The organism is Cytobacillus sp. FSL K6-0265 (assembly GCF_038003465.1).
GTDB lineage: Bacteria > Bacillota > Bacilli > Bacillales > Cytobacillaceae > Cytobacillus > Cytobacillus stercorigallinarum.
On the sequence record NZ_JBBOPE010000001.1, the window covers coordinates 403,127 to 460,797 of the forward strand.

A 57,671-nucleotide genomic window follows, 5' to 3' on the forward strand; every position below is an offset into this window, starting at 1 on the left:
GTTGAAAAGGGAATAAAATAAGTTAGATTTTATTGATCCATTCATGTCTTAATTTAAAATAGTTATTTTCACTCATGCACTTTCGGTTTTATCTTGTCTTTTTTAATGGAAAATATAGCAAAAAAACCAGGTGTAATATACTATGATACTATCAACTATTTTGATGTGGGGTGACCGGCAATGGAAAAGGTCTTACAGGATAAAGAAAAAATGAACCTTTTATTAAAAGGTGTCCAGACTTCAATTGGACAGCTAATTCCCATGAATCATGAATTAGTGAGCAGGTCTGAGCTAGAAGGTTCATTCCTTGTTCGATATGGGGTATTCATCGGTTTTTCAGGGGACATATCCGGTAAATTGTTCATTGGTGGTGATCGTTCACTTTTTTCGTTGCTGGGAGAATCTATGTTTGGAGTGGAATTAGAAGGTGAAATGTTAACATCTTTCAGTGGAGAACTAGGGAATATGATTGCTGGTGGTTCAGTATCAGCCATTGAAGGGAAGGGAATAGAAGTAGATATTACCTCCCCGACAATATTGGATGGTCATAGCTTTATATCAGGGTATACGAAAGGGTATATTCTTACATATAACTTACCAGATCATGTGGAACTTTTTGTCCATGTTTTAATTGATTAACTATTGTTGATACGATAAGTATTCATATTCATCTAATGGAGTGGCTTTAATGACTTCCTGCTCGTCGTTTCTATAAACCTCGAATTGTTGATATTTTTCAACAATGACATCATCTTTATAAACCGTGTCCACTAATTGCAGTTCTAACGTAGGGACTAACCCATCAAGTTCCGTTTCATCAACGGTTTGACTTACTTCTTCGCTGTCATTATTCTCATTAATAACCGGAAAATAGGGATACTTACTTTCTCTTTCGTTCTCATGGTGGAGGATTGAATTAGGGGATTCGGCTAAGGAAACAAAGCAAATAATGATGGCTACTCCAACTAGATAAACAACTTTATTCATCATTTCTCCTCCTTAAATAGTCTCCTATCTTAGCTTATGCATGTCCTATTAATGATAGAACGTTAATAAAGTCATTGCCTATTTATAGAGGGCATAACAAAAAAAGGGCTATTCATTAGTAGAATGCCCCTTTTTATTGCACTTATAGGTGCTGAGGTAAAAACTTCACACAAACTGGTTCAGGGACAGAAACATTTTGTTGCAATAATTGAAGGTACCCTGATTCAGTGTCTCGTTTAAATAGTGTTAGATTATTTGATCGTTCATTGGCTGCAATTAAGTATTCTTCTGTTGGGTCTAATACAAAGTCACGTGGCCAATCTCCATATGTCGATGCATGAGCAACAAAGGTTAAATGCAAACGGTCTTCTGCAACTGCAAATATCGCAATTGAATTATGGCCTCTGTTACCAGCGTATAAAAATTTGCCGTCTTGAGAAAGATGGATGGCGCTGCCTTGGTTGTTTGCTGAAAAATCCTCAGGTATCGTCTTATAATAAGAAGCTTCTTTCAATTCTCCTTTCTCGGCGTCATATTGAAGTGTAATGATTTCTGAGCTAAGTTCAGTCATGCAGTAGGCCCATTTCCCATTGGGATGAAAGGTGATATGTCTTGGCCCAGAGCCTGGCTGTGTGGCTAAAGTAAAATGGGTGGTGAGTTGATCCCCATCTCTATGATATAGAATGATTTCATCTGCTCCTAAATCGACGGCGACGACATACTTCTCATCCGGTGTGAGTCCAGCAAAATGAGTATGTGGTTTTTCTTGGCGCTCATGTGGTCCCGAACCATGAATTTCTTTTGTAGTTAGAAGGTTTTTAATTTCCCCGTTTTGTAGTCCATAATAGTCAACCGTTCCTTTATGATAATTGGCACTCAATAAGTATTGACTCTTTTGATCTAAACTTACATGACAAGGCGAGGCACCTGGTGAAAGATGTTTATTTAATAAAGTGAGCCCATGATGTCTGTTGTTTAACTCATAAGCGGCGACACCGCCTAAATCTCCTTCTTTCATTACAGCGTATAGATGTGATTGATTCGAACTGACCGTTAAATAAGTTGGGTTTTCAAGTTTTGCAGCAAGTTCGATATTTTTAATTTGATTATCCTCTAATTGGAATGAGTAAATGCCTTGGCTATCCTTTTTCGTATAGGTACCAACATAGCCCGTGTAAGTAGTTGGTGTCATAAGTATTCCTCCATCATTTTATGTATAGCCTTACTGTATCATATTTGCACATGAGATTGAAAAGCAGACATAAGGAAAAAATGTTGTTGGAAAGGGAGGGATCGAGTTAAAGGTATGGGAAGGGGAAAGTAGAAAAAAGTAATAGATTGTATCCCAAACAACCTGATTTTAAGATTTGTATGTTTTTTGAATTTTTAACAAATACATTTGCTTTTACTTGTTAAAGAATGTTATCCTTTTACATTATATTGACAGGAGGCCGCGGAAGAATTATGTCACTTGAAAGTGTTAAAGCTCACTTAGAAAAATACGGTAGAGATAAAGATATATTGGAGTTTGATACGCCGAGTGCAACTGTTGATCAAGCTGCCGAAGCAATTGGTGTTATTCCAGCGAAAATTGCTAAAACTCTCTCTTTTAGAGGTGAGGGAGAAAAAGCTCTACTAGTTGTTGCTGCAGGTGATGCAAGAATAGATAATAAGAAATTTCGTCATACATTTGGAATGAAAGCGAGAATGCTCTCAGCTGAAGAAGTGCTTGACCATACAGGGCATATGGTAGGCGGTGTCTGTCCATTTGGATTGGCAAAAGAAATGAATATCTTTCTTGATGCATCCCTAAAGCGTTTTGAAATGGTGTATCCAGCATGTGGTAGCATAAACTCAGCAATTGAACTAACTTGTGAGGAATTATATCAATATGCAGGGGCAAAACAATGGGTGGATGTAACAAAAGATTGGCATGGTGAGGCTCGAGAACAAACTGCGGCTACAACGGAAAATTGATTGTATATGATGTAATGGGAGACGGAGAGGTACTTGCCTAACAAAGGTTGGTACTTTTTTTATGTAGAAAAGAATTCGAATGATGAAGTGATGCCTCCATTGGAGAATCTTAACAATTCGCAAAGTTAATAAGGTGAAAAATAGTTTTATTTCTTTTTTTAGATAAAAAGACCTAAATTTACTTCGTGTTCTTATGTTACTATAGTACTATTCGTGTTGTGTGAACGGGTTTAGTCATGAATGAAACGTATCTTATTTTCTAGATTAATAGTAAGATAAAGGTGTATATATGCAAAAGGGGTTGCATTTATGGGAGTTGTTGTCACTGGAATGGGATTGATTGGCCCAAACATTACATCAATCAAAGATTTTTCAAATATATTAAAAGATAAAAAAACGATATTAAATAGAGAAGAATTTAAAGGTGAGCACATTTTTACTGGCAGAGTAAAAGGGGATGAAATGAGCTACCCGTATTTAAATGCGCATAAATTACCAAAGTCAGCGCAAATGCTCCTACATGCAACAGATCGGGCAATAGAAATGGCGCAGATTCAACCGAGAGATTATGCAACTGCTATCATTGTTGGCTCTTCTGGTGGTGTAATAACAGAGGTTTTTAACCATTCAATAAAGTTACACAAAGGGAAAAGGATGAGTCCGTATGCCATTGGGAATATGAATGGCCATACATTGGCGAACTGTTTAAGTACTTTCTTGCAAATTGAAGGTCCAACCTTTTCTTTAGCAAATAGTTGTACATCTAGTTTAGACGCCATTCATATGGCTAAAATCCTTCTGCAGGCAAATGAGGTAGATGTGTGTATTGTCGGTGGGGTAGACTCTACCATTAACGATTTAGTATTGTCTGGTTTTCTGCCACTGAAAATTATGCAAACGGGAGAGACATTCATGGGTCCCTTTTCAACAGGCGAGGGTTTTGCTATGTCTGAAGGTGCAGGGGTATTAGTATTGGAATCAGAGGAAGTTGCGGTTAAACGAGAAAAAGAGATAATAGGGTATTTAACGGAATCTAGTATGTTCCAATCCGCTTATTCCTCTTACATTGCTGATCCAGAAGGTCGGGCAATGGTTAAGGCTGTAGAAAGAACGATTAAGAAAGGGATGCCGACTTATATTAATAGTCAGGCGTTAGGATCCCAATTAAACGATGATATTGAGGCAATGGTTTATGGAGAGTTTTTTGTAGATAAAGGCGTGCCGATTACTTCTATAAAGGGGAATGTTGGTCATGCGATGGGAGCATCGGGCATGTTTCAAGTAATGGCCGGTTTAATTAGTATACAGGATCAGTTTATTCCGCCAACCGTCAGAGTAGATGTTGGTAAGTATGAGCAGCTTCCGGTTGTTGATGAAGTGATGCATTGCCCAGTGGAACAAGTACTTGTTACTTCACAAGGCTATGGTGGAAACAATCATGCTGCCCTTTTCTCTAAGGTAAGGATGACATAAGATGGAGTTTGTTTTATTATTAACTGTTTCTTTCATCCCCTTATTTATTTCTGTATCGATCTTATTCTATTCTAAAACCTCCTTAACAAAAGCTTTGTCCATTTTCCTCTTACTATTGTCGTTTTGGCAAATGGATATTGCCTTTCTTTATGCTGAACAGTTTCTGTCTTTACAAGTGATTGATTTGTTGTTCCGGATTTTAAGGATGGGTCCGATTTTCATTATGCCAACGATGTATTATTTTTCTTACTATTTAGTAAAAGAAAATCCTTTTTTGCATCGATTTGGGATAATGTTTAATAAATCGGGCATGTGTTTAGTTATGATGATTAGTATCATTACGTATTTGATAAACTTTACTTCACTTGGAGTCGAATCTTACAGATTTGTTGAAGCGGGGGACATTTCACCTGCCCATTGGATTCCTATTTATGGTCCTTTGAATTTTACGTTTATCATTAATGTTTTACTTGTTTTTATTAATTGGTTTTTCCTGTTTATTGTCACATTACATTTAAAAGGTGTTTATTATAGAAGCTTTTACTTACAATTAGTCATAGCAGCAATGATTATTTTTATTAATGGTGTTATTAGTGGTTTTTCTTTTGCTCCGCTTTATTTCTCTAGTTTTAACTCAATCATTGCAGCCTTAATTTTATTTTTAGGTTTTTTTCAAATGCAATCGCAAAGAATTCGCAATATCAATATTGAGTTAATTAAACAGAGTGAGCTATTAGAAGAAATCATGGATATTAATCCCAATTATTTGCTTGTTACGGGTAGTGATCAGCGAATTGTGAAGGTGAATCGCTCCTTTTGTCAATTATTTAATGAGAGAGAACATACTTTATTAGGGAAAAAAATATCTACACTTATACACTTTTTGCCAATGATTGCATATGGGTTTGAACAACCTTACCGCTATACAGATTATAAAGGAAAAAATTATTATATTCAGTGGGGAATGAAGCAGCTATATCAAAATTCTGGTCAATCGTTCACCATCTTTTTTGGTAATGATGTAACAGAGCAGAAGAAGAATGAGCAGTTGCTTCTTTCATCAGAGAAAATGAAAGTCATTGGTGAAATGGCTGCGGGTGTAGCGCATGAAATAAGAAATCCATTAACAACGATTCGTGGTTTCATACAATTGTTAAGAGAAAGAAACCCTGACTCGACCTATGAGAGAATTCTTATTGAAGAAATTGATCGGATTAATCAAGTATTAAAAGAATTACTAATTTTAGGGAAGCCTGAAGCTAAATCTGATGAACTAGCTTCTGTTGAACCATTTGATGCAGTTGATGAAGTGAAGAATATTAACCTTCTATTCAATGCCATGGCGACAGAGGAAGGGAAGAAAATCCAACTTACTAACAAATTAATGCAAAAGCAAAATATAATGATGGATAAATCTCATTTCAAACAAGTTATGATTAATATTATTAAAAATAGTTTGGAAGCCATTCGTGAAGGTGGTAAGGTTAAAATTGTTTTAGATGAGCACAAAGAGTATATCCGTATTCGCGTCATGGATAATGGAGAAGGAATCTCTAAAGAAAGATTAGCTAGGATTGGCGAACCGTATTTCACAAGTAAAGAAAAAGGAAACGGCATTGGCTTAACGATTTGTTTTAAAATAATGAGCGAAAATAAAGGGAAAATGTTTGTAAAAAGTAAAGAAAGATATGGAACAGTTGTAACAATGCTTTATAAAGCAAACTAAAAAATCCGAGGGCAAATGGAGGTAGTTGAATATCCTTTGTCTTCGGTTAGAAGCTTTTAGAAATTGACATTTCCATAAAATCACTTTAAAATGAATGATATTCAGTCATATTTAAGGAGTTTGATAATGGATAAAAAAGAGCGTATTGTACATGCAGCAATTGAAGTTTTTCAAGAAAAGGGTATAGAAAAAACTAAAATTGCAGATATTGTCAAACTAGCAGGTATTGCTCAAGGGACATATTATTTGTATTTCCCATCGAAACTTTCTGTTATGCCGGCAATTGCAGAAGTGATGGTAGAAAAATTAATTGCCAGAGTACATCATGAAGTAAATAGTGAAGCGATATTTGTTGATCGATTAAAGCAACTGGTGGATAGCATCTTTTTATATACGAGTGAGTATCGAGAAGTGCTTGCTTTAGTATATGCTGGCCTTGCTTCTAGCGAACATATTCGTCAATGGGAGACGGTTTACCAACCATTTTACGAGTGGATTAGTCATTTTTTGCAGACGGCTAAAGAAGAAGGAGTCGTACGTTCCAATCTTAACATAGAAAGTACAGCAAAGATTTTGATTGGATTAGTGGAATCGGCAGCGGAGCAAATTTACTTGTATGATCACACAGATGAAGACAAAGCAAAGCAACAAAAAGAAGAAGTGCTAACCTTTTTAAAATGCGGTTTAGGATATCAACCTTCTGCTAATTAACTTATGATTTTTGGAATCTAAAAAAATCTCACCAGTGGTGGGTTTTTGATTAAAAAATGACTGAAATTCAGTCAGTTGGAGATGAGAAAGATGAATCAATCTTGGGTTTATGTTATTTTAACGTGTTTATTTGAACTAGTTTGGGTTTTTGGCTTTAATACAGCGTATCTTTGGTGGCATTGGGTCCTTGTAGTCGCTGTGATTTTATTAGATTTTCACTGTTTATCAAAAGCATGTGAGAATCTACCAACTGGCACCGTTTATGCTATTTTTGCCGGAGTTGGTACTGTAGGGACGTCTTTAATGGATGTTTTTCTCTTCAATGGAGAAATGGGGTTAGCGAAAATAGTCTTTATTTTATTCATTTTAGTTGGTGTTATCGGTTTGAAGCTAGCTGATAATCAAATAGAAGAACATAGTAGGGAGGATCAAGTAGCATGATGGGCTGGATTCTTGTGCTTTTAGCAGCAATAAGTGAAATTACTGGTGTCATTGGGTTAAAAAAATATAGTGAACAAAAAACAATTCGGAATGCTGTCATATATATGGGCGGATTTGGAATATCCTTTGCGCTACTGTATGCCTCCTTTCAATATTTACAAGTGAGTATTGCTTATACGGTATGGATTGGGATTGGTACAGCAGGGGCTGTTTTACTTAGTATGTTCCTATTCGGCGAACCAAAAAGTAAAAAACGTATCATCAGTGTATTGTTTATCATTGTCGGCGTCATTGGTTTGAAGGCGACTTCATAATATCGGTGCAAGGAGGAGGAAAGGGATTTGGGGATTATAACCCTTTGGGTGCGCATATAAAAATGCGCACCCAAAGGAGTAATGACTGTGCGGGGGAAATTCTATAAGCAACTTTTCCCCTTTTTTCGCCTTTATTTTACTAACCAATGTAAGTGAAGCCAGAGTGAAATAATTTGATCCATTGTATGTCTACAAACGATTATCTTTATGGTTAACCACTGATCGATCATATAAAGCAACGCGAAAGCCGATGATAATGGATAATAAGATAACAATAAACGGCGCATAAAAAATAATAAATGAACTCATCTAAAATGATCTCCCTTCTTAAACATGACTATCATTTCGCCCTTCTACATACTCCTTATTAAATAAGAAAAGCCGCAATAAAAGATAGAGCGATGGTAGTAGCAAACCTAAACCGGCTATAAAGGCAATGATTAAAGCGATTGCCATAGCTTCATTTGTGAAACTATCAAATATTGATAAATGGGGATACAGTAGATACGGATAATGTGAAATACCATAAGCAAAGAAGGCAAGGTAATATTGTCCGCATAATAAAGTGAATGCAAGTCCATAATTTTTTCTCTTATATATGAGGATAAACGTCCCTATGAAAAATAGTACAGACAATGCAAACATCCACCATAAATCAAAAAGTCGTTCAAAATGCTCTGGGTTGTGGAACTTTAACTCAACGATGATCCCAATTGCTGTAATGAGGGAGGGTATGGCCCATATTAATGCATATTTCCTCAATAAAGTAGTTGCCTCTTCGTCCTTGGCATAATGGGCATACCATGTTAAGAAAACAGCTGAGATATAAAGAACTGCCGTGATACTGAGTACAACAATGCTCCAGGTTAGTGGGCTTGTGAACAGGGAGGCTATATCCAACACAGGTCCATTTTGTTCGATTGAAATAAAGCCGCCTTCAGAGATGGTAAAGACAATCGAAAGCGAGGCCGGTATCAATAAGCCAGATAATCCATAAACGTATGTATACCTCTTAGGCATACGCTTTCCATATGTTGAAAAAGCATAATAAGAACCACGAATCGCTAATAAAATGGTGGCTAAGCTAATCGGCACTAACAGAGTGGTCCCATAATAATAAGCTGTTTGTGGAAAAAACCCAACGATACCGACAAAGAAAAAGACGAGAAATACATTGGTGACTTCCCATACCGGGGATAAGTAACGTTGAATAATTTTATTTAAAATATGTTGATTGCCTCTATATAAGCTGTAGGCATTAAAAAATCCTGCGCCAAAATCAATAGAGGCAACAATCACGTAACCGAACAAAAACAGCCAAAGTACAAAAATACCGATTATCTCAAGAGTCAAAAGTGTCACCGCCTTTTTCTATTTTTCGATCAGCTAATTCTTGTTCAACCGTGTTTCTTTTGAACATACTTGTGAGTACGTAAATACTTCCTGCACCGAGCAAGAGATATAAACAGGCAAACAGAACAAGCATCCAGCCTACATGTTCATTGCTCGTTGCCGCTTCAGCTGTTCGCATTAATCCATGGAGAATCCAAGGCTGTCTACCTACTTCTGTGAACCACCACCCCACTTCAATGGCGATCATTGAAAGTGGTCCGGAAAGCACCATTGTCCATAAAAACCATTTGGCATGGATAAAGGACCAATTCCTCATCAGCCCAATAATATACAGTAGGGCAATGAAAATAAGGAGCATACCTAAAGTCACCATAATATCGAATAAATAATGAATATATAAAGGTGGCGTAACATCTTCATCAAACTGATCCAAACCGATGACTTCGGCAAATGGATTGCTGTGTGCAAGTATACTTAAAGCGTAAGGAATACGAATCGCATACTTAATCTCTTCACCATCTAATACACCATACAGAATAAGAGGCGCATTTTCTTCTGTTTCAAAATGCCACTCGGCAGCGGCAAGCTTCTCCGGTTGATATTCTGCTAAATATTTTCCAGCGAAATCACCTAAAAGGACGGTGGTGATGGAGAAAACGAGTGCGAGTTTTAAAGTTAGATAAAGTGCTTTTTTATGATAGAGATGGGTTGAACCTCTAAGCATACGATAAGCAGCAATACTAGCAAGTATAAACGCTGAAGTCATATATGCCGTACTTAAAACATGTGCCACCTTTGTCGGCATAGCTGGATTAAACATGGCTAGCAATGGAGAAATATTAACAAGCTGTCCATTGACAATATCAAACCCTTGTGGTGAATTCATAAAGGCATTGACCACAGTAATAAACACTGCCGAAAATGAAGCACCTAAAGCAACAGGGATTAGCAATAGTAAATGTTTTTTTTGATTTTCAAATCGATCCCATGTATATAAGTAAATACCAAGAAAGATCGCCTCAAAGAAGAAAGCAAATACTTCCATAAATAATGGAAGAGCAATAATATGTCCTACTAGTTCCATAAAGCGTGGCCAAAGAAGAGAAAGCTGCAAGCCGATAGCAGTTCCTGTTACAACGCCAACTGCTACGGTAATGACGAATCCTCTTGCCCAGCGACGAGCCAGTAATATGTAATGATCATCTTGCTTTTTAATTCCGATCCATTGGGCAATCATAATCATTAGTGGGATTCCTACACCAATAGTTGCGTAAATGATATGGAAAGTTAATGTTAACTCTGTCAAAGCACGGCTAAATAAAACACTTTGTTCACTAGCCAATTGAATCCCTTCTTTCGTTATTTTCTTTTATATTTAGTGGAATAAGCGCCCTAGGATGGATAAGCCGAGAATAAAGGCGATTGAAAAGGCTAAGAAAATAAGCTTTGTCTCCTGTTTTTTATACATTTTTGTCTCCTCCTTTATTTCAAACTAAGTTTGCCCATAATATGGGATATTATTAAGAATCAGACAGAAACTTTGTTATAAAGGATGAGAATAATTAAGTTATAATAGAAGTAACTGTTTTTAGGGGTAAATTTTTCGTTAGAAAGGGATGATAGGAAATTTATTCTATCTATGTATCAATTTGAAAAAGTAAAGAGGAGATTATGATGGAAACAAAAAGTAAAAAGAAAAGTAAACAAAATATATTAAAAATGGTGATGAGATGTCTGATTGTCATTATAGGTGGTTTTATCGCTGCTTATGGACTAGAGGCGGTCTTGATTCCTAATAATGTATCAGATGGAGGCGTTACGGGTATCAGTATTGTAGGTTCGCAACTATTTGATATCCCATTAGGTGTTTTAATCGCAATTCTTAATATACCTTTTGTTTGGTTAGGTTATAAACAAATTGGTAAAACATTTGCCATTTATTCAATTATTGGTATTGCTTCTTTAGCTGCAGGTACAAGCCTTATGCATCATATACCAGTCATTATTCAAGGTGATACACTCCTTGTCACAGTTGTAGGTGGGATTATTCTTGGTTTTGGTATGGGGTTAGCTTTACGTAATGGTGGGGCACTTGATGGCATCGACATGCTTGCTGTGCTACTTTCACGAAAACTCCCATTCGGAACAAGTGATTTAATTCTATTCCTGAATTTGTTTGTCTTTATTATTGTTTCTACTGTATTTGGTCTGCAGGGCGCGTTCTTATCTGCGATTGCTTATTTTATTGCAAGTAAAGTGATACATATTGTTGAAGAAGGTTTAAGTGGTTCGAAAACATTTAAGATCATTACAATAGAACCAGTCACTATGGTAGAAACCATTCGCGACCGTCTTGGACGTAGTGCAACGTACAAAGAAGCGTATGGCGGTTATTCACATGAAAAGTTCATCGAAATTACTTGTGTCATTAACCGTTTAGAGGAAAGCAAAATGAAAGAAATCATTTCGGAAATTGATGAAGAGGCATTCGTCACTGTTTACGATGTAGCAGAAGTTAAAGGTGGAAGTTTTAGGAAAACGAACATTCACTAATTCATTTTTTTTTACTCATCCTTAACCAAACTTGACCGTTTGGGGGGATGAGTTTTTTCGTTTTAGAAATAAAATAAAAGAAATTTCAGTGAAAAAGTACCCTACATAAATGAGAATTCTTAATATGAACGGATCTTCTATATAGAGTATGACAATTTATATCGTATTTAAGTAATTGATTAAGAGAAGGCTAGTTGATTATAACGCTTTTAATTAACGGAAAATTATAAAAACATTACGCTGTTTATGCAGGGAATGAAAGGGTAAAAGGGAAAATAGTAGATAGGTAAATAAAGGATTAAGGGGGGCTCATCGTGACAGAGAAGTTTGAGGTCACAGTTAATGGCGAAGCAACCAGTGTGAGTAATCAGAAGTCGGTCATGCAACTATTAAATACAGAGAATATAGACATACCATCACTTTGTTATCATCCTAGTTTAGGAGCTATTGGAACTTGTGACACTTGTATTGTGAAAGTAAATGGCGAATATGTTCGTTCGTGCTCTACGACCATACGGCCAAATGATGAAATTGAAACAGTAGGTGAGGATATCCATGAAGCACAGATCATCGCCATGGATCGGATTCTGGGTAATCATGAATTATATTGCACAGTTTGTGACTTTAACAACGGTAATTGCGAAATACATAATACCGTCAAAGAAATGAAGATTTCTCATCAAGAGACTGATCATACACCAAAAGATGCAGAGGTACAAAGAAATGCGTTTTATCGCTATGATCCTGATCAATGTATCCTTTGCGGTAGATGTGTCGAAGCATGTCAAAACTTACAAGTGAATGAAACGTTAACAATTGATTGGGATTTAAAACGACCACGAGTAATCTGGGACAAGGATTCACCGATTGAAGAATCATCATGTGTAAACTGTGGTCATTGTTCAACTGTTTGCCCTTGTAATGCCATGATGGAAGTAGGGATGGAAGGAGAAGCCGGATTCTTAACCGGTGTGAAACAACAATCTCTTCGTCCGATGATTGAACTAACGAAGAATATTGAAACAGGTTATGATTCCCTTTTAACCATTTCAGATATTGAAGCAACTATGCGAGAAGAAAGAATCAAAAAGAATAAGACAGTCTGTACATATTGTGGTGTTGGCTGTTCGTTTGATGTGTGGACAAAAGGAAGGCAAATATTAAAAGTAGAACCACAGGAAGAAGCACCAGCAAATGGTGTGTCAACTTGTGTGAAAGGCAAATTCGGGTGGGATTTTGTTAATAGTGAAGAACGATTGACCAAGCCATTAATAAGAGATGAAGAAGGTTTCAGAGAAGTGGAATGGGAGGAAGCGCTTACTTTTATTCGCTCAAAAATGACTGATATAAAAACGAATCATGGTCCTGATTCATTAGCTTTTGTTTCCTCTTCTAAATGTACAAATGAAGAGTCCTATTTAATGCAAAAGTTAGCGAGAGCTGTCATCGGGACAAATAATGTGGATAATTGTTCACGTTATTGCCAATCTCCAGCAACAAAAGGACTTTGGAGAACAGTAGGTTACGGAGGCGATTCCGGTAGTATTAGTGATATTGCCCAAGCCGAATTGATCATTTCTATTGGCTCCAATACAGCAGAATCCCATCCTGTTTTGGCGACAAGAGTAAAACGAGCGCAAAAATTAAACGGTCAAAGAGTGATTGTGGCTGATATACGGAAGCATGAATTAGCTGAACGAGCAGACCTTTTCGTTCAACCTGCTCCGGGCAGCGACCTCGTTTGGCTTTCAGCAGTCACAAAATATATAGTCGATCAAGGCTGGCATGATGAAGCGTTCTTAGCTGCGCACGTCAATGATGTAGAAGTTTTCTTCGAAAGTTTAACGCCTTATACATTATCATATGCTTCTGAAGTGACGCACTTATCAGAAGAAGAGCTCATCTCAATCGCTGAACGAATCCATGAAGCAAAAACAACATCTATCCTTTGGGCGATGGGTGTGACACAACATGGTGGAGGCAGTGACACAAGTACAGCTATCTCTAATTTGCTCCTTGTAACAGGGAATTATATGAAACCAGGTGCAGGTGCTTATCCACTTAGAGGTCATAATAATGTGCAAGGAACAAGTGATTTTGGCAGTATGCCAGATCGTTTCCCTGGTTATCAATTTGTAACCGATGAAAATGTAAGACAACGTTTTGAGAAGCATTGGGGTGTAGACCTCCCTAGTGAGCCGGGGTTAAATAATCAAGAGATGGTTGAAGCCATCCATGAAGGGAAATTAAAGGCTTTATATATAAAAGGCGAAGATATGGGTATTGTTGATACGAATATAAATCATGTACAAGCAGCTTTTGAAAAACTAGATTTATTTATTGTGCAAGATATCTTTTTCTCTAAAACATGCCAATATGCGGATGTTGTCTTACCAGCAAGCCCTAGTTTGGAGAAAGAAGGAACATTTACCAATACTGAAAGAAGAATTCAACGGTTATATAGAGTAATGGAACCGTTAGGTGATTCTAAGCCAGATTGGGAAATTATTATGGCTATTGCTAATCAACTAGGTGGAAATTGGAACTATAAACATCCCAGTGAGATTATGGATGAAGTCGCCTCCCTTACCCCGTTAATGGCTGGAGTCAATTATGATCGTTTAGAAGGCTATAAAAGTTTACAATGGCCAGTAGCAGCAGATGGCAAAGATACTCCTCTTTTGTTCACAGATGGATTTCCACTTCCAGGTGGGAAAGCTATTCTCCATCCAGTGAAATGGACACAACCGCTCGCTTTCACGGGAGAATATGATATTCATGTCAACAATGGTCGACTGCTAGAACATTTTCATGAAGGCAATATGACTTACAAGTCTAAAGCAATTTCCGGTAAAACACCTAATGTCTTTCTGGAGGTGTCCGACCAATTGGCAGCAGAAAGAGGGATCAAAGATGGCACGAAGGTCAGGTTAACTTCTCCATATGGCAGTGTGAAAGTAAGCTGTCTCGTCACTGATCGAGTTAAAGGTAAGCAAGTTTATCTACCAATGAATACATCTGGAGAAGGCGCTATTAACTATTTAACTAGTTCGCATACAGATAAAGATACAGATACACCTGCATATAAAGAGATCTCAGCAAAGCTTGAGGTGATAGAAGAAGATGGCGAATCTCCACTACCACGAAAGAATCATCGTTTCGGCACACCTCAGCCGCAAGTAGGTGTGAATGTTGAAGGGAAATGGCGGAGAAGTGACTATATTTTCCCTGGAGATCTTGTGAGGGAGAGGAGGAGGAACCATGGCTAAAGCAACAACTGTCATTCGTAAAATAGAAGTGTCGCCTGAAGAACAGAGGAAGAAGGAATTAAAGGAATTAGAAGATAGTATTGTAAATAACCGCCAAGCAATCATTGATTCTATTCATGTAATACAAAGAATCCACGAAAAAGGCATCCTTCATATCGTTGAAAGTATGCTTGGGCAGAGTGACAAAATTCTCGACCGTGTCGTCTTATCACTGGATCATCCTGAAGTGACAGGATCAATTAAAAATGCGTTCCTTCTTCTTGAAGTCTTGGGAAAAATGGATTTAAAGGAATGGGAACCGATGATTGATAAAGTAAATACTGCACTCACCCGCATGGTAGAAGTTCAACAATCAGATAAGGAAAAAAAGGAGGGTACCATGCTATCTATGCTAAGGGACACAGAGGTGAGGGAAGGGATGAGTATTTTACTTGCTTTTGTGAAGGGACTTGGTTCAAAAAGTGAGGGTAAGGAAGAGAAAGAGGTAGAGAAAGGCAAACAAAATTCCGAGAGCCGCAAGTTTAATAAGAATTGGCTCTTGTTTATAGGTGGAGCAGCAGTGATGTCTATCCCGTTATTTATAAAAAGAAAATAAAAAAATTAAATTCCGGCCGTTGCGCCGGGATTTTTTTGGAGAAAATAGTGATGATGCCTCTGCTAAGAATAAAATGACCACAAGATGACTCAAAAACCACCTATGTGGGCAAAAGGCATTGCCCACATAAGTGATTTCCGATGAAAAGACCCCTATAGATATGCTATATGGGGATTTTGTCATTCTTATTCAGCTGGCAACCATTCTTGCGACCACTTCTCTATTTCGCGTAAAACGGGCTCTAAGGCCATTCCTTGGTCTGTTAGCGAATACTCTATTCTTACGGGCGTTTCTGGGTACACCTCTCGTTTAACAATACCTTGTTGTTCAAGGTCCTTTAATCTTTCGGACAAAACTCTACCGCTAATGCCCATCGAAGACTCTAATGTACAAAAGCGTTTAGGTCCTGTTAATAGTTGGTAGATTACTAGACCAGTCCAACGCTGGCTCATGATACTCATGGCTTTTTCGAATCGAGGACATATCAGTGCTTGATTCAAAATGGTCACCCCTATTCGATGATTTCCTTATATTATTACAATACATGATTATTGTACTTGACACAAGTAGTTAACAAAAATATAATTACTTACATAAAGTAACTAGCATAACGAAAAGACAAGTAAAGGGGTCGATGCAAATGAATAAGTTTCATGCAGAGCCAAATATTTACGCACAAAAAATAGATCTTAAAGTAACAGATTTACAAACATCACTAAAATTCTATCAAGATATATTAGGTTTCCAAGTATTGCATCAAAGCAAGCATGAAGTGTCTTTATCAGCTGATGGGAATCAAACTTTAGTGCAATTACATGCGCCAGAAGGTTTGCAGAAAAAAGAGCTGAGAAGAACAGGGTTATATCATTTTGCTATCTTGCTTCCAACGAGAAATGATTTAGCCAAGATCATTCGCCACTTTATTAAAGTGAATTATCCTTTACAAGGGGCGTCAGATCATGATGTGAGTGAAGCCCTTTATTTAGCTGACCCAGACGGAAATGGCATTGAAATTTACGCTGATCGCCCAAAAACGTCTTGGGACTGGAGGGGCGAAGAAGTTGTAATGGGCACCAATGCCTTAGATGTTCAAAGTATTATGAGTGAATGGGACGGTAATGAGTGGAGTGGTATGCCGAAAGAAACAATTATGGGGCATATTCATTTACATGTAAATAATATAGAAGAAGCAAAGACTTTTTACTGTGATGGTTTAGGGTTTGAAGTAGTTACTCATTATGGTAATCAAGCATTGTTTATTTCTACTGGGAAGTACCATCATCATATTGGCTTAAATATTTGGAACGGAACCATGGCTGTAGCACCTTCAGCCAATAGTGTTGGGATGGCTTTCTATACGCTCGTTTTCCCGAAAAATAAGCTTGAACAGGCTGTTGAAAGACTGCAAGCGATGAATATTGAGGTCGTGAAGCAAGCGGACAGTTATATGGTGAGTGACCCTGCTGGAAATAATATTAAGTTAGTCGTTGAATAGAAAGGTGAACCTTATGGATGTTAACTACGATGTATGTATTGTTGGTGCCGGGCCTGGCGGCGCATTATTAGGATATTTATTAGCGAAAAATGGCATCAATGTCATCGTGCTAGAACGTAATGAAAATATGGATAAAGAATTCAGAGGAGAACATTTAAATCACTTAGGTGAAAATGTACTGAAAAAGTATCAATTGTTTGACCAAGTCAAACAATTAGGTATATTGCCGATGGAAGGTATAGAGTACTGGCGAAACGGGAGAATTCTTAGGACGGTTTCTCCGGCACCGGATGAAAGACATGTTGGCATTCATGTACCGCAAAAGCATTTATTATCCGTCTTATTAAAAGAATCTTTACAGTTCTCCACCTATCGACTATTAACAGGCACAAGGGCTACTGAATTGATGATGTCAGATGGGAAAGTTAAAGGGGTCAGAGCGAAAAGGAAAAATGGAGAAGAAATAACGATTCACTCCTCCATTGTTATTGGTTCAGATGGTAGGCATTCAACGATCAGAAAGCTTGCTAAAATTCCATTTGAAAAAATTGAACATGATTATGATTTACTTTGGGCAAAATTCCCCGCACCAAAAAACTGGCAACCCGTTATACGACAAGGCTTAGTAATGGATCATCAATTAGCGCTTTTTACACAAACGAATTCTTTCATTCAAGTGGGATGGAATATAGATAAAGGTGCTTTTGCAGAAATTAGGAAACAACCAGTGGAAACATATGTAGAAAAGTTAATTCAGGCATTTCCAGATTTACAACAATCTGTGTTAAAGTATATTCAATCGTGGCAGGATTTTATTTTACTAAATGTACAAAGTTGTCGTTGCCAAACTTGGGTCAAGGATGGCTTAGTATTAATGGGAGACGCAGCTCATACGATGAGTCCCACAGGTGCATTTGGCTTGAATAGTGCCTTGATTGATGCAGAAACATTATATCCAACGATAGTTAAAGCTTTAGCGGCAAACGATACAAGTGCAGCATGCTTAAATGAGTTTGAAAGATATAGAAGAACGGATATTGAATCACTACAATTAGAGCAACAAAAGATGGAGGCCTCATACAGAGAGCAGTTTGTCTCTGCCTGAGTCTTAGGGGGGAAAATAGATGAACCAAATTAATCTAGAAACAAGAGCAATTGAAATATTAGAAAAAAAGATTCAGAGAATTGATCGAGGTGATCGTTCTGTTTATTTAGTAGGACCGATACGCTTACCTGTAAACCTAGATGGAGAAACTGTGCATTTCAAATGGTATTGTTGGTTAGACAGTGCTGAAATGATGGAAGATACTAGCAAGGTAGTTGCTCACTTATCTTCTGCTAACCTTGCTGATTCACAGCAATCGAGTGTCCTTGTATACGGTGATTTTGAGGAAAGTGAAGATGCCTTGGTCCGTTTTCACTCGATTTGTCATACCGGAGATATTTTTGGTAGCAAACGGTGTGATTGCGGATATCAACTCAAACAATCTATGAAAATGATGGTGGCAAATGGTTCGGGAGCATTGTTTTACTTAGCTAATCATGAGGGAAGAGGGATAGGTTTATTTAGTAAGGCAATGGCTTATGTGCTGCAGGAAAATGGTTATGATACCGTCGAGGCAAATGAAGAGCTTGGCTTTGTGGATGACTCTCGTAAATATGATGAAGCAATTGCTGTATTACAACAATTGAGGAAGAAGCCTATTACATTAATCACGAATAATCCTAAAAAGCTAGATGCACTAACAGATGCAGGAGCCTTATTAGTTGGCCGTACACCGCTATGGGGGGATATCTCTGATTTTAATGAAAAGTATTTGCAGACAAAGGTATTAAAATCCGGGCATCTTCAGGCAGAAGAGGTGTCGAGAGATGAGTAATGATCAGTTTTACATGGAGTTAGCACTGCAAAATGCCAAAGCGATGAAGGGGCAAACAGATCCGAATCCGCTTGTAGGTGCCGTGATTGTTAATAACCAGCGGATTGTGGGTATCGGCGCACATATGAAAGCAGGCGAACCACATGCAGAAATTCATGCGCTCAATATGGCAGGCGATCAAGCAAGAGGAGCGACGATTTATGTCACTCTGGAACCTTGCTCTCATCATGGCCGAACGGGTCCATGCGCGGAGGCGCTTGTTCAAGCGGGGATTAAAAAATGTGTCATTGCTTCATTGGACCCCAACCCGATTGTAAGTGGGAATGGAGTAAAAATATTAGAAAAAGCAGGTATCGAAGTAGTAATTGGCGTTTGTGAACAAGCGGCTAGAGAGATAAATGAGGTATTTAATCATTATATAACTGCTGAGCGTCCATTTATTACATTGAAATCAGGTGTTTCATTGGATGGTAAAATTGCGACCCATACTGCTAGTAGTAAATGGATTACATCAGAAGAAGCAAGATTAGATGTACACCAGTTAAGAAGTAGCAATCAAGCGATTTTAGTTGGGATTGGAACGGTGTTACATGATGACCCAGCTTTAACGGCTAGAATACAAAATGGTAGAAATCCTATTAGACTTGTGTTAGATTCATCTTTACGTATCCCTATGGAAAGTCAGCTTGTTAATGATGGGTTAGCGCCAACATGGATTTTTACTGGTAATCACTATGATCATGAGAAGAAAGCACAGTTAGAAGAAAAGGGTATTCGTCTTTTCCATACATCAACAGAAAAAGTCAGCATCGTTGAAGTAATGACTATGTTAAAAGAAGAGCAGATTGCTTCTGTTCTAATTGAAGGTGGCGGAAATGTCAGTGCGTCCTTTTTAGAGGCTGGTTATATTGATAAAGTAGTCATTTATTTAGCGCCTAAGTTAGTTGGCGGAAAAGAGGCCCCAACCTTTTTAGAAGGTAATGGTGTAACTCTTATGAGTGATGCGATAGAATTAGAGCATGTAACGGTGACTCCTATTGGCAAAGACTTTAAGTTTGTTGGATATCCTACTAACAAATAAAGGACTGAAATGATGAGGTTTGGTTTTGATATTGATGATACTTTAATCGATTTAAGAGGACATGCATTAAGTATTTATAATCGGAAATTAAAGAAGGCCGTTGAACCGTCTGCACTTCAACAATTAAATACGCTTGAAATCCATTCATTATATGATTTGACTGATGACGAAGGTTTCAAAATGTGGAATCAACATCAAGAGGAAATCTTTTTTACGAATTGTAAGGCTTTTCCTGGTGCACTAGAACTTTTACAGAAACTGGCGGAAATGGGGCATGAAATCTTTTATATTACAGCAAGAGGTGCGGATTATTGCCAGCAAACGAAGGTTTGGATGAAGCAATTCGGTTTTCCAATTGAAGAAGGTCATTTTTTCTGTGGAATGAAGGATCACGAAAAAGTGAATATTATTAAAGACCTTCAGCTAGATTATTATGTCGACGATAAACCACAAATATTGCAAACACTTAAAGAGACAAAGGTTACATGTTTGTTAAAGGACCAATCATACAACCAAGCGGCTTGTGATTGGGAAAGAATAAAAGACTGGCAAGTGTACTTAAGAAATACCGACCAATAAAAAACTGACTCAGATTGTCGTATACGTACGACAATATAGAGTCAGTTTTTTTATTAGTGTAAGCATCACATGGGAATAAGGAAAGTGGTGGAAACTGATTGCGAAATATGATAGGTGCTTCGTATCATTAAAAATATCTTGATCCGACGCCGAGGCTTCAAGACGTTGGTTTTTTTGCATTGGCTAAAAAGTGATTGGTTTGATGAAAAAGTGGAGGGGAGTTTTGCGTAATTGGAAAATGAATTAATCGAAATCGTAGTATTACTTTGTGGAACAGATTAGCTCCCGCCATTAATGGGGAGATTCAGTACAGAAAAATCGTTCACAAAAGGGCTGTAACACAAGATAGGGACAACTCTTTGTGAATCAATTTTTCCTTGATGTTAGTAAAATACCTTTACTTCACTTTATCTACTAAAGGTTGTTCAGATGATTGAGTCATGGCGATGAATCCATTAACAATTAATATGTATATAGGGTAAAGCATGACACAAATAAGAATGATGGTACTGGTAACTGGGTTAGGTGCTTCGATTGTCATTGAAAACGGTAAGAATAGTGCAGTGATAAGCATCAAGATGGAAAAGAAAGGAATCCATGTTATGCTGGTAAAAAACCTTATTTTTTTATGGTGCAGCCATTTTGTAGTTAAATGAAAAATATAGGCAGTGCCTAATAGAAGAATAATCAAAATAAGTGTATTACTAATAATGATAACCATACTGACATTTATGCCTGTCCATCGACTGATTCTATTAACATTGCTCGAAAGTAGGATGGGGAAATAAGCGATGAGTGCATAAAATAGGCTCAGCAGATTCATTTTTTTAAATGTAGTCATGGGGATTCTTCCTTTCTGGAGTTTTACAATTACACTCGACAAAACCACTAAAGTTCCGCCAAAATAAGGATAAAGCGTAATAATAAGAAGGTGTATAGGATATGATGAATAATCAAATACAACAGTTATTAGCAAATGATCCACTTATTAAAAAGTTAGTAAAATATGAACCATTATTATGGTTGAATCAACAATATGATTCTACGATTCGTGGTTCTTTATCAATTGTCCATGTTGAAGACGCAATAAAACGTTTAGAAAGGTTTGCTCCATATATTGCGAAAGCTTTTCCTGAAACAAGCAAGCAGAAGGGTATCATTGAATCTCCTCTACTCACATTGTTCAATATGAAGGAAAAACATGTAAATGTCAAAGGAGACTTACTGCTAAAGGCAGATAATGAACTTCCTATATCTGGATCTATTAAAGCCAGAGGTGGGATATATGAAGTATTAAAGCATGCAGAACACCTTGCTTTATCTGAAGGGATTCTAAACCTTACTGATGATTATAGCAAATTATTTAATGAGCAGGCATTTTTTTCACAGTATAGTATAGCTGTTGGTTCTACAGGTAATCTTGGTTTAAGTATCGGCATAATGGGTGCCAAACTTGGTTTTCGCGTGTATGTACATATGTCGAGTGAGGCGAAAAAGTGGAAGAAGGATTTGTTGAAGCAAAAAGGTGTACAAGTCATCGAGCATACTTCAGATTTTAGCGCGGCCGTAGCTGAAGGGAGAAGACAAGCAGAGAGCAATCCGACCATGTATTTTATAGATGATGAACATTCTGAGCATCTTTTTCTTGGCTATGCAGTGGCTGCTTTTCGTCTGAAAAAACAGCTAGAAGAAAAGCAAATCAGCATTGGTCAAGATCATCCATTATTTGTCTACTTACCTTGTGGGGTAGGTGGGGGGCCAGGGGGCATTACCTTTGGTTTGAAGCAGGTCTTTGGTGAGCATGTGCATTGCTTCTTTGCTGAACCGACACACGCACCTGCTATGTTATTAGGTTTACGGACAGGCTTGCATGAGAAGATTTCAGTACAGGATATTGGAATCGAGTTGAAAACAGAGGCGGATGGACTTGCAGTTGGGCGCCCCTCTCAATTGGTTGGTCATATGTTAGAAAAAGCGATAAGTGGTGTTTATACTGTTTCGGACCGTGAGTTATATGAAATGATGCATTTTCTAAAGGATGAGGAGGATATGTTCTTGGAGCCTTCAGCCTTAGCGGGGTTTTTAGGTCCGAAAAAAATTCTTGAATCAAAGTACTCTGAACAAGTTGGTATCACTAATATGAGTGAAGCTACTCATCTCGTATGGGGGACAGGTGGTAGTATGGTCCCTGAAGAAATACAACGTCAATACTTACATTTCGCAAAAAAGCTGGGGGGAATAGACTAATGAATTTCACGAAAAAGTTATTTTATGATGATGCTTATATACAAACATTTACAACAAATATTTCGCAGGAAGGTAAAGATACAGAAGGTAGCTACGTCGTGTTAGAAGAAACGGCATTTTATCCAAGCGGTGGTGGGCAACCTGCTGATAAGGGATGGTTAAATGGTGTAGAGGTAATAAATGTTGAAGAAAAAGAGGGTGAGATTAGGCATTATTTGGCGCAGTTGTTAGACAAGGGAGAGAAAGTCGATGGTGAAATAAATTGGCACCGTCGCTTCGATCATATGCAGCAGCATGCAGGTCAGCATATTCTTTCAGCTGCATTTGCTGAAACGTTTCAATTTCAAACGATTAGCTTTCACTTAGGGAAAGAAATTGTTTCAATAGATTTGGATATTGAGGATGTAACGGATGAAGAACTCGAGCGGGTGGAAAATGTTGCGAATCAAATCATTCTTGAAAATAGAGCAATAGAGACAGTGTGGGTAGAGAAAGAAGATCTTTACAAGTATCCACTCCGCAAAGAAACATCGGTCTCTCAGCATATTCGCTTAGTGATTATTCCATCATTTGACTATAATGGCTGTGGCGGTACACATCCTTCTTCGACTGGTGAAGTAAGTGCGATTAAAATTCTCGGAACAGAGAGACATAAAAAGAAAACGCGAATTTACTTTGTTTGTGGTGGAAGGGTATTACAGCAATTGCATGAGAAAAATAATGTTTTGAAGGAAGCAACCAAGTTATTAAGTGCACCTGAGGAAGACGTAGCGCAAACAATTAAGAAGCTTTTATTGGATATGAAAAGCCTACAAAAGCAATTAGAAGGAAATAGAGAACAACTTTTGCAATTTGAAGCACATCAATTAATGACTACAGCAAAGGCAATCGATGACCGCTTGGTTGTTGGTAAGGTTTTTGTTGATCGTTCAATCAGTGAATTGCAATGGATGGCCAAATGGATGACAGCAGAGAAAGATAATAGTCTTATCGTGTTTATTAATGAAACGGAAACGAAGCTACAATGTATTTGTGCGAGTGGAACGCAAGTGGACTTTAGCATGAAGGAAATATGTAGCAAGTTGCTCCAAGAGATAAAAGGTAAAGGTGGCGGTAATCAAACTTTTGCTCAAGGTGGCGGGGAGCGCAGTATAGAGGGAAAAGTCCTGCTAGACAAGGCGCTTTCATATGTTATATAATCTAACATAAATAAGACGAAATTAAAAAAAATATTAAGAAAAATATTGAAAATTGATTGTCAAAGATAGGACGAATGGTTTACAATTCTAAGTAAGGGTCTTATGCATTACAATGAATGTTTATGTTCTTACATAAGCACCTCATGTAATATCCATACTGGCTAGGAGGAAGAATAATGTTTCCGCCAAATACCCTCTATATTATTGGAGAGAGTAAAACCTCTTCTAACAATGCAATTATGCAACAATACAATGGTTTTTTTATTGCCTTTGTGGTTGAGCGAGATTCTGGGAAGATTATTGATGCTGAATGCTCATCAACCATAAGTTTAACTTCAGCTTTCATCCAATCTATTTTCGTTGGGCAAAGTTTGTTGGAGTCGGACTTCTTATTAAATGAAATCGAAACGAGATATTTTGGATCATCGCAGAAAGCCATTATGGTTGCATATCGAAATGCACTTATTAAATATAACCAATTAAAAACGAAATAGCTGCTTTTTCTGTTTATCACAGTTAAAATCCAGCGACTAAAGGCTTCTTTCTTTATGCCTTAGTCGTTGGATTTTTTTTAGTTTCTAATGATGAACTTAAGGTATTTGTAAAATATTTTCAATTTTCTAATAAACATAAGCTGGAGGAGACCAAATGAAATTATATGTGTCAGTCGATATGGAAGGAATTACAGGACTTGCTGATTATACTCAAGTAGATTCAGCTAAAAACAACTATGAACGCGGTCGGAGAATTATGACTGATGAGGCGAACTATGTGATCACAGAGGCCTTCAATCAAGGTTTTGAAGAGGTGCTTGTGAATGATAGTCATTCAAAAATGAATAATTTGATGATTGAATACCTCCATCCAGATACAAGTTTGATCACAGGTGATGTGAAACCCTATTCAATGGTTGAAGGCTTAGATGAATCTTATGCTGGGGCAATTTTTGTCGGATATCATGCCCGCGCTTCCATGAAGGGTGTAATGTCGCATTCTATGTTTTTTAATGTGAGAAATATGTTTATTAATGATGTAGTCGTTGGAGAGTTGGGGTTCAATGCATATGTCGCTGGATACTACGGTGTCCCTGTCATTATGGTGGCTGGTGATGACCAAGCAGCGAAAGAAGCAGAAAGTTTGATTCCTCATATAACGACAGCGGTAGTGAAAGAAACGATTACCCGGTCAGCGGTGAAGTCCCTGACACCAGCAAAGGCGGAGATATTACTAAAAGAAAAGACAGTGCAAGCCATCGAAAATAAAGAAAGGGTAAAACCGCTTGTCCCGCCCGAAAACCCAGTACTTAAAATTGAATTTGCTAATTATGGTCAAGCAGAGTGGGCGGCCTTAATGCCTGGCACTTATTTAGAAGAGGGAACAACCATTGTCCAATTTCAAGCGAAAGACATCTTAGAGGCTTATCGTGCCATGCTTGTCATGACTGAATTAGCTTCGAGAACATCATATTGCTAAGGAGGTGTGTCTATGCTTAAGTACATTGGAAAACGACTCGGGGCGATGGTCATCACCTTATGGGTAATCATCACACTTACATTCTTTCTAATGCATGCTATACCGGGTTCGCCATTTAATAATGAACGTGCGACAAGTGAGGCAGTACAAAGAAACTTAGAAGCATTCTATCATTTAGATGAACCACTATATGTCCAGTATTTTTCTTATATCCAATCTGTCGTTACCTTTGATTTCGGCCCGTCGATTAAAAAGCCGGCGCAATCGGTTAATGATATGCTCGGTCGGGGCTTTCCTGTTTCTTTTGAATTAGGGATGGTGACCCTCATAGTTGCCGTTATATCTGGGATTACCCTCGGTGTGATTGCCGCTCTTAGGCATAATGGCTTTATAGATTACTTAGCCATGACTGTAGCTGTGTTAGGTATTTCCATTCCGAACTTTGTGATGGCAACCATGCTCATTCAGCAACTTGCTGTTAACCTTCCGATTTTCCCTGTTGCAACATGGTCGAGTCCGATGCATATGGTGCTACCGACTTTAGCGCTTGCAACTGGCCCGATGGCAATTATTGCCCGACTTACAAGATCCAGCATGCTAGAAGTGCTAACACAGGATTATATCCGTACAGCAAAAGCGAAAGGTCTGAAACCTGTGACGATTGTTTTCAGGCATGCATTACGGAATGCGCTTTTACCAGTAGTGACGGTGCTAGGTACATTGGCTGCTAGTATTCTTACAGGTACATTTGTGATTGAAAAGATATTTGCCATCCCGGGAATGGGGAAATATTTCGTTGAAAGTATCAATACGCGTGACTATCCAGTCATTATGGGGACTACCGTGTTTTACAGCTCCATATTAATCGTCATGTTATTTCTTGTCGACATTGCTTACGGCATATTAGACCCTAGAATTAAGCTTCATAAAAAGGAGGGGAACTGATGGAAACACAAAAGCAAACAAACGATACATATATGCAAGATATTCCAGATGATTGGTTTTCCCCAAAAGAAAAAGATGAAAGAAAAGCTGAAGCGGTTGTCAGACCGAGTCTTTCTTACTGGCAAGATGCATGGAAAAGGTTATTGAAGAATAAATTGGCTATGTCAGGGCTCGTTTTTCTTGTTCTTTTAACCATTATGTCTTTTGTGGGGCCGTTGATTTCCCCTCATAATGGATCGGAACAAATGCTAGCTAATCAAAACTTAGCACCATCTTCAGAATTTTGGTTCGGGACAGATGAACTGGGTAGAGATGTTTTTACTCGTGTGTGGGAAGGAGCCCAAGTTTCCTTATTTGTCGGTCTTGCTGCAGCACTTATTGACTTTGCCATCGGTGTTGCTTATGGCGGCATCGCTGGATATAAGGGTGGACGCACAGACAATGTAATGATGCGGATTGTTGAAGTATTATACGGTCTTCCTTATTTGTTAGTCGTGATTTTGATTAGTGTGGTCATGGGACCAGGATTATTCACCATCATTTTTGCCCTGTCGATAACAGGTTGGGTAGGAATGGCAAGAATTGTTCGTGGGCAAGTGCTTCAGGTGAAAAACTATGAATTTGTGATGGCATCGAAAACCTTTGGTACGAAAACAGGGAGGATCATTCGCAAAAACTTACTTCCGAATACAATGGGGCCGATAATCGTTCAGATGACTTTAACAGTTCCATCAGCTATTTTTGCTGAAGCCTTTCTTAGTTTCTTAGGCTTAGGGATTCAACCCCCACTAGCTAGTTGGGGTTCGATGGCTAATGATGCACTCACTTCCATATTAACTGGAGATTGGTGGAGACTGTTCTTCCCAGCGCTATTTATTAGTTTAACGATGTTTTCATTTAATGTGTTAGGTGATGGTTTGCAAGACGCTTTGGATCCTAAGTTAAGGAGGTAACAAACATGGAGAAAATACTTGAAGTGGAAGATCTGCATGTCACGTTTAAGACGTATGGCGGAGAAGTAAAAGCGGTAAGAGGTGTTACCTTCGACTTAAATAAAGGAGAAACATTAGCCATTGTTGGTGAATCAGGTTGTGGGAAAAGTGTGACCTCACAAAGTATTATGAGGCTCATCCCTTCACCACCAGGAAAGATTGCGTCTGGTGCGATTCGGTTTAAAAATAAAGATCTCGTGAATATCTCGGAAAAAGAAATGAGAACTGTACGCGGGAAGGATATTTCAATGATTTTCCAAGATCCGATGACGGCATTAAACCCGACATTAACTGTAGGAAAGCAACTAATAGAAGGGATTATACAACATGATGGCTCAACGAAAGAAAAGGCGAGAAAACGAGCACTGGATATGTTGAACCTCGTCGGTATTCCTGATGCAGAAATGCGTATGAAGAACTACCCTCATGAATTTAGTGGGGGGATGAGACAACGGCTGATGATTGCCATTGCCCTAGTATGCGAGCCGGAAATTCTTATTGCTGATGAACCAACAACAGCTTTGGATGTAACAATCCAAGCACAAATACTCGATTTATTTAAAGAAATACAAAAGAAGACGGATGTATCTATTATTTTGATTACACATGATTTAGGTGTTGTCGCCCAAGTAGCTGACCGCATTGCCGTGATGTATGCTGGTAAAATTGTTGAGGAAGGCACAAGGAGAGAAATTTTTTATCAACCCCAGCATCCTTATACGAAAGGGTTGTTGCAATCTGTGCCGCGACTCGATCTCATTGGTGGGGAGCTGGTTCCTATTTTAGGTTCACCACCCGATTTATTTTCACCACCGGTTGGTTGTCCATTTACAGCAAGATGTGATTTTGCTATGGAAGTATGTGATAAGGTCATTCCGCGTGAAAAGCAACTTTCCAATACACATAAGGTTGATTGTTGGTTGCAAGATGAAAGGGCACAAAAATTAAAAATGATGGTCAAGTAAGCAGTATGAATATTTATCAGCTGAAATGGCTGAAAATATATAATTTTATAAAGATGAAGGGGGAAATATGATGAAGAAGCTATTCTCACTTGTATTATTACTAGTTTTCACTCTTGTTCTATCTGCTTGTACAGCGAATGAGGAGGCAGGGAAGGAAAAAGACGGTGAAACAGGTGGAGGAGAAGAGGCGGAAGAAAAAGTATTGTATATGAATAATGAGCAAGAGCCCACTTCTTTTGACCCGCCAATTGGTTTTGATAATCTATCATGGGCAGGGTTAAATAATTTAATGGAAGGATTAACTAGATTAGGAGAGGATCATCAACCAGCGCCGGCTATAGCTGAGAAATGGGATGTTTCTGAAGATGGAACCACTTATACTTTCCATTTGAGAGATGATGCGAAATGGTCGAATGGCGATGATGTTACAGCTGGCGATTTTGTTTATGCTTGGAAAAGGCTATTAAATCCTGATACAGGTTCACCAGCAGCCTTTTTAGGTTATTTTATTGAAGGTGGAGAAGCCTTTAATAATGGTGATGGTTCAGCTGATGATGTCCAAGTGAAAGCAATCGATGAGAAAACTTTTGAAGTGAAATTAACGAGTCCTCAAGCTTATTTCTTAAGTGTGATTACAAACCCAGCGTTCTTCCCGATTAATGAAAAAGTAGCTGAAGAAAATCCAAAATGGTTCGCAGAAGCTGATTCATATGTTTCAAATGGTCCTTTCAAGTTAACAGAATGGCAGCATGATAGCCATTTTGTAATGGAGAAAAATGAGAATTACTGGGATGCAAGTAATGTGAAGTTAGACAAGGTACACTGGGCGATGGTAAATGATACAAATACAGAGTATCAAATGTACCAATCAGGTGAATTAGATGTCACACAAGATATACCTTCTGATTTAAGCGAACAATTATTTGCAGATGGAACAGCACAAATGACAGAACAGGCAGGGGACTATTTCTACCGTTTTAATGTCACGATGGAGCCTTTCCAAAATGAGAATATACGTAAAGCGTTTGTTATGGCTGTCAATCAAAAAGAAATTGTCGACTATATAACAAAAAGTGGCGAAGAACCTGCATATGGGTTTGTGGCATATGGATTTAAAGACCCATCAGGGAAAGATTTCCGCGAAGTGAATGGTAATTTAGTAGAAACAGATATAGAAAAAGCAAAAGAGTTGTTAGCTAAAGGAATGGAAGAGGAAGGTTATGATACTCTTCCTGAAATCACTTTAACATATAGTACTAGTGATGATCACAAAAAAATGGCAGAAGCGATCCAACAAATGCTTAAAGAAAACTTAGATGTGAATGTGAAATTGGCGAATATGGAATGGAATGTCTTTTCAGAAGAGCAAACAGCCCTTAAGTTTCAATTCTCTAGAAGTTCTTTCTTAGCTGACTATGCCGATCCCATTAACTTCCTAGAAAATTTCCAAACAGGACATTCTATGAACCGTACAGGTTGGTCTAATGAAGAATATGACAAATTGATTAAAGATGCTAAGAACGAAGCAAATGAAGAAAAGCGTTTTGCAATGATGTATGAAGCAGAGAAAATCCTTTTTGAAGAAATGCCGATTATGCCGATTCATTTCTACAATCAAGTGTATTTACAAAATGAAGATGTAACTGGTATTGTTCGCCATCCAGTAGGCTATATCGAATTGAAATGGGCAGATAAAAAGTAGTTTCATTAAGATATGATATTTTAAGGTTAGGTGAGCCCTTTCGGGGGTTCACTCTTCCCTTATAGTAAGGAAATGAAAGGTGAAAAAGCTCTTATACTTCGACAATATTTCCTGAGAAATAAATAGATTGATGTCTAGTTTTGCCTAATCACGCATGAAAGATTGCTTGTGTTGATATGTAGTAATGAAATAACCGAATACAGATACGCATATATTGAAGTAATGTCAATGAAAAGGATGTGGGGAAATGATCATCAAACCGGCTAGATTACGTATGGGGGATACAGTCGGAGTAATCGCACCTGCAAGCCCACCAAACCAAGAAAACTTAAAACGTTCATTTGCTTTTTTAGAGAAAGAATTAGGATTGAAAATAAAGCTCGGCCAGTCGCTCTTTGAGCAATACGGTTATTTAGCTGGACCGAATGAGAATAGATTAAAAGATTTACATACGATGTTTGCTGATAAGGAAGTCAAAGCCATTATCTGTGCAGGAGGTGGCTATGGAACAGCTAGAATTGCTGGTGATATTGATTATCATATGATCGCTGAAAATCCAAAGGTTTTCTGGGGCTATAGTGATATTACTTTTCTCCATACAGCTATTCGACAAAAGACAGGATTAGTTACTTTTCATGGACCGATGTTAGCATCAGATATCGGCTCAGAGCAAGAGGATCAAACGTTATCAAAGTCTTTTATGAAGCAAATAATGGAACCAGAAGATAGGATTTATCCGAAGACATTGGGGAGTCTTGAGACAATCGTTTCAGGAGTAGCAGAAGGTGACATTGTCGGTGGCAATCTGTGTTTGCTTACTAGCACAATAGGAACTGCATTTGAGATTGATACGAAGGATAAAATTATCTTAATCGAAGATATTCATGAAGAGCCGAGAGCGATTGACCGCATGCTGAATCAATTATATATGGCCGGGAAGCTCCAACAAGCAGCCGGATTCGTTATTGGGAATTTTAAGCATTGTACGCCTGAAAGAGAACAATCATTATCACTGGATGAAGTGTTAGATCACTATTTTAAACTTATCGGAAAGCCAACAGTTAAAGGCTTCATGATTGGTCATTGTACACCGCATTTCTCTTTACCGCTTGGTGTGCCTGCAAAACTTAATGCCGATACACAAGATTTAACGATTGAACATGGAGTTTTATAAAGGTGGATGTCAAATATGAAAATCAAAAGAATTGAGACACATCGCGTAGCTATACCACTCATAAAGCCATTTAAAACCGCGCTGCGCACAGTTTATACAGCTGATAGTGTCATTATCAAAATAATATGTGATAACGGAATAGTGGGTTGGGGAGAAGCGCCACCAACAGCTGTCATTACAGGTGATACGATGGGAAGTATTGAAGCGGCTATTAACGAAGTGATGGCACCGAATCTAATGAATAAGGATTTTTCCCAATATGAACAAATGCTTTCGACCGTCCAAACGGCAATAGTTGGTAATGCAAGTGCAAAGGCAGCAATCGATATGGCTATCTATGATTGCTTATCACAATTATGTAAGTTACCACTCTACCAATTTTTAGGTGGATATACGCATGAAATAGAAACCGATTATACAGTAAGTGTAAATGGCCCAGAGGAAATGGGAGAAGATGCTGTAAACTATGTGCAACAAGGGTTTGATGTATTAAAAATCAAGGTAGGAAAAGATAGTATTGCCACTGATATTGAGCGTATTAAAGAGGTGCGCCGTAGAATTGGTAATAAGATTAAGTTAAGACTAGATGCTAATCAAGGATGGGGCAAGAAGGAAGCCATTTTTGCTATTCGAAAACTGGAAGATTTAGATTTAGGCATTGAGTTAGTTGAGCAACCAGTGAAAGCTTGGGATATCGACGGCTTAAAACAAGTAACAGATCATGTTGATACATTAATCATGGCCGATGAAAGTATTTTTACACCGAGGCAAGCGTTGGAAGTCGTAAAAAACCGTAGTGCAGATTTAATTAATATTAAGCTGATGAAGGCTGGTGGGATTTATCAGGCGCAGATGATCAATCAATTGGCAGAAGCGAGCGGGATAGAATGCATGGTTGGTAGCATGATTGAAACGAAAGTAGGTATTACTGCTGCCGCTCATTTTGCTGCAAGCAAAAGAAATATTACGCGATTTGACTTTGATGCCCCATTAATGATGGCGAAAGATATCGTCGATGGTGGTATTCAATATAAAAGCAAAAAGATCACATTTCCTAACGAATCGGGTTTAGGCATTAGAGATGTAGATATTAAAGGAGGGGTCTCTCTTGGCAAATAAATGGATTACGAATGTTCCTGTCGCTACGTTATGGACGAATGCCCAATCTCCTAGAGTAATAGATGAGAAAGGTATCAAGGAAAATCCTGATCTTGATGCTTGGATTGCATCACTAGATTACGAGAAAGCTTTAGAGCTATGTGATGCCAATCTCGTACAATCACAACTTTTATATGGTGAAGAAGTCGTCGTGTTAGAAGAGACAGATGAATGGTTTCATGTGGTTGTACCGACTCAGCCTTCCTCCAAACATAGTGGTGGTTACCCTGGTTGGGTACCGAAATGTCAAATGGTAGCTTGTGAAAACTGGGATGTCATACAAGGGCCGATTGCTGTGGTCACTGCGGAAAAAGCCCAATTAACGAAAACAAATCAAGTGCTCACGCTAAGTTACTTAACAATCTTACCATTTATTTCAGAAAAAGGTGAGTTGGTTCGTGTACAAACACCTGACGGGGAAGGGGTTTTAGAGCGGAGTGACGTTGAGATTTTTTCTTCTCGATCTGATTGGTCAGTGAAAGATGGTGAGAAAGTGATTGAAGCAGCTGAACAATTTCTCGACTTACCGTATTTTTGGGGTGGGATGAGTAGCTACGGTTATGATTGTTCTGGATTAAGTTATACTGCGTGTAAAGCGAATGGTGTCATCATACCAAGAGATGCGCATGATCAATCTGTTGAAGGCGAAGAAGTTTCGCTTGATTCCTTACAACGTGGTGACCTTCTATTCTTCGCTTATGAAGAAGGGAAAGGAGCACTGCACCATGTCGGTATTTATTATGGGGATGGTAAATTGCTGCATTCACCAAAGACGGGAAAGAATGTTGAGATTATCCCACTGGCGGGGACAGTATACGAGAAAGAATTAATGGCAGCAAGGCGTTTTTGGAAAAAAGGGGAAGATTCACATGCAAGCTGAAACGATATTATCGGTCCAACAATTAAAGAAGCATTTTCAATTAGGGAAAGATCGCGTATTAAAAGCTGTTGATGGCGTTTCTTTTGACATAAAAAAAGGAGAAACTTTCGGGATTGTTGGCGAGTCAGGTTGTGGTAAATCGACGGCAGGCAGAACAATCATTGGCTTATATGATCGTACGGATGGAGAGGTTTTATATGGTGGTAAAAATATTCATGATATGAATGAAAGAGAGAAATTTCAATTCCATCGCAAAATGCAAATGATTTTCCAAGATCCATATGCGTCATTAAATCCTCGTTCAACTGTACAAGAGATTATTTCTGAACCGATGGAAGTTCAAGGACTTTATCAAAATAGAAAAGAACGACTAGAACGGGTGTATCAATTACTTGAGGATGTCGGGTTAAATCGAGATCATGCAAACCGCTATCCTCATGAATTTAGTGGGGGACAACGGCAAAGGATTGGTATTGCTAGAGCACTCTCTTTGGATCCAGAATTTATTATTGCTGATGAACCTATCTCAGCATTAGATGTATCTGTACAAGCGCAAGTTGTGAATCTATTAAAAGATTTACAAAAGAAAAAAGGCTTAACCTACCTTTTTATCGCCCATGATTTGTCCATGGTTAAGCATATTAGTGATCGAATCGGTGTGATGTATTTAGGTCATTTAGTAGAGTTAACTTCAAGTGAAAACCTTTATCAGAAACCTTTACACCCATATACGCAAGCACTTCTATCAGCAATCCCTATACCTGATCCTGATGTAGAGGATAGGCGGGAACGAATTATTTTAAAAGGAGAATTGCCAAGTCCAGTCAATCCACCGAGTGGCTGTGTGTTTCGGACGAGATGTCCACATGCTATGGAAGTCTGTGCGACACAAGCTCCTGTTTGGCAAGAAGTGGATGAAAAACATTTTGTCGCTTGCCACTTATATAATGAAGACATTCAAGACGGTAAGAATGGTAAGCAAGCAGCGGCATCGAGAGAATCATGAATAAATTTGAGTTAATGAAACAGGCTGTTGAAGCGTTATTACAGCAACATCGTATAGATGCAGCTGTACATATAGAAACAGATGAAGGTATTTTATCAGTCAATCCCCATCAAGTGTTTTCATCAGCCAGCTTAATAAAGGTGCCCATTTTATTAACAGCATTTAATGAAGTGGAAAAAGGTCGCTTGCACTTGGAAGAAGAAGTAAAGGGGGGAATTCTCGTAGACGGGGCAGGGGTATTGTCTGCTCTATCATCGAATTCTTCCTTTACATGGCAAGACATACTGACATTGATGATGATTGTCTCAGATAATAGTGCAACAAATTGGATCATTGAGCGATTGGGGATGGAGACAATCAATCGTTTGATTGAAAGCTTAGGTTTAGAACAAACGTGTTTAAACAGAAAAATGATGGACTTTCAAGCGATTGAAAAAGGCATAAATAATGTAACAAGTGCTTACGATATGGTTCAATTGCTTAAAGTATTGAAAAACAAGCAGCGATGGGCGAAGGAAAGCTTCATAATTATGGATCAGATCATGACGAAACAACAATTCACATTATTGACGGCAGAGTTAGAGGAAGAGAGCTACTCTAAGGTTAGCTATGGAAGTAAAAGTGGCTCACTACTAGGTATTCAACACGATTGTGCGTATTTTTATCATGAAAATAAGTATGTGCATGCAGCTATTTTAACAGCCAATTTACCTAATCAATTGATTGGTAAACAACTTATTGGTGAAATAGGTATGGCCATTAAAAGGTATATCATATAGTTGTTGCTACCAATTAGGCTCCGAAACACATTCCACCTTCAACTAGTGATGAATGTGTTTCGGCGTTTTTGTTTAGGTCAATGAGGGCTGTAAGTTTGTTTAGGATTTGGCACTCGATTTTTTGTGACGGAAAAGTTGTAGAGGAGCAATTGCTACACTGGTTAAGCGTTTTAGTTGGACACCCGCCTCGCTTCACAGAGAGCTCAAACTTATCCACGAACCAATCTTACGAAAAAGCCCCTAAGTACATCCATCCTTTGAAAAAATCCTGCTTAAGTAAGTGATGTACCAAAAAAATTTCAATAAATAGGCGTACGACTATAGTATTGTATATAGATTTAAATCTGCAATATGTATTCTTTTTCCGAAATAGTAATATACATGCCTATTTAAATTTACATTTATCAAACCATTCCTCCTTTCTATGGGAATTCGCGGTTGTTTTAGGTTTTTTTATACTATATAATAATAAATGGACTTAGATTGATAATCATTTTCAGTTGTCATGATGAGAATAAACAGATAATGAGGTTTACATATGAGAATATGGATGTTGATCGTTGCAGCTATAGTCCTGTCATTTATATCACTATTTATCGGTGCTATTGATATTAAACCAATGGATTTGCTAGATTGGGAGTCTGATGAAACACAAATTTTCCTGATTAGTCGAGTACCTAGATTAATAGCGATTATTTTGGCTGGTGCAGGAATGAGTATCGCTGGTTTGATTATGCAAAGTTTGAGTAGAAATAAATTTGTTTCCCCGACAACAGCGGGAACGTTAGATGCTGCTAAGCTAGGTATTATGATTTCCATGCTATTCTTTACAAACGTAACGTATACTCAGCAAGTTCTTTTTAGCTTTGCCTTTGCGCTTGTCGGTACGATGGTATTTATGCAAATACTTGATCGTATCAAATTTAAAGATGTTATATTTGTTCCTCTAATTGGAATTATGTACGGGAATATTTTGTCTTCTGTTACCACTTTTTTTGCGTATGAAGCGGATGTTCTACAAAATATATCTTCATGGTTAATGGGGAGCTTTACTCTAGTAATCTCTGGCCGTTATGAACTTTTATATGTAAGTATACCTGTATTCATTTTAGCGTATTTATATGCTAATAAATTTACTGTTGCAGGTATGGGAGAAGAATTTGCGAAAAATTTAGGGTTGAGCTATAAATGGGTTTTAAATATCGGTCTCATCCTTGTTGCTATCATTGCTACGACTGTTGTACTAACTGTCGGTGTCATTCCATTCTTAGGCTTAATTGTACCTAATATTGTGTCTTTATATATGGGAGATAATCTCCGAAAAACGATTCCACATACGGCTCTTTTAGGCGTTGTGTTCTTATTAATCTGTGATATTATTGGGCGCATTGTGATCCACCCTTATGAGATACCGGTGAACGTAACAGTTGCGGTAATCGGTAGTGTCATCTTCTTAATTATGTTATTTAGGGGGAGAGCATATGCGAAAAAATAGTACGAAATTAATCGTTTTGGCAGTCATATCTATCGTTTGTATTTTACTGTACGGTTTTTACGATATAAAAGGTGGGTTTGATTATGCTTTCCCAAGGCGTATGATTCGTGTGGCAGCTATGGTGGTTACCGGTGTTGCAATTGCTTATTCTACAGTTGTATTCCAAACAATCACTAATAATCGAATCTTAACTCCTTCTGTGATGGGAATCGATTCCATGTATGAAGTGGTTCAGACGTTGATTTACTTCTTCGCGGGTTCGATGTCGATATGGGTATTAAACAAGTATTTGAATTTTGGTGCAGCCATTTGTGCCATGGTCATTTTTGCCTTATTGTTATACCGCTTCTTATTCAGAGCTGATAAACACCCGATTTACTTACTTTTATTAATTGGGATGATTATTGGTACACTACTTGGTAGCTTGGTGACATTCTTACAAGTAATGATTGATCCTGTTGAATATTTAAGTTTACAAAGCAAGTTATTTGCAAGTTTTACAAATGTAAAAGCAGACTTATTACTAATTGCTTTTGGCATACTATTAGTTGCTTTTATATACGGATATTTCATTATGGATAAATTGGATGTTATGTCGCTTGGGCGTGAAAATGCGATTAACCTGGGCATTAACTATGATCGTATGGTTATGAATGTATTAATTCTATCATCAGTCTTGATTGCCACTTCTACTGCGTTAGTTGGACCAATTACATTCTTTGGACTGATTGTTGCTAACTTGTCTTATCAATTCTTATCGTCATATAAACACTCTACGCTCATACTCGGTGCTAGTTTAATTAGTATCATCGCCTTAGTCGGAGGACAATTCCTGGTTGAGCATGTATTTGAATTGAAGACAACATTAAGTGTTATCATTAACTTTATTGGTGGTATTTACTTCATCTATTTATTATTAAAAGAAAGTAGGTCAGCCGGATGATTGAAATAAAAGGATTAACGAAACGTTTTAATAAAAAACCTGTTGTTGAAGACGTTACAGTGACAATTCAGCCAGGGACCATTACTTCTTTTATCGGACCGAATGGTGCAGGAAAATCAACACTTCTTTCGATGGTGAGTAGATTGTTAGAAGCAGATACAGGAGAGGTATTGCTTGATCAAAATGATGTGAAGAAATGGAAGTCTAATGAATTTGCGAAGCGCGTTTCGATTTTAAAGCAAGCCAATCATATTAATGTCAGGTTAACAGTGAGAGATCTTGTAGAGTTTGGAAGATATCCCTATTCTAAAGGCAGATTAAATGACGCTGATAAGAAATTTGTTGATCAGGCAATTGACTATATGAATCTTTCAGACATGCAGGATAAGTTTTTAGACGAGTTATCAGGTGGGCAAAAGCAGCGAGCTTTTATTGCTATGGTTATTGCACAAGATACCGATTATGTCTTACTTGATGAGCCGTTGAATAACTTGGATATGAAACACTCTGTCCAAATTATGAAGATTCTTCGTAAATTAGTTGACGATCTTGGAAAAACCGTCATCATTGTGTTGCATGATATTAATTTTGCCTCTGTATATTCCGATCGGATAGTTGCATTAAAAGACGGTAAAGTAGTCAAGAATGGACGGACTGAAGAGATTATTAATTCGGTCGCATTACGAGAAATTTATGATATGGATATTCCTATTCAAGAGCAAGATGGTTGCCGTATATGTGTATATTTTAATTCGCAAATCTCTTGATAAAATTCCTTATAGGACGGGTTACTATCACCCCTTTCTATAAGGAATTAAATATCAAACAAATGCATAATTATACATGTTTGTGCTTATTTTTATGAATAGCTTTTTTTATGTTAGCAAATGTTAAAAATCTAATTTTGACAAGAGTTTCGGGAGATGAAATAAATGGTGAGTAGAATAATTAATTTCCGTTTATAGCATTTTCTCCTAAAAAAATTCAAAATAATTATGCAAATGGTATTGACGATTTGTGTAAATCAATTTATAATGATTATTGTTATCAGTGATAATGATTATCATTGCTAATAAGAGATTAAACAATAGGGAGAGGTCATACATATGAAGAAATGGAAGTTAGCTAGTATTTTTCTAGCGCTTGTTTTAATGCTTGCTGCCTGTGGTTCTAATGATGATACTACTGAAAATGCAGACAAATCAGAAGATAAACAAACTGAAAATAATGCAGCAGAAGGTTCTGCTTATCCAATGACTGTGTCTCCGACTGTTGCTTCAACTGAAAGTCGTGATGCCGGGACAACAGTTAACTTTGAAGATGTAGAATTTGAAAGTATGCCTGAAAAAATTGTTGTTTTTGACTACGGTTTCTTAGATACACTAGATGCACTTGGAGTTGAAGGGATAGTTGGTTTACCTCAAGAATCTACATTACCTTCTCACTTAGAGGCTTATGCATCTGATGAATACACAAATGTTGGTTCTTTAAAAGGTCCTCTTTTAGAAGATATTGCTGAACTTGATCCAGACGTTATCTTTATTTCTGGTCGTCAATCAGCATTTTATGAAGAATTAAAAGAAATTGCACCTGTTGTATTCGTAGGTACTAGCGAAGATGCTTATTGGGATACATTCCAAAATTCTGTTGACGTAGCTGCAAAAATGTTTGATAAAGAAAAAGAAGCAGAAGAATATCTTGCAAAATATGATACAGCACTTGAAGAAATTAACGAGTTAGCTGGCAACTATGAAACTTCTCTAGTGACTATGTACAATGAAGGAAAACTTTCTGGATTTGCTGAAAACTCTCGTTTTGCTTATATCTATGATGTATATGGTTTCAAACCAGTTACACAAGATATCGAATCTTCATCTCACGGTTCAAACTTCGGTTTCGAAGCGATTCTAGAATTTGACCCAGAAGTATTATTTGTTATCGACCGTACAGCGGCTGTAGATGGTAACTCTAATATCGAAAAAGATCTTGAAAACGATATTATTAAGAAAACACAAGCGTACAAAAATGATCGTGTCATCTACCTTGATGGTGCACTTTGGTACCTAAGTGGTGGCGGCTTACAATCTGAGCTTGCTAAAATCGAAGAAGTATTAGCTGAATTAAAATAATCTGCTGTTCAAGTAAGCGATTATCCTATAAGAAAAAGAAGCATTCTTAAAAAGGTGCTTCTTTTTTGTTTTAAGTACAAGTTTTATGTGTGTCCGAAGGAGTTTGTGCGTTCATCGAAGAGGGGGAGAACCAAAGATAGCGGAGTAAAGAGGAATTGCTCGTGCATCTAGAGTGAAAGAATCAAAGATAGCAGAACAAAGCGGATTTGCTCGTGCAACGAGAGTGAAGGAAACAAAGATAGCGTAACAAAATAGGTTTGCTCGTACATCGAGAAAAAAAGAATTAAAGATAACTAAGTAAAGGTGCCTTTATATAATCAATCCCCAATAAAACGAAAGTTAACTAATGCTTCCTTTTGTTCTGTGTTAATGGGCTTAGTGCCAGTTAACGCGATGAAAAACCCCCATTTTCCATTTCTCATAGATTGTTAAACAGTCACAACTAAAGAAAATAGAATGGGCAACAATTGTTGCACCACCCATAGATGTATAACAGTGAACGCTCTTTATTAACATATCAATGTGGAATAATAATATCAAAATATATAGAGAAATCTATGTATAGCCTAAGTGTTTATTTTATTTAACAATGGCCTCTCCCAAGCTTGTTGAGTGAAGGAAGGAAAGTCTTTTAGCCATTTCTTCAGGCGTTGTTTGGAAGTCTTCTTTTATCCAAAAGATAAACAGTCCTAAAAGGGCGTATGTTTCATAGAAATTAATCGCTTCTATATCAAACCATATCTCTTCTTTCAATTGTAACTCACTGCGACTAATGCTAGTAATGGTTTCGCAAAAATGGTTTTGAGAACCTGGTATCACTTCGCCAACCAACATAAGGGAGAAGACGAATTGATTTTTTTGTACGTATTCGAAGATTGGGACATTTCGTGTTGGGTCAGATAATAAGAAGCTTTTTTTTCCTTTAAAGCTATCGCGGAAATATTGGGCGAGTTGTTCTAGGTAGTCTTGAAATATGTCCTCTAATAAATGAGAGCTATCTTTATAATGCGAGTAAAATGTCACACGATTACAATTGGCAACTTTAGATATTTCTGTTATTGAGATCTCTTTAAAGTCTTTTTCGGCTAACAGTTGTAACATGGCACTTTTTAAATTCTTACGTGTTCGCAAGACTCGACGGTCTTCTTTTACCACAATGACTACCACCTTTCATACTGTGTCTTAATAAAGAGTATAACATGAAAAATAGAGCGATAAGCAAATACTATTTTCATACTCGAAACATTTGTTTTGACAACTCATTAAAATTCTGTTAATTTACATATGTAGTATAAAAGATGACAATTTTCCTATTTTCAACATTGATAGATTTGAGGAGGAGTTATACATGGCAAGATTAGAAGGTAAAATAGCAATTATTACTGGGGCGGCTCAAGGAATGGGTGCGGCGCATGCGCGTCTTTTTATTGAAGAAGGGGCCAAAGTAGTCATTACTGATTTAAACACAGAAAAAGGTGAGGCTGTTGCCAAGGAATTAGGTGAAAATGCTTTATTCGTAAAACAAAACGTGACAACCGAACAAGACTGGGCAACTGTTGTAGCTAAAGCAGAAGAAGTATTCGGTCCTGTTAATGTGTTGGTAAATAATGCGGGTATTACCATGTCTAAATCATTACTTGAAACGACTGAAGAAGAATACCGTCGTATTGTAGATATTAACCAAGTATCTGTTTTCTTAGGAATGAAAGCGGTTATTCCTTCCATGCAAAAAGCAGAAGGTGGCTCTATCGTTAACATTTCATCTATGAATGGTATTGTTGCTGGTGCAGTGGGTTATACAGATACGAAATTCGCTGTTCGTGGGATCACAAAAGCCGCAGCAATGGAATGCTCTCATTATGGTATTCGTGTAAACTCTGTACATCCTGGAGTAATTGAGACACCAATGATTGTCCAAGAAGATACGAAAGCACAAGTAGAAGAGTTCGCTAAACATATTCCACTTAAACGTATGGCAAAACCTGAAGAAGTGTCTAACCTTGTATTATATTTAGCATCAGATGAATCAAGCTATTCAACAGGTTCTGAATTCATCGTTGATGGTGGATTAACTGCAATGTAATAAATTCAAGAAAAAAGCGGGGTCATATTGACCTCGCTTTTTTTAACGCAAAGAGCGTCTATATTTATATTGATTGTATTGAAAGTGAATAAAACAGCCAATACAAAAGCCACAAAGAGCAATCGTTGCTGCTAATCCGACAATAATGGCGAACGAGTATGATAGTATTGTCCATCCAATGATTGAGCTAATCCATGCAATACTTAAACATACGACAGCAATTAACTGATTAAATTGTTGTTGCTCTTTATCTTCAGGTATATAAGAGGATAAAGGTTTTTTGAGAAATTTTTTAGCTATCATCATCACCGGATTATTCCCTGTTAGTAAGCCCATCAAGCCAGCAAGTAAAGGAATAAGCAAAATGAAGAATTGCCCTGTAATCAATGTGGCGATTACACTTAAGGTGATTACCCACTGATTTGTTTTAACGAGAGGACGTGGAATAGAAGTGATTTGTTGGTTGTTCATTCTAAAAACCAACCTTTCCAATGTGTTTTGTTCATTATATCATGGAATTTAGTTGATTATACCTAATTTCGCCTCTTTATCCCTTCTACCTTTTTATCATTCTTGATCATAAACTCAGCATTGTTCATAATCATGCAGTCATTAGGTTCATATGATAGATGTTTTCTCTGTGGCATCAGAGAGAATATGCAGATGTTTGGCTACAGCCGTGCGACTGATTGAAAAATGAGCAAGAACATCTGATCAGCAATGGCCTAAGAAACGTCGTACTTGATTGCTGTCATGATTGCTCTATTGCCATCCTTAAACGTTTTTGCACGATCGCTTCCCAGCCGATATTCATACGTTCACGAATTATTTCGCTTTTTTCGTTTGGTTTAGTAAGAATGGTACCAGCTTCTTTCCAGCCACTATGAATGAGTGTGAATTTTGTTCCATTGTCTACTTCTGCTAATAAAAAGGTGACAACCCATCCGTCAGTATCCCAAGAGAAAGATAATTTATTGGGTTCATCAATTTCTAGTACGCGGCATGGTGAAGGGCCAAACGGAGATTGTACTTCAAATGCGATTCCCTCTATTGCTTGAAAGTTATTCGGCATAAACCATTCTGCAATTCCCTTACTAGTTGCTACATGCTGCCATACTGTATTTATTGGTGCATTTAAAATGATAGATTGTTGAATATCCTTTAATTCATTCATCTAATTACCCCCTTAGCAAAGATCAGCCCTTATCGTTTTTTTGATAATATAACACCAAAAAGTTTTATGTCAATCAATAATCAAATTGAATGGTAAGTCTTCGTTTATTTGTTATTTTAAAGCGAAGATGAGGGAAGTAAGATAAGAGAGGAGGTGTTGGTATGATTATCTTTCGAGAGGCAAAAAGAGAGGATTTAGAAAGAATTGTTCAATTATTAGCAGATGATATGTTAGGAACAGGGAGAGAAGATGTGTCCATCCCCCTGCATCAGGCTTATGAGCAGGCGTTTGAAGCGATTAGCAAAGATAAACATAATGAATTAATAGTAGCAGAATGGGATGAGAAGGTTGTCGGTGTTTGTCAATTGACCTATATCCCTTATTTAACCTATCGTGGATCCTGGAGAGCAATCATTGAAGGTGTCCGCATAGCAAGTGAATTTAGAGGAAAAGGTTTTGGTGAAGCCCTTATAAAAGAGGCCATAGTTAGAGCGAAAGAAAAAGGAGTGCTGCTCGTACAATTAACAACAGATAAGCAACGCTCTAAAGCGAAACATTTTTATGAGAAAATAGGGTTTAAAGCAACGCATGAGGGGATGAAGTTGGAATTGTAAATCTGGGGTGTACTGAAAAATAATGAGGTTCCTCCTAAAAGATCATTTCAGCAGGAACCTATAAACCTATTAAAAAAAATTATACTTTTTCTATAACATTTGTAGCAATATGTGCAGCGAACATTTCCGCGGGTGAAGGAAGGTCCTCTTTTGCAAGCCAAGTTTCAGGCTTCCAAATACCGGCTCGGTTAAATGAGTTAGCGCAATGGAGGAAACACTCTTCAACTTCCACAGCGATTCCTAAGAGAGGTGCCTTTCCTTTATCGGCCATTTTAGCTAAGATATCTTCATCTTGAATAATTGCAGCTTTTCCGTTAATTCTTAATGTTTCATTTAATCCAGGAATGATAAATAATAATCCAACATGTGGGTTCTTTAATATGTTGTGCATACTATCTAATCTTCTGTTACCAGGTCTATCAGGTATAACTAGATGCTTTTCATCTAACACTTGTACAAACCCGGGATAATCTCCACGTGGTGAATTATCACATTGCCCATCTTTATTCGTTGTTGCTAAAAAAAGAAACGGTGAACGAGCAAGAAAGTCTTTGCAATGTTCGTCGATTACAGTAATGACCTTATTAGCAGCGGCTTTACTTGGGGGAGTGAATAGCGCTTTTAATTCTTCTTCTGATTGAATGACTTTTTTGAACATTTGTTGCCTCCTTTAACTGAGATGTCGTTAGTTGTCTTGTATTCATTATAAAGGGCAACACTTAAATAAAAAAGAAGCGATTGGTGAATCGACTGAAAAACTTTAGTCGAACTCGTTCGCTTCTTTGTTTATATCTATTAAATTTACATGAAACCTCTTAACCTAGATAAGCGTTAAGCATCCAAATATGTTTATCTACTGCATTTATTAAGCCCACAGCATAATCTTCGATAGCCGGCTCGTTTTCATCATCGGCTAAATGTATTATTTCTTTTAATTCGGCACGTAGTTGTTGATAATCACCGATCAAACTTTCAACCATTTTTTGCGCAGATTGTTCTTGGAGGTTTTCTTGAAGTGTCGCTACCTCAAGATATTCTTTCAATGAAGCGACTGGTTTGCCACCGATTGTTAGAAGGCGTTCAGCCATTTCATCGACTACCTCAGCTGCCTCATTATATAACTCTTCAAATTTCTCATGTAGTGTAAAAAAGTGTGGACCTGTAACATACCAATGATAGCGATGTAGTTTCGTATAAAGTAGGCTCCAGTTAGCAACTTGTGTATTTAGTGCAGCGTTTAATTTTGTATCTAATGTAATCATTATTTACTCATCTCCTCAAGAATGTTTTGTCTTAATTACATTATAACTGATTTAAAATTAAAATCAATACTTAATTATAATAATTATAAATAAGGAATTACTTTAATCTATTTTTGATATATTGTGTTGTGATGAAGCTAATAATAATGAGTATAGCCATATAAATGGTTAGCGCTGAAAAGTGCTCTTTTATGAAAGGTACAGCCTTATCGCCTAATTGGCGGATGAGAAAGGCTTCAAAATAAAATCTTGCTCCTCTTCCAATCGTTGCCCATAAGACGACGGTCTGTATTTTCACTTTTGAGATGCCAGATAAAATCGTAAATATTTTAAAAGGTAAAGGCGTAAAGGCAGAGATCAGAATCGCCAATGGACCAAGTTTTTGAAAGTAATGTTCTACTTTCATAATTTGTTGTTCTTTAAAAAGTAATCGTAGGACAGGCCGGCCAATCCGCAAGCCAATATACCAGCCAAAGATAGCACCGACAACAGAAGCAAATGTAGTGAGAAAGGCGTACCAATACACATGCTCGCTATTTGCTAGTCCCATCGGAATCAAAAGTAAATCAGGAGGGAGGGGAAAGAAAGAAGAGTCAGCGAACGAGACAAAAAACAGTCCAAACACACCATATTCCAATAACCATTCTTTAAGAAGATGTAAAGTTTCTTGCATATATGAAAACCCCTTTTTTAAGATTGAGTGGTTTGTCCTTTAGAAATTATATGTACACTTTTTCTTTTCATTACTATGGGGTATGATGGGGATGGTTGTTTGCATAGAAAGGTGATGGAATTGTGGAATTGATATTGTTTTTTCTACTAGGTGCCTTAATCAGTGTGTTGTCAGGTTTTTTTGGCATCGGTGGAGGGTTTATATTAACCCCATTATTAATGCTCCTTGGACTTGCTCCTATTGAGGCAATTGCGACAAGTTTGTTATTTACCATTGGGAGTTCATCTTCTGGGATTATCGGTCATATAAAATTAAAAAACATTCATTGGAAAGCGGGGGTTATTATAGGGGTGAGCGGGATCGTTGCTACTCAAATTGCCCATCCTTTTGTTGTGTTTTTGGATGCTTATCAGTTAGATGAGTGGGCGATCCCCGCTATGTATATTGTGCTGCTTTCTTTCTTTTCTGTTCAAATGTTTAAGAAGAAAAGTGCGCAGCAAGTAACGAATCATGAAGTTCAACCTTCCATTTTAAAAATGGTTTTAATCGGCTTGTTTGCAGGGTTTGTTTCCACTTCCTTAGGTGTAGGAGGAGGGTTTATTATTGTACCAATGTCGATTGCCTTTTTAGGTATGTTACCTAAGAAAGCGGTAGGAACGAGTTTGTTTGCGGTACTATTTATCGTTTCAGCAGGTTTCTTATCCTATGCATTCACTGTAGAAATCAATTATTTTATGGGGATATTCTTACTTGCTGGTGGGCTAATAGGTTCTCAATTCGGAGCTAGATCAACTGATGTTTTCGACAACAAAGAAATAACTACACTACTAGCATTTCTATACTTAACGACGATTTTGAGTGTGGCCTTAAAGGCATTTGAACAAAATGTTTTCGGATTAATCATCGTTATTCTCTATCTTCTCTACTTTTTCACTGTGCTAGGAAAAAGGCATATTACGCATTGGCGAGAAGAAAAAGGGTACTCTTAAACAGGGAAAATACAGGGGAGGCGGAGTTTAGCGTGGAAATTAAGTACGATGAGGTAAGCCAGTTTGTGGTTCCTTCCTGATAGAGTGCATTTTCCAATTGCCTACAGTCAACAAAGTAGCTCCCAATTATTAAGGGAGCTTGGTACACAAGGTGGGATTACATCTTCTGTGGTGCTTTCATACCAAGTAAATGCAGACCATCAGTTAAGATGATTGTTACTGCTTTTACAAGACCGAGCCTCGAAGATAAATGTTCATCTTCATGAAGGATTTTTTCGTTAGCGTAGTATTTGTTAAAGCTTTGTGCAAGCCGAATTAAGTATTTGGCAATGATGGACGGTGCTGATTTTTCTTGGGCAAGGACGAGCTTATTTGGATAAAGGGATAAAAGTTTTGCTACTTGCCAAGCGTATGCACTTGATAAACCTTCTATTTGATAAGTTTGTTGCCGACTTTTGTGTAAAATAGATTGTGCTCTTGCTTGGGTATACTGTACATACGGACCTGTTTCACCTTCAAATGTTAACATGTCTTCTAAAGAAAACTCTATTTGTTTCATTCGTTCATTTTTTAAATCGTGGAAAATGATTGCTCCTACACCAACAGCTTTAGCTACCTCCTCTTTGTTCTTTAGATGAGGATTTTTTTGATCGATATTCTCAGCTGCCAACTGTATGGCATCTTGTAAAACTTCCTCTAATAATATGACGCGACCTTTTCTTGTTGACATCTTCTTACCTTCTTGCAAATACAACCCAAATGGGATGTGATGGATATGTGCCGCCCACGAATGTCCCATTTTAGATAATACAGCTTTGACTTGTTGGAAGTGAATGGACTGCTCTGGACCGACGATATAGAGTGCCTCGTCAAATTGATATGTTTGTTTACGATAAATGGCTGCCGTAATATCACGTGTTGCATAAAGAGTTGCGCCATCCGATTTCTTAATTAAGCAAGGAGGTAGATTTTCCTCTGATAAGGGAACGATCTCTGCTCCATCAGAGGTGTATAGCAAGTCCGAGTGTTGCAGTGTGTCGACAATCGCGTTCATTTGCTTGTTGTAAAAGGCCTCCCCGTGATTAGAATCAAAAGAGACGCCAAGCAGTTGATAGGTTTTCTCGAATTCTTTTAAAGATTCGTCTCTAAACCAAGACCAAAGTTGCTTTGCCTCCTCATCGTCAAGTTCAAGTTTTCTGAACCAAGCTCTTGCTTCTTCATGCAAATGGGGATGTTCCTCAGCTTTCTTGTGAAATTTCACATATAATTGAAGTAATTCCTTAATTGGCTCCTTTTTAATTAAAGCTTCGTTTCCCCAATGTTTATAGGCAGTAATGAGTTTGCCAAATTGTGTACCCCAGTCGCCTAAATGATTAATCTTAACTGTGTCATATCCATGCTTTTCTGCTATAAGTGCAAGGGAATGACCAATGACTGTCGAACGAAGATGCCCCATCGAGAATGGTTTAGCGATATTTGGGCTGGAGAAGTCTAATACGATTGTCTTACCTTTACCGATTCCTGACTGTCCGTAATTCTCTCCTTGATGTAGGACTGCTTGTATAATGAGTTGACTGATTGCCTTTTTATTTAGAAAAATATTTACATATGGCCCCACTGCTTTAACATGATCGATCCATTCATGAGTTAGCTTTGTTGTTAAGGCTTTTGCCACTAGACTTGGGTTTTCTTTATCAATCTTTGCTAGTGCAAAACATGGGAAAGAGAGGTCGCCATGTTCGGGTATTTTAGGGGTTTCTAACAAGCGTCGAATCTCACCTTCACTTAAGGTGTAATTTGTTGCAACTTGAATACAGGAACTGATTGTCTTTTTCATATCTATCACCTTTTTCACCTCCAAAAATAAAGAAGAACACAAAAAAGCCCGTCTCTCATCATTTGAGAGACGAGCTATAAACCCGCGGTACCACTCTAATTGTTCCGTAACGAACCCCTTTACTACTTGCCTGTAACGGGGCGAACAACCGACATGACCTACTTAAATTCTGCCATGCTTCTATCGAAGTGCGCTTCAATGTGGCTTTTTCTCGCAGGCTCTCACCATCCCTGCTTCGCTTTAGAATTCACCTACATCTACTCTCTTCGTCACTGAATTTCCGTTTGATTTTCCATTATTATACGCTAGATTTTTAAAAAAGCAACCTTAAGATGCACGATAATATTTAGAGCTATCTTGGAACATATAACTCTTTTGGTGAAATCTAATGCTAAAAATAAGCCCCATAGCCATCATATTGCCGATTAAGGAACTCCCTCCATAACTGATAAAAGGAAGAGGGATACCAGTGATTGGTAACACTTGAATAGTCATACCGATATTTTGAAATACATGGAAGGTAATATAACTAATGACACCTACGCAGACATAAGTATTAAATGGGTCGTTGACAGTTAAGGCAATTTTCGTTAGATGAAAAATGAGAACAAAGTATAAGCAAATGACAATGCTTGCACCAATAAAGCCATATTCTTCACCAATGACACTGAATATAAAATCGGTGTGAACATCGGGAATATAAACTTGTCTTTCATAAAAACCTTTACCACCTAACTCTCCTGAACCGATGGCGTGAAGAGAATTGTATAATTGTAAGCCAGCTCCTTGTTTATGTGTATAAGGATCTAACCAAGCGTAAATCCGCATCAATTGATAGTTATCGACTGAAAGATATTTTAATAAAGTTTCAGGGGCCCAAATTATATAGTAAATGATGGTTCCACCAATAGCTGCAACCGTTCCATAAACAGGTAGGATGATTTTCCAGGTGATACCCGAAACAAGTAGAATCCCTGTGAAAATAGCAATAATAACTAGGGCAGTACCTAAATCCTCCAATATAATGAGTCCGAGTGGCACGCATGTAACGAGCCCAAGTTTAATAAAGAGAATGAGATCATTCTTGACCGTTTTCATGGTGTATTTTTCATAATGACTAACGATTACTTTACTTAGGGCGAGAATAAGAAAAATTTTAAAGAATTCGGATGGTTGCAAGGAAGGTCCTGGTAGGCCGTTATACCAAAGTTTTGCTCCTTTTACTTCATAGGCAATAGACTCTGGTACAATAAAAAGCCCAACTTGAAGTATCGTTCCAATACCGAATAATATCCATGTCATACGCTTAATCTGATCGGAATCAAAATACATGATGGCTGCAATCACAATTATACCCACACTATAAAAGATAATTTGCTGTAATACGAAGTTATCAGGGTATTGTGCTGTCGTTTGCCCACTGTAAATGGCTGTGCAACTAATGATGCAGAACAAAAATAATATCAGGCATAATGTCCAATCAAAGCGATCATTCTTTTTTTGTATGCGATCCATATATAAACACCTATCTTTATTTTATACATTAAGGTAATGCTACGAATAGAAAAAAACACATGAGGGGTCTTTTGCAAAAATATGTTTAAACGTATATATAGACGTACAGAATTGAAAAAGAGTTTCCTTATTTACAAAAAAAGCAATGCTAAATTAAGTACGAAATAAACATTGTGGCAATACCAAAATACGTAACAAGAGAGAAAATATCATTTAATGTTGTAATAAGTGGTCCGGAAGCTATGGCTGGGTCTATGCCAAATTTGTATAACAGTAGTGGAATAGTTGCGCCCGAAAGTGTGCCAATAATTAACGTAAGAAGAAGGGAAACGCCAACTACTAAGCCTAAATAAACATTTCCTTGCCAGAAAAATGCAATCAGTGCGATTAAAATACCACAAGTTACCCCAATAATAACGCCAACCCCTAATTCCCTAAGGATTAATTTCGTGACCACTTTTTTATTTAAATTATTGGAAACAAGACCTCTGACAACGACAGCTAATGATTGCGTACCTGTGTTACCTGTCATACCAGAAATCATGGGCATGAAAAAGGCGAGGGCTACGACTTGCGATAAAGTTGCTTCATACCCGCTAATGATACTGCCTGATATAATGCCGATGAATAATAAAAGGATGAGCCACGGCAACCTTCGATAAGCGGCAACGAAAGCTTTCGTATCAAAGTCTATTGCCTTACCGGAAGCTGATAGCTTTTCAATATCTTCATTCGCTTCTTGCACAACAACATCCATCAAGTCATCAACTGTTGCAATTCCCATTAGCACATTTTCATCATTTACAATGGGGATAGCAAGAAAATCATATTTTAAGACCATGTTGGCCACTTCTTCTTGGTCTGTCGTCACTGCCGCTGAAATGACTCTTTCATACATAATGTCTTGGATGACCTCAAGAGGCTCTGCGATTAGTAAGTCACGGTGAGAGACAACCCCCACTAATTTTCTATCTTGATCAATCACGTATAAATAATTAATCGTTTCCGCATATTCTGCAAAGGATTTTAACTTTTCTACTGCTTCTCGGACTGTGTAATAATCACGGATCCATACAAAGCGGTTAGTCATTAAGCGCCCAGCTGTTTCTGGAGGATAGGTCATCATATTTTGAATAATGCGGGATTCACTTTGTTTCATGCCGGCAAGGAGACCTTCTATTTTCTTAGCTGACATATCATGAAGTAAAAGGGCGAGATCGTCATTGTCCATTAGATCAAGGACTTTTCCTGTTTTCTCATTTTCTAATTTATTTAAAACCTCAAGCTGCATGTCTTTATTAAGTTCTTCTAGTAGTTGGGCCAGGCGCTCAGCTGTCATAAATAATAAGAAACGTTTCTTATGTTTTTCAGGTAGATGATCATAAACTTGAGCAATATCATACGGTTGCAGTTCATCTAATATCCTGTCAAACTCTTTTTGTTTATTATCTTTTAGTGCTTTGATGATTAATAAAGCGATTTGGTTTTCTGTCATCGTCTGAATCATAAAGCTCAAGTCCTTTCAACCGAGGATATACCTTAAATTGTAAACACAGATTACATGATTATCTTACCATTTTTTAACTGGGGAATTCATAATTTTTTTCTTAAATGATTGGATGGTTTAAAAGTTATGACTGTATGCTAAAACCTTAGTTATTTTCATAGTATGTGTTAGAAGTGGAATGTTATCATTGGTTTGATACAAAAAGGTTCTTTAAGGGTTTGAACAAAACGCTGGAATTGAAATAGTTATTTTGTAATGTTTTTTTAATAATCGTATTTCCTTATCTTTGCTAAAATGAAGTGGATGAATGGACGTATTGTTATCGGTTATTTTTGCTTAGCGTGCATGTAGTATAAATTATTGCAGTAAAACGAATAGTGTGTGGTATAAGGGTGATTGCAAAGGTAGTACAATTTAATTTGCTCTTCGTCTTTCTATAATCAGTTCGGAGGTTTCTAAATTGCGAAAGAAAAATCATAGTGTTCGAGATCTCATCTATATTTTATTAAACGAAAAGGACCAGTCTGTTATTTCTTATGGAATTGAATTTTCTGAGTTTATGAAATCCTTACAGAACAACACTGGGCATCTCCTATTAATGAAGCATCAGTATGAAAACGGGGAACGGAATGTACATACCATGTTTGATTGGGTGTCTCATGAGGAATTGCCAGCACTTATAAACGAAGATGTTTATAGTTATGGTGATTTTTGCTGGATAGATTTCGAGGAGGAAGAATCGTTAAATGAACTACCTGCCCAAGCAATTGCTGAGCTCCTATATCTTAGTCATGTAAAGGAGCATTTAAAGAAACCTTTCTATAACCATTTAAGCAATCGTTATTGCTATTTAGCCTATGATGACGGTTGGTTAAATAAGGTCTATTACCGAGACTGGCAGGATTTTTACAAAATGCTTGGCGATGTGGCAGCGATGAAGATGGAGCATTTAAAAGTAGAAAAATCTTTATTAGGCCTGAAAAAGAAAAAAACATATCCGCAAGTGCCAGAAGATGTTTTACGTGCATTAAGAAATTTAATGAAGGAAGGTCTGGTCATTTCTTATGAACAAAGTGAGCAGACACGAACGAAAATTAGTATCCCACTCTGGACAATTGGCGATTTCGCTAATATGGATGATATGTATGATGAGTTTGAAGCAATGAGAAAGGAAGCCACTCCGGACGCGAAATTGGTTTTTGATAAAAAACTGAAAGAATGGCAAGTAACTGATTCATAAAAATAATAATGCACCACAATATATGATAAGGTATAATAAAATCGACAGAAAATTGTAGATTTAAGGAAATAGGTGTCATTTTATGACTTAATAGGGGAAATTGGTGTAAAACCAATGCGGTCCCGCCACTGTAAATGGTTGATAACAAAGAAACCTGCTATCTATGTAATAGCAGGAAACTGTGATATTAACCATGAGCCAGGAAACCTGCCTATCTTCCATAAACACTGTAACCTACGAGGATAGGAGGTGTTTGGTAAGGCTTCTTTGTCGTGATTTATTCCTTCCAAACATCTCCTACTACTGGGGATGTTTTATATTTTAAGGAGGGTTAATCATGAAGAAATGGTATTTATTTTTAGTCTCGATTTTACTATCAGCAGGTATTCTTGCTGGATGTGGGAACGACACAGCTGAGCCGAAAACAGGTGGAGAAGAAAAGGTTGAAGAGAGTACTGAAACTAGCGCTTTTCCTGTAACATTAACGGATGCTTGGGATCATGAAGTGGTAATTGAAGAGGAACCAGAAGCGATTGTTTCGTTAATGCCGAGTAATACTGAAATCGCTTTCGAATTAGGATTAGGTGAGAAGGTAGTCGGTGTTTCTGATTTTGATAATTATCCAGAAGAAGTGGCTGATATTGAAAAGATCGGTGGACAGGAATTTAATGTAGAAGCAATTATTGCTTTAAATCCGGACATCGTATTAGCACATAATTCAAGTGCACATAATAGTACTGAAGGTTTAGATCAAATAAGAAGTGCTGGTATTCCTGTTCTTATTGTCAATGATGCCCAGGATTTTGAAGAAATGTATGATTCTATTGAAATGATTGGTAAAGCAACAGGAGCAACAGAAGAAGCAAATCAAACAGTTGATGAAATGAAAACCCGTTTGGCAGAAATCGGAGAAAAGGCAAAATCCGTTGAAGAGAAAAAATCTGTTTTTGTAGAAATCTCTGCAGCACCTTCTTTATATACTGCCGGACAGAAAACATTTATTGATAATATGCTCAATTTGATCCAAGCGGAAAATGTAATAGATGAAGAGGGTTGGCCACAAATTGACGAGGAAGCTGTCATCGAAAAGAATCCTGATGTGATTATTACTACATACGGATATTATACGGAAAATGCAGTAGAAACCCTTTTAAGTCGAGAAGGATGGCAAGATGTAACAGCCGTTAAAGAGAAGCAAGTGTATGATGTGCACTCTGATAAGGTAACTCGTACAGGTCCTAGACTTGTAGAAGGAGTAGAGGAGCTTGCAAAAGCGATTTACCCAGAAGTATTTAAATAATAGAGGGGTTGCTTATTTCTGTGCATTCGTTTTCCTATGTGTAGCCATGCTTATGGGGATTTCTATAGGTACGGTTTCAGTGCTACCGTTAGATATATTGAATATCATTGGAGCGGAAATCTTACGTTTACCAATAAGTAATGATGTTGATCCAATGCACAGTAATATTGTTATGAATATTCGCTTGCCTAGAGTCGTATTGGCAGGATTCGTCGGGGCATCACTTGCAATGGCAGGTGCTGCCTTTCAAGGTTTATTAAGAAACCCTTTAGCAGACCCTTATACATTGGGGGTGTCTTCAGGAGCTTCTGTTGGTGCTGTATTGACTATCTTTCTCGGTTTATCCATCCCGTTTATTGGCACATTTACTTTACCATTATTAAGTATTACAACAGCTTTTCTAACGATAATTGTTGTCCTTTTCTTTGCGCGACAAATTGATCGTGGTATGAGAGTAGAGACAATTATTTTAACAGGTATTATCTTCAGTTCTTTTCTAGGTGCATTTATTTCCTTAATGATTGCTTTAACGGGGGATGAACTGAGACAGATTATCGGTTGGTTGTTAGGAAGCGTATCGATGAGGGGTTGGGACTATGTTCAAATCATCCTTCCTTTCTTTATCATTGGTTCTGTGATGCTTCTAGCCAATAGCCAGGAATTAAATGCGATGTCATTCGGCGAAGAAAGAGCCCGTCATATCGGGGTGAATGTACAGAAACGTAAGATGATGGTCTTAATTGCCGGATCGATTTTAACTGGTGCGGCGGTAGCGGTGTCAGGTACCATCGGATTTGTCGGCTTGGTCATTCCGCACCTGACTCGATTGCTATGGGGACCGGACCATAGACACTTACTTCCTTTATCGATGATGACAGGTGCTGGGTTTTTAATACTTGCTGATTTATTCGCAAGAACAGTCATTTCACCAACTGAGTTACCTATTGGTGTCATTACTGCGTTAATTGGTGCACCAGTTTTTGCGATCATTCTAATGAAACGAAGAGCGGAAGGCAGAGGATAATGTGATGATGTATAGCTTACGGCAAATTAATGGTGGTTATGGAGGCAAGCAGGTCATTCATGATGTTTCCTTTGACGTAGAGAAGGGACAGTTATTTGGCATCCTTGGACCAAATGGGAGTGGCAAGTCGACTGTTTTAAAGATGTTGAGTGGTCTTATACCGGTTACGTCTGGTGAAGTTTATTTAAAGGACCAACCAGTACAAAGTTATAACACGAAGGAAATGGCGAAAATCGTTGCTGTCCTACCTCAACATGCCGAATATAGTTTTTCTTATACAGTGAAAGAAATTGTATCACTCGGTCGCTATGCTCATCAAAGTGGTTGGTTCCAAACATGGTCTGATGATGATGATGAAGTGGTGCAACGTTCTATGAAACAAACAGGCGTACATCATTTTGCGCATAAAAATATTACTGAGCTATCAGGTGGAGAGAGACAACGTGTGTTTTTGGCACAAAGTCTCGCACAAGAACCAGAAATATTGTTACTAGATGAACCAACTAATCATTTAGACTTATCTTACCAAAAAGAATTGCTAGATATGTTAAAAGAGTGGACAGAGAAAAAAGGTTTAACGGTCATATCCATTTTTCATGATTTAAATTTAGCCGGTTTATATTGTGATCAAATCGTTTTGTTAAATGAGGGACAAATCGTCAGTAATGATAAACCTAATGAAGTATTGCAAGAAGCACGTATTATCGAGGTTTATGAGACTGAAGTGAAGAAACACGGACACCCGAAAGTCCCAGCACCACAAGTAGTTCTTATACCTGAGGAGAAATGGCAAAATGAAGAGATCATTACACCGGCTAGATTAATGATCAATAAAGAGTATATTACACTTCAGTCTGACCAACCGCTAAGGGTCATGTCATCAGGTGTTGTTGGTTCTGGTATTGGTTGGTATCAAACATTCGTTAATCGCCATGTGGATAAAAGTTATAACTGTGATGACTTTTATGAGGAGATGGTGGATTTTCTTATAGAAAAAGGGTTTGAGCCTTCGGAAACGGTTGGAATGATGACAGCGGTATATATGGATGATGTGGTCTACGGTTTTTACGAAATGGATCTGTTCTCTGTGTTGATCGTGGTAACAGCAGGTGTAGGCAACGCTGTCGATGTTTCGATGGCGAGCAAACATAAAGAGGTAGTAACTCCGGGCACGATTAATAGTTGGATATTTGTCAATGGCCATCTATCTGAAGAGGCGTTTATTCAAGCAATGATGACGGCTACTGAAGCGAAAGTAAAAGTATTAATGGATTTAGATGTGAGAGACAAAGAAACAGGGACAGTTGCTACGGGCACATCTACGGATAGTATCTTAGTTGCTGCAACACAAAGCGGAGAGAAAATCGATTTCGCTGGAACGGTTACACCACTAGGGAAAATAATAGGAAAAGGTATTTACGAATGTACACAAAAAGCGATTCACAAGAATCGTAAAAGAAAAAAGGAAACAGATAATGATTGAACATTTAGTTGCATTAACAGTAGCGGTGGTCATTGACCGATTCATAGGTGACCCACCGCGATGGCCGCATCCTGTAAAGTGGATGGGTTCTTTCATAGGTATTTTAAGAAAGAAATGGAATATAGGGGAACATAGAAAATGGAAAGGTGTAGCTATGTTAACAACAGTCTTAGTGATTGTATTAGCTGTATCGATAAGTATTGTTGTGATTGCCTATGCGGTCCACCCTATTGTTGGAATATTACTTGAGGCGGTGTTAATCGCAACTACCATCGCCCAAAAAAGTTTAAAGGAAGCGGCATTAGAAGTATACGAGCCTTTAGTGAATGAACAATTAAGTGAGGCAAGGCAAAAGCTTTCATATATTGTTGGTCGGGATACAGAGAAGCTAAATGAAGCAGAGATTGTTAGAGGAACAGTTGAAACAGTAGCAGAAAATACAAGTGATGGTATTACTGCCCCATTGTTCTTTGCCTTCATTGGTGGTGCACCGCTTGCCTTAGTTTATCGCGCTATTAATACTTGTGACTCAATGGTTGGTTATAAAAATGAGAAATACATTGACTTTGGCTGGGCGTCGGCAAAGCTTGATGATGTGGTGAACTGGGTACCGAGTAGACTGACAGCATTTTGTATGCTTCTCATGAATCAACCAAGATTTATTCAAAAGAGAGAGAGTTTTCGATTAGTGATGAGCGATGCCAAAAAACATCCAAGCCCGAATAGTGGTTGGGGCGAAGCGGCTGTGGCTTATTTATTAGGCGTTCAGCTAGGTGGTAAAAATACATATGAAGGGCATGTTTCGTATCGTGCCACGATGGGAGAAGACAATATGCCATTATCAAGTATTCATATTATAGAGGCGAATGCAATCATTGCTAAAACCATTCCTCTGTACCTTTTGATTTTATGGCTAGGGGGTGTATGGATTGCAATGGCCTAAGCATGGTGCGAATCCACAATATTTATACGAAGTATTAAAGTTAGATATGCCCGCAAACACAATTGACTTTAGTGCGAATATTAACCCATTAGGGCCTCCTGAAGATGTGAAAAGGCAATGGGGAAGCTTACTTTCATCATTATTAGAATACCCCGACCCGTTTGCCACGAGATTAACAGAGCGTATTAGTAAAACTACAATCCTTCCTAAAGAAAATGTACTCATCGCCAACGGAGGAGCCGAGATTATCTCAATGATTGGACATTTATTTGCTAGAAAGCGTGTAATGATTGTCCAACCTGCTTTTTCCGAATATGAGACAGCTTGCCGGGCGAGTGCGTGTGAAATTGATTATTTTTACTTAAATGAGAACTGGGAGTTAAACATAGAAGGTTTGATAGCTACTTTTAAGGGAATTGATGTAGTTTTTTTGACGAACCCGAATAATCCTACGGGTAAATACTTCTCAAAAGCTTCAATCAAACGTTTGATTGAAGCCGCTGAAT

57 protein-coding genes, 1 riboswitch and 1 other annotated feature (1 of these 59 cut by a window edge) are annotated in these 57,671 nt (G+C 37.7%); of the genes, 41 read left to right on the forward strand and 16 right to left on the reverse strand.

Going from position 1 to position 57,671, the window contains the following annotated elements; all coding sequences use genetic code 11:
- Positions 1–180 precede the first annotated feature (180 nt).
- A complete protein-coding gene (locus MHH73_RS02140) occupies positions 181–639 on the forward strand; it encodes a chemotaxis protein CheX (protein ID WP_191813638.1) in 459 nt (152 codons plus the stop codon).
- Here the strand turns inward: MHH73_RS02140 and MHH73_RS02145 are convergent, their stop codons facing one another.
- Together MHH73_RS02145 and MHH73_RS02150 are read right to left on the reverse strand one after the other, a co-directional pair.
- A complete protein-coding gene (locus MHH73_RS02145) occupies positions 640–987 on the reverse strand; it encodes a hypothetical protein (protein ID WP_341064317.1) in 348 nt (115 codons plus the stop codon).
- 142 nt (positions 988–1,129) lie between these two features.
- The gene (locus tag MHH73_RS02150; RefSeq protein WP_341064320.1) at positions 1,130–2,179 is read right to left on the reverse strand and encodes a lactonase family protein; all 1,050 of its coding nucleotides are present in this window, start codon (positions 2,177–2,179) and stop codon (positions 1,130–1,132) included.
- A gap of 272 nt (positions 2,180–2,451) precedes the next feature.
- On the opposite strand from MHH73_RS02150, the gene MHH73_RS02155 reads away from it, so the two are divergent.
- The 6 genes from MHH73_RS02155 (at position 2,452) to MHH73_RS02180 (ending at position 7,629) form a co-directional block, all read left to right on the forward strand.
- Positions 2,452–2,964, forward strand: coding sequence for a YbaK/EbsC family protein (locus MHH73_RS02155; protein ID WP_191813632.1), 513 nt, complete (start codon positions 2,452–2,454; stop codon positions 2,962–2,964).
- Positions 2,965–3,273: 309 nt separating this feature from the next.
- Positions 3,274–4,437 carry a beta-ketoacyl-[acyl-carrier-protein] synthase family protein gene (locus MHH73_RS02160; protein WP_191813630.1) on the forward strand — a complete coding sequence of 388 codons (1,164 nt, stop codon included), beginning with the start codon at positions 3,274–3,276 and terminating at the stop codon, positions 4,435–4,437.
- A 1-nt stretch (position 4,438) separates the two neighbouring features.
- The gene (locus tag MHH73_RS02165; RefSeq protein WP_191813628.1) at positions 4,439–6,163 is read left to right on the forward strand and encodes an ATP-binding protein; all 1,725 of its coding nucleotides are present in this window, start codon (positions 4,439–4,441) and stop codon (positions 6,161–6,163) included.
- 123 nt (positions 6,164–6,286) lie between these two features.
- Positions 6,287–6,874 (forward strand): TetR family transcriptional regulator, encoded by a 588-nt coding sequence (locus MHH73_RS02170; protein WP_191814010.1) that lies wholly within the window; start codon positions 6,287–6,289, stop codon positions 6,872–6,874.
- A gap of 81 nt (positions 6,875–6,955) precedes the next feature.
- Entirely contained in the window at positions 6,956–7,315 is a 360-nt protein-coding gene (locus tag MHH73_RS02175) for a DMT family transporter (RefSeq protein WP_191813626.1), read from the forward strand.
- Complete coding sequence (locus tag MHH73_RS02180; RefSeq protein ID WP_191814008.1) at positions 7,315–7,629, forward strand: DMT family transporter; 315 nt, start codon at positions 7,315–7,317, stop codon at positions 7,627–7,629. The genes MHH73_RS02175 and MHH73_RS02180 overlap by 1 nt, the downstream gene beginning before the upstream one ends.
- A 189-nt stretch (positions 7,630–7,818) precedes the next feature.
- Here the strand turns inward: MHH73_RS02180 and cydS are convergent, their stop codons facing one another.
- The 3 genes from cydS to MHH73_RS02190 are packed head-to-tail and all read right to left on the reverse strand — an operon-like array spanning position 7,819 to position 10,324.
- Positions 7,819–7,938 (reverse strand): cytochrome bd oxidase small subunit CydS, encoded by a 120-nt coding sequence (gene cydS, locus MHH73_RS22440; RefSeq protein WP_404826086.1) that lies wholly within the window; start codon positions 7,936–7,938, stop codon positions 7,819–7,821.
- An 18-nt stretch (positions 7,939–7,956) separates the two neighbouring features.
- Positions 7,957–8,982 carry a cytochrome d ubiquinol oxidase subunit II gene (locus MHH73_RS02185; protein WP_191813624.1) on the reverse strand — a complete coding sequence of 342 codons (1,026 nt, stop codon included), beginning with the start codon at positions 8,980–8,982 and terminating at the stop codon, positions 7,957–7,959.
- Positions 8,972–10,324, reverse strand: a complete 1,353-nt coding sequence (locus MHH73_RS02190) for a cytochrome ubiquinol oxidase subunit I (RefSeq protein WP_341064333.1) — start codon at positions 10,322–10,324, stop codon at positions 8,972–8,974. The genes MHH73_RS02185 and MHH73_RS02190 overlap by 11 nt, the downstream gene beginning before the upstream one ends.
- Positions 10,325–10,656: 332 nt before the next feature.
- Here MHH73_RS02190 and MHH73_RS02195 point away from each other — a divergent pair, with 332 nt between their 5' ends.
- From MHH73_RS02195 to MHH73_RS02205, 3 genes are all read left to right on the forward strand, one after another.
- Positions 10,657–11,535, forward strand: coding sequence for a YitT family protein (locus tag MHH73_RS02195; protein WP_341064336.1), 879 nt, complete (start codon positions 10,657–10,659; stop codon positions 11,533–11,535).
- Between the two features lie 314 nt (positions 11,536–11,849).
- Positions 11,850–14,804: a formate dehydrogenase subunit alpha gene (fdhF, locus tag MHH73_RS02200; protein WP_341064338.1), complete on the forward strand. Its 2,955-nt coding sequence runs from the start codon at positions 11,850–11,852 to the stop codon at positions 14,802–14,804.
- Positions 14,797–15,399: a DUF1641 domain-containing protein gene (locus MHH73_RS02205; RefSeq protein ID WP_341064340.1), complete on the forward strand. Its 603-nt coding sequence runs from the start codon at positions 14,797–14,799 to the stop codon at positions 15,397–15,399. The genes fdhF and MHH73_RS02205 overlap by 8 nt, the downstream gene beginning before the upstream one ends.
- 185 nt (positions 15,400–15,584) lie before the next feature.
- On the opposite strand, the gene MHH73_RS02210 is transcribed toward MHH73_RS02205, so the two are convergent.
- Positions 15,585–15,899 (reverse strand): winged helix-turn-helix transcriptional regulator, encoded by a 315-nt coding sequence (locus MHH73_RS02210; RefSeq protein ID WP_191813614.1) that lies wholly within the window; start codon positions 15,897–15,899, stop codon positions 15,585–15,587.
- Between the two features lie 140 nt (positions 15,900–16,039).
- Here MHH73_RS02210 and MHH73_RS02215 point away from each other — a divergent pair, with 140 nt between their 5' ends.
- From MHH73_RS02215 to MHH73_RS02235, 5 genes are read left to right on the forward strand one after another with little or no spacing between them, the layout of a single operon-like run.
- The gene (locus tag MHH73_RS02215) at positions 16,040–16,894 is read left to right on the forward strand and encodes a VOC family protein (RefSeq protein ID WP_341064343.1); all 855 of its coding nucleotides are present in this window, start codon (positions 16,040–16,042) and stop codon (positions 16,892–16,894) included.
- Between the two features lie 13 nt (positions 16,895–16,907).
- Complete coding sequence (locus MHH73_RS02220; RefSeq protein ID WP_341064345.1) at positions 16,908–17,999, forward strand: FAD-dependent monooxygenase; 1,092 nt, start codon at positions 16,908–16,910, stop codon at positions 17,997–17,999.
- A 19-nt stretch (positions 18,000–18,018) separates the two neighbouring features.
- Complete coding sequence (locus tag MHH73_RS02225; RefSeq protein WP_191813607.1) at positions 18,019–18,774, forward strand: GTP cyclohydrolase II; 756 nt, start codon at positions 18,019–18,021, stop codon at positions 18,772–18,774.
- Positions 18,767–19,855, forward strand: a complete 1,089-nt coding sequence (gene ribD / locus MHH73_RS02230) for a bifunctional diaminohydroxyphosphoribosylaminopyrimidine deaminase/5-amino-6-(5-phosphoribosylamino)uracil reductase RibD (protein WP_191813605.1) — start codon at positions 18,767–18,769, stop codon at positions 19,853–19,855. Before MHH73_RS02225 ends, ribD begins: the two co-directional genes overlap by 8 nt.
- A 12-nt stretch (positions 19,856–19,867) precedes the next feature.
- The gene (locus MHH73_RS02235; protein WP_341064349.1) at positions 19,868–20,434 is read left to right on the forward strand and encodes a 5' nucleotidase, NT5C type; all 567 of its coding nucleotides are present in this window, start codon (positions 19,868–19,870) and stop codon (positions 20,432–20,434) included.
- A 397-nt stretch (positions 20,435–20,831) separates the two neighbouring features.
- Here MHH73_RS02235 and MHH73_RS02240 read toward each other — a convergent pair whose 3' ends face one another.
- The gene (locus tag MHH73_RS02240) at positions 20,832–21,275 is read right to left on the reverse strand and encodes a hypothetical protein (protein ID WP_191813601.1); all 444 of its coding nucleotides are present in this window, start codon (positions 21,273–21,275) and stop codon (positions 20,832–20,834) included.
- Positions 21,276–21,376: 101 nt separating this feature from the next.
- On the opposite strand from MHH73_RS02240, the gene MHH73_RS02245 reads away from it, so the two are divergent.
- The 17 genes from MHH73_RS02245 to MHH73_RS02325 all read left to right on the forward strand — a co-directional run bounded on the left by MHH73_RS02245 (position 21,377) and on the right by MHH73_RS02325 (position 39,521).
- Positions 21,377–22,681: a D-serine ammonia-lyase gene (locus MHH73_RS02245; protein ID WP_318245470.1), complete on the forward strand. Its 1,305-nt coding sequence runs from the start codon at positions 21,377–21,379 to the stop codon at positions 22,679–22,681.
- Positions 22,681–23,880 carry an alanyl-tRNA editing protein gene (locus tag MHH73_RS02250; RefSeq protein ID WP_341064352.1) on the forward strand — a complete coding sequence of 400 codons (1,200 nt, stop codon included), beginning with the start codon at positions 22,681–22,683 and terminating at the stop codon, positions 23,878–23,880. The genes MHH73_RS02245 and MHH73_RS02250 overlap by 1 nt, the downstream gene beginning before the upstream one ends.
- Before the next feature lie 176 nt (positions 23,881–24,056).
- Complete coding sequence (locus MHH73_RS02255; RefSeq protein ID WP_191813597.1) at positions 24,057–24,374, forward strand: DUF3870 domain-containing protein; 318 nt, start codon at positions 24,057–24,059, stop codon at positions 24,372–24,374.
- A 154-nt stretch (positions 24,375–24,528) separates the two neighbouring features.
- Complete coding sequence (locus MHH73_RS02260) at positions 24,529–25,353, forward strand: M55 family metallopeptidase (protein WP_341064356.1); 825 nt, start codon at positions 24,529–24,531, stop codon at positions 25,351–25,353.
- A 12-nt stretch (positions 25,354–25,365) separates the two neighbouring features.
- Positions 25,366–26,298, forward strand: coding sequence for an ABC transporter permease (locus tag MHH73_RS02265; protein ID WP_095370874.1), 933 nt, complete (start codon positions 25,366–25,368; stop codon positions 26,296–26,298).
- Positions 26,298–27,251 carry an ABC transporter permease gene (locus MHH73_RS02270; RefSeq protein ID WP_318245469.1) on the forward strand — a complete coding sequence of 318 codons (954 nt, stop codon included), beginning with the start codon at positions 26,298–26,300 and terminating at the stop codon, positions 27,249–27,251. Before MHH73_RS02265 ends, MHH73_RS02270 begins: the two co-directional genes overlap by 1 nt.
- A gap of 5 nt (positions 27,252–27,256) precedes the next feature.
- The gene (locus tag MHH73_RS02275) at positions 27,257–28,255 is read left to right on the forward strand and encodes an ABC transporter ATP-binding protein (RefSeq protein ID WP_191813591.1); all 999 of its coding nucleotides are present in this window, start codon (positions 27,257–27,259) and stop codon (positions 28,253–28,255) included.
- Positions 28,256–28,325: 70 nt separating this feature from the next.
- Entirely contained in the window at positions 28,326–29,957 is a 1,632-nt protein-coding gene (locus tag MHH73_RS02280) for a peptide ABC transporter substrate-binding protein (protein WP_341064360.1), read from the forward strand.
- Between the two features lie 247 nt (positions 29,958–30,204).
- Positions 30,205–31,131 (forward strand): S66 peptidase family protein, encoded by a 927-nt coding sequence (locus MHH73_RS02285; protein ID WP_341064363.1) that lies wholly within the window; start codon positions 30,205–30,207, stop codon positions 31,129–31,131.
- Positions 31,132–31,146: 15 nt separating this feature from the next.
- Positions 31,147–32,250 carry a dipeptide epimerase gene (locus tag MHH73_RS02290; protein WP_191813585.1) on the forward strand — a complete coding sequence of 368 codons (1,104 nt, stop codon included), beginning with the start codon at positions 31,147–31,149 and terminating at the stop codon, positions 32,248–32,250.
- Positions 32,240–33,169 (forward strand): C40 family peptidase, encoded by a 930-nt coding sequence (locus MHH73_RS02295; RefSeq protein WP_225230557.1) that lies wholly within the window; start codon positions 32,240–32,242, stop codon positions 33,167–33,169. The genes MHH73_RS02290 and MHH73_RS02295 overlap by 11 nt, the downstream gene beginning before the upstream one ends.
- Positions 33,159–34,175: an ABC transporter ATP-binding protein gene (locus tag MHH73_RS02300; RefSeq protein ID WP_341064368.1), complete on the forward strand. Its 1,017-nt coding sequence runs from the start codon at positions 33,159–33,161 to the stop codon at positions 34,173–34,175. Before MHH73_RS02295 ends, MHH73_RS02300 begins: the two co-directional genes overlap by 11 nt.
- Positions 34,172–34,954: a serine hydrolase gene (locus MHH73_RS02305; RefSeq protein WP_341064370.1), complete on the forward strand. Its 783-nt coding sequence runs from the start codon at positions 34,172–34,174 to the stop codon at positions 34,952–34,954. The genes MHH73_RS02300 and MHH73_RS02305 overlap by 4 nt, the downstream gene beginning before the upstream one ends.
- 538 nt (positions 34,955–35,492) lie before the next feature.
- The gene (locus MHH73_RS02310) at positions 35,493–36,449 is read left to right on the forward strand and encodes an ABC transporter permease (RefSeq protein ID WP_191813579.1); all 957 of its coding nucleotides are present in this window, start codon (positions 35,493–35,495) and stop codon (positions 36,447–36,449) included.
- Entirely contained in the window at positions 36,436–37,392 is a 957-nt protein-coding gene (locus MHH73_RS02315; protein ID WP_191813577.1) for an iron chelate uptake ABC transporter family permease subunit, read from the forward strand. The genes MHH73_RS02310 and MHH73_RS02315 overlap by 14 nt, the downstream gene beginning before the upstream one ends.
- Positions 37,389–38,159 carry an iron ABC transporter ATP-binding protein gene (locus MHH73_RS02320; RefSeq protein ID WP_191813575.1) on the forward strand — a complete coding sequence of 257 codons (771 nt, stop codon included), beginning with the start codon at positions 37,389–37,391 and terminating at the stop codon, positions 38,157–38,159. The genes MHH73_RS02315 and MHH73_RS02320 overlap by 4 nt, the downstream gene beginning before the upstream one ends.
- A gap of 339 nt (positions 38,160–38,498) precedes the next feature.
- Entirely contained in the window at positions 38,499–39,521 is a 1,023-nt protein-coding gene (locus MHH73_RS02325; RefSeq protein WP_191813573.1) for a siderophore ABC transporter substrate-binding protein, read from the forward strand.
- Positions 39,522–40,100: 579 nt separating this feature from the next.
- Here MHH73_RS02325 and MHH73_RS02330 read toward each other — a convergent pair.
- Entirely contained in the window at positions 40,101–40,676 is a 576-nt protein-coding gene (locus MHH73_RS02330) for a TetR/AcrR family transcriptional regulator (protein ID WP_318245468.1), read from the reverse strand.
- Between the two features lie 193 nt (positions 40,677–40,869).
- On the opposite strand from MHH73_RS02330, the gene MHH73_RS02335 reads away from it, so the two are divergent.
- The gene (locus MHH73_RS02335; protein WP_191813568.1) at positions 40,870–41,604 is read left to right on the forward strand and encodes a glucose 1-dehydrogenase; all 735 of its coding nucleotides are present in this window, start codon (positions 40,870–40,872) and stop codon (positions 41,602–41,604) included.
- A gap of 42 nt (positions 41,605–41,646) precedes the next feature.
- On the opposite strand, the gene MHH73_RS02340 is transcribed toward MHH73_RS02335, so the two are convergent.
- Together MHH73_RS02340 and MHH73_RS02345 are read right to left on the reverse strand one after the other, a co-directional pair.
- Entirely contained in the window at positions 41,647–42,075 is a 429-nt protein-coding gene (locus MHH73_RS02340) for a DUF4395 domain-containing protein (RefSeq protein ID WP_341064376.1), read from the reverse strand.
- Between the two features lie 280 nt (positions 42,076–42,355).
- Positions 42,356–42,778 (reverse strand): SRPBCC family protein, encoded by a 423-nt coding sequence (locus MHH73_RS02345; protein WP_341064379.1) that lies wholly within the window; start codon positions 42,776–42,778, stop codon positions 42,356–42,358.
- Between the two features lie 161 nt (positions 42,779–42,939).
- On the opposite strand from MHH73_RS02345, the gene MHH73_RS02350 reads away from it, so the two are divergent.
- Complete coding sequence (locus MHH73_RS02350) at positions 42,940–43,392, forward strand: GNAT family N-acetyltransferase (RefSeq protein WP_341064381.1); 453 nt, start codon at positions 42,940–42,942, stop codon at positions 43,390–43,392.
- A gap of 79 nt (positions 43,393–43,471) precedes the next feature.
- Here the strand turns inward: MHH73_RS02350 and MHH73_RS02355 are convergent, their stop codons facing one another.
- The 3 genes from MHH73_RS02355 to MHH73_RS02365 form a co-directional block, all read right to left on the reverse strand.
- Positions 43,472–44,050: a pyridoxamine 5'-phosphate oxidase family protein gene (locus MHH73_RS02355; protein ID WP_191813562.1), complete on the reverse strand. Its 579-nt coding sequence runs from the start codon at positions 44,048–44,050 to the stop codon at positions 43,472–43,474.
- Positions 44,051–44,207: 157 nt separating this feature from the next.
- The gene (locus tag MHH73_RS02360; protein WP_191813560.1) at positions 44,208–44,654 is read right to left on the reverse strand and encodes a Dps family protein; all 447 of its coding nucleotides are present in this window, start codon (positions 44,652–44,654) and stop codon (positions 44,208–44,210) included.
- Between the two features lie 97 nt (positions 44,655–44,751).
- Entirely contained in the window at positions 44,752–45,327 is a 576-nt protein-coding gene (locus MHH73_RS02365; protein WP_341064388.1) for a YqaA family protein, read from the reverse strand.
- 122 nt (positions 45,328–45,449) lie between these two features.
- Here MHH73_RS02365 and MHH73_RS02370 point away from each other — a divergent pair, with 122 nt between their 5' ends.
- On the forward strand, positions 45,450–46,316 hold the full coding sequence (locus MHH73_RS02370; RefSeq protein WP_191813556.1) for a sulfite exporter TauE/SafE family protein: 867 nt from the start codon (positions 45,450–45,452) through the stop codon (positions 46,314–46,316).
- 157 nt (positions 46,317–46,473) lie between these two features.
- Here MHH73_RS02370 and argS read toward each other — a convergent pair whose 3' ends face one another.
- The 3 genes from argS to mgtE all read right to left on the reverse strand — a co-directional run bounded on the left by argS (position 46,474) and on the right by mgtE (position 51,175).
- The gene (argS, locus tag MHH73_RS02375; RefSeq protein WP_445662536.1) at positions 46,474–48,159 is read right to left on the reverse strand and encodes an arginine--tRNA ligase; all 1,686 of its coding nucleotides are present in this window, start codon (positions 48,157–48,159) and stop codon (positions 46,474–46,476) included.
- Between the two features lie 56 nt (positions 48,160–48,215).
- Positions 48,216–48,435: a binding site (T-box leader), on the reverse strand.
- Positions 48,436–48,480: 45 nt separating this feature from the next.
- Complete coding sequence (locus MHH73_RS02380) at positions 48,481–49,668, reverse strand: FtsW/RodA/SpoVE family cell cycle protein (RefSeq protein WP_341064393.1); 1,188 nt, start codon at positions 49,666–49,668, stop codon at positions 48,481–48,483.
- Positions 49,669–49,816: 148 nt separating this feature from the next.
- On the reverse strand, positions 49,817–51,175 hold the full coding sequence (gene mgtE, locus MHH73_RS02385; protein WP_341064395.1) for a magnesium transporter: 1,359 nt from the start codon (positions 51,173–51,175) through the stop codon (positions 49,817–49,819).
- A 460-nt stretch (positions 51,176–51,635) separates the two neighbouring features.
- Here mgtE and MHH73_RS02390 point away from each other — a divergent pair, with 460 nt between their 5' ends.
- The 6 genes from MHH73_RS02390 to cobD form a co-directional block, all read left to right on the forward strand.
- Positions 51,636–52,415 (forward strand): hypothetical protein, encoded by a 780-nt coding sequence (locus tag MHH73_RS02390; RefSeq protein WP_191813550.1) that lies wholly within the window; start codon positions 51,636–51,638, stop codon positions 52,413–52,415.
- A 53-nt stretch (positions 52,416–52,468) separates the two neighbouring features.
- Positions 52,469–52,644: riboswitch (cobalamin riboswitch) on the forward strand.
- 108 nt (positions 52,645–52,752) lie between these two features.
- A complete protein-coding gene (locus MHH73_RS02395) occupies positions 52,753–53,715 on the forward strand; it encodes an ABC transporter substrate-binding protein (protein WP_191813547.1) in 963 nt (320 codons plus the stop codon).
- Positions 53,681–54,739, forward strand: a complete 1,059-nt coding sequence (locus MHH73_RS02400) for a FecCD family ABC transporter permease (RefSeq protein ID WP_191813545.1) — start codon at positions 53,681–53,683, stop codon at positions 54,737–54,739. The genes MHH73_RS02395 and MHH73_RS02400 overlap by 35 nt, the downstream gene beginning before the upstream one ends.
- 7 nt (positions 54,740–54,746) lie before the next feature.
- Positions 54,747–56,222: a heme ABC transporter ATP-binding protein gene (locus tag MHH73_RS02405; protein WP_341069626.1), complete on the forward strand. Its 1,476-nt coding sequence runs from the start codon at positions 54,747–54,749 to the stop codon at positions 56,220–56,222.
- Entirely contained in the window at positions 56,212–57,165 is a 954-nt protein-coding gene (gene cbiB / locus MHH73_RS02410; protein WP_341069630.1) for an adenosylcobinamide-phosphate synthase CbiB, read from the forward strand. Before MHH73_RS02405 ends, cbiB begins: the two co-directional genes overlap by 11 nt.
- Positions 57,152–57,671, forward strand: partial view of a threonine-phosphate decarboxylase CobD gene (gene cobD, locus MHH73_RS02415; RefSeq protein ID WP_341064400.1) — the 5' portion only. Its footprint extends 557 nt past the window's final position; only the first 520 of its 1,077 coding nucleotides appear in the window; its start codon is at positions 57,152–57,154; the stop codon falls past the right edge of the window. The genes cbiB and cobD overlap by 14 nt, the downstream gene beginning before the upstream one ends.

Bases quoted from the DNA above. Each gene is read 5' to 3' on its own strand.
- MHH73_RS02140 (WP_191813638.1), top strand. From the start codon at position 181: ATGGAAAAGGTCTTACAGGATAAAGAAAAAATGAACCTTTTATTAAAA.
- MHH73_RS02145 (WP_341064317.1), bottom strand. From the start codon at position 987: ATGAATAAAGTTGTTTATCTAGTTGGAGTAGCCATCATTATTTGCTTT.
- MHH73_RS02150 (WP_341064320.1), bottom strand. From the start codon at position 2,179: ATGACACCAACTACTTACACGGGCTATGTTGGTACCTATACGAAAAAG.
- MHH73_RS02155 (WP_191813632.1), top strand. From the start codon at position 2,452: ATGTCACTTGAAAGTGTTAAAGCTCACTTAGAAAAATACGGTAGAGAT.
- MHH73_RS02160 (WP_191813630.1), top strand. From the start codon at position 3,274: ATGGGAGTTGTTGTCACTGGAATGGGATTGATTGGCCCAAACATTACA.
- MHH73_RS02165 (WP_191813628.1), top strand. From the start codon at position 4,439: ATGGAGTTTGTTTTATTATTAACTGTTTCTTTCATCCCCTTATTTATT.
- MHH73_RS02175 (WP_191813626.1), top strand. From the start codon at position 6,956: ATGAGAAAGATGAATCAATCTTGGGTTTATGTTATTTTAACGTGTTTA.
- MHH73_RS02180 (WP_191814008.1), top strand. From the start codon at position 7,315: ATGGGCTGGATTCTTGTGCTTTTAGCAGCAATAAGTGAAATTACTGGT.
- cydS (WP_404826086.1), bottom strand. From the start codon at position 7,938: ATGAGTTCATTTATTATTTTTTATGCGCCGTTTATTGTTATCTTATTA.
- MHH73_RS02195 (WP_341064336.1), top strand. From the start codon at position 10,657: ATGGAAACAAAAAGTAAAAAGAAAAGTAAACAAAATATATTAAAAATG.
- MHH73_RS02205 (WP_341064340.1), top strand. From the start codon at position 14,797: ATGGCTAAAGCAACAACTGTCATTCGTAAAATAGAAGTGTCGCCTGAA.
- MHH73_RS02215 (WP_341064343.1), top strand. From the start codon at position 16,040: ATGAATAAGTTTCATGCAGAGCCAAATATTTACGCACAAAAAATAGAT.
- MHH73_RS02220 (WP_341064345.1), top strand. From the start codon at position 16,908: ATGGATGTTAACTACGATGTATGTATTGTTGGTGCCGGGCCTGGCGGC.
- MHH73_RS02225 (WP_191813607.1), top strand. From the start codon at position 18,019: ATGAACCAAATTAATCTAGAAACAAGAGCAATTGAAATATTAGAAAAA.
- ribD (WP_191813605.1), top strand. From the start codon at position 18,767: ATGAGTAATGATCAGTTTTACATGGAGTTAGCACTGCAAAATGCCAAA.
- MHH73_RS02235 (WP_341064349.1), top strand. From the start codon at position 19,868: ATGAGGTTTGGTTTTGATATTGATGATACTTTAATCGATTTAAGAGGA.
- MHH73_RS02240 (WP_191813601.1), bottom strand. From the start codon at position 21,275: ATGACTACATTTAAAAAAATGAATCTGCTGAGCCTATTTTATGCACTC.
- MHH73_RS02245 (WP_318245470.1), top strand. From the start codon at position 21,377: ATGATGAATAATCAAATACAACAGTTATTAGCAAATGATCCACTTATT.
- MHH73_RS02250 (WP_341064352.1), top strand. From the start codon at position 22,681: ATGAATTTCACGAAAAAGTTATTTTATGATGATGCTTATATACAAACA.
- MHH73_RS02255 (WP_191813597.1), top strand. From the start codon at position 24,057: ATGTTTCCGCCAAATACCCTCTATATTATTGGAGAGAGTAAAACCTCT.
- MHH73_RS02260 (WP_341064356.1), top strand. From the start codon at position 24,529: ATGAAATTATATGTGTCAGTCGATATGGAAGGAATTACAGGACTTGCT.
- MHH73_RS02265 (WP_095370874.1), top strand. From the start codon at position 25,366: ATGCTTAAGTACATTGGAAAACGACTCGGGGCGATGGTCATCACCTTA.
- MHH73_RS02270 (WP_318245469.1), top strand. From the start codon at position 26,298: ATGGAAACACAAAAGCAAACAAACGATACATATATGCAAGATATTCCA.
- MHH73_RS02275 (WP_191813591.1), top strand. From the start codon at position 27,257: ATGGAGAAAATACTTGAAGTGGAAGATCTGCATGTCACGTTTAAGACG.
- MHH73_RS02280 (WP_341064360.1), top strand. From the start codon at position 28,326: ATGAAGAAGCTATTCTCACTTGTATTATTACTAGTTTTCACTCTTGTT.
- MHH73_RS02285 (WP_341064363.1), top strand. From the start codon at position 30,205: ATGATCATCAAACCGGCTAGATTACGTATGGGGGATACAGTCGGAGTA.
- MHH73_RS02290 (WP_191813585.1), top strand. From the start codon at position 31,147: ATGAAAATCAAAAGAATTGAGACACATCGCGTAGCTATACCACTCATA.
- MHH73_RS02300 (WP_341064368.1), top strand. From the start codon at position 33,159: ATGCAAGCTGAAACGATATTATCGGTCCAACAATTAAAGAAGCATTTT.
- MHH73_RS02305 (WP_341064370.1), top strand. From the start codon at position 34,172: ATGAATAAATTTGAGTTAATGAAACAGGCTGTTGAAGCGTTATTACAG.
- MHH73_RS02310 (WP_191813579.1), top strand. From the start codon at position 35,493: ATGAGAATATGGATGTTGATCGTTGCAGCTATAGTCCTGTCATTTATA.
- MHH73_RS02315 (WP_191813577.1), top strand. From the start codon at position 36,436: ATGCGAAAAAATAGTACGAAATTAATCGTTTTGGCAGTCATATCTATC.
- MHH73_RS02320 (WP_191813575.1), top strand. From the start codon at position 37,389: ATGATTGAAATAAAAGGATTAACGAAACGTTTTAATAAAAAACCTGTT.
- MHH73_RS02325 (WP_191813573.1), top strand. From the start codon at position 38,499: ATGAAGAAATGGAAGTTAGCTAGTATTTTTCTAGCGCTTGTTTTAATG.
- MHH73_RS02335 (WP_191813568.1), top strand. From the start codon at position 40,870: ATGGCAAGATTAGAAGGTAAAATAGCAATTATTACTGGGGCGGCTCAA.
- MHH73_RS02340 (WP_341064376.1), bottom strand. From the start codon at position 42,075: ATGAACAACCAACAAATCACTTCTATTCCACGTCCTCTCGTTAAAACA.
- MHH73_RS02345 (WP_341064379.1), bottom strand. From the start codon at position 42,778: ATGAATGAATTAAAGGATATTCAACAATCTATCATTTTAAATGCACCA.
- MHH73_RS02350 (WP_341064381.1), top strand. From the start codon at position 42,940: ATGATTATCTTTCGAGAGGCAAAAAGAGAGGATTTAGAAAGAATTGTT.
- MHH73_RS02355 (WP_191813562.1), bottom strand. From the start codon at position 44,050: ATGTTCAAAAAAGTCATTCAATCAGAAGAAGAATTAAAAGCGCTATTC.
- MHH73_RS02360 (WP_191813560.1), bottom strand. From the start codon at position 44,654: ATGATTACATTAGATACAAAATTAAACGCTGCACTAAATACACAAGTT.
- MHH73_RS02365 (WP_341064388.1), bottom strand. From the start codon at position 45,327: ATGCAAGAAACTTTACATCTTCTTAAAGAATGGTTATTGGAATATGGT.
- MHH73_RS02380 (WP_341064393.1), bottom strand. From the start codon at position 49,668: ATGGATCGCATACAAAAAAAGAATGATCGCTTTGATTGGACATTATGC.
- mgtE (WP_341064395.1), bottom strand. From the start codon at position 51,175: ATGATTCAGACGATGACAGAAAACCAAATCGCTTTATTAATCATCAAA.
- MHH73_RS02395 (WP_191813547.1), top strand. From the start codon at position 52,753: ATGAAGAAATGGTATTTATTTTTAGTCTCGATTTTACTATCAGCAGGT.
- MHH73_RS02405 (WP_341069626.1), top strand. From the start codon at position 54,747: ATGTATAGCTTACGGCAAATTAATGGTGGTTATGGAGGCAAGCAGGTC.